A 53,539-nucleotide genomic window follows, 5' to 3' on the forward strand; every position below is an offset into this window, starting at 1 on the left:
GGTCAGGTCGGTCACGCCCGCCGCGATGGCGATGGCCGCGCTCAGGATCTGGATGGCGATGCCTTCAGACTCGGMCTCGCTCGTGGCCACCAGCGGCTTCAGCGCGGCAAAGGTCGGCTTGCTGGCTTCGGTGTAGAAATAGCTGAAGTTGGAATTGCTGGACACGCCTGCCGTGACGAGGTCGACCATCGCCGGCACCTGCGTGGCGGCGTCGTAGTCGGCCATCACGACGCCGGCATAAAAGGCGTGGATGTCGCCGGTGACGGCCACGACGTTCTTCACGCCCTTGCTCAGCAGTTGGCCCATCAGGTATTTGCGCTCGGCGTTGAAGCCGTCCCACTGGTCGGCATTCAGTACGAACTTGGCCTTGAAGGCTGCCGGCGCACTGGGGATCTTGTTGCCGTCCATGCCCATACGCAGCAGCGAAACCTCGTTGCCCCAGATCTTCCACAGCGCGGTGGACGCCGCCATCGTCTGCACCCACCACTGGCGCTGCGCGCCGCCCAGCATGCTGACGAGGGCCAGCGGGTCGGGCAGCGACGCGCCAGCGGCCAGCTTGGCGGCCTCGACGCCGGCGAGCGTCGCCTGCGGCACCATGTAGCGCGCGCCGATGCTGCCGACGGCCTGGCCGGTCAGCGGGCTGGGCGCGGCCTCGGGGATCAGGTGGTCGGCGCGGTACAGGCGCTGGTCGGTCATGATCAGGTGCATCAGCTTGCCGAACTTCAGGTCGCGGTAGATGCGGATGCCGGTGATGCCCTGGCCCGGGTCCAGCGTGAAGCTGATGTCGGCCGGCATGTTCTCGAACCAGGCTTGGTTGGCCGCGAGGCGGCGCGAGGTCTGGGCCGTGTTGTCGCCGACTTGCGTCGTCGCGTTGAACGTGCCGTTGTCGTAGGTCTCGCGGTCCTGCCAGCAGTCGTCGCTGAACTCGTGGTCATCCCAGACGGCCACGAAGGCGAAGCGCTCGTGCAGGTTCTGCAGGCGGCGGTCGGTGCGGTAGCGCTTGTAGAGGTAGCGGTAGTCGCCCAGCGTCGTCGCGTACTTGCCTCCGGTGGGCAGGGCTGTGCCGTTGGGCAGGGTCAGCGCGGCGTGCGCGCTCTCGACGCCACCGGCCTGGTAGTCGGCGCCGACGGCCTCGTAGATGTAGTCGCCCAGGTGGACGATGAAATCGATGTTTTCCGTGGCCAGCATGTCCATGCCGGCCCAGTGGTTCACGTTCCAGTCCTGGCAGGACACGAAGGCGAAGTTCAGCGCGCTGATATCGGTGTCAGCCGCGGGCGCCGTCTTGAAGCGGCCGATGCGCGACACGCTGCTGCCGGCAGTGAACTGGTAGTAGTAGACGGTGGCCGGCTGCAGGCCGCTGATGCGGTGGCGCAGCGTGTGGTCGTAGAACTCGTAGACCGGCACGTCGGCGGTAGCGTCGGCCGTGCCCGCCAGTGTCGAGGTCGTGCCGAGCAGGGCGGCATTGCCGGCGGCGCTGCTGATCTTCAGTGTCACGCTGTAGCTGCCGGCGCCAGTGGCGCTGGTCACGTCATCGGCCGTGCTCGGCACGACGCGGGCCCACAGCACGGCGCCGTCGGGCTTGGGGTCGCCCGAGGCCACCGATTGCGGGAACTTGAACGTGCCACTCGCGGCGGCCGTCGTCGGCAGCGGTGTGCTGCTGCCTGGGAAGGTGGCGGGCAAGGGCTCGATGGGCGCGCCCGCATCGCCACCGCCGCCGCAGCCGACGAGGCTGGACAGGGCTGTGGAGGCGGTGATCAGGGCGCCGGCTTGCGCGGCGCTGCGGCGGAGAAAACTGCGGCGATCCATGATGTGTCGCCTCCTCAGAACTTGTAGTTGAACTGGACACCGAAGATGGTGGCCTTGGAGGCGTAGTTGCCGCGTGCGGTCGAGTAGGCGCAGTTGCAGGGCTGCTCGCCGTCGCCGTCGTCGGTCGCGTTCATCGCCGCGTCCTTGAGCTTCACCTTGCCGAAGGAGAAATCGATGCTGGCGTTGTCCATCAGGGCAATGTTGGCGCCGAGGGCGAGCCAGGTGCGGTGGGCATCGGGCAGGGCCGGGCTGCGCGTCGCCGAGGGCACGGGCGACAGATCCTTGCTGTAGCCAGCCCGCAGCAGCAGCGCAGGCAGGGCCTGCCATTGGGCGCCGACCGAGACCTTGGTGCTGTCCTTCCAGTGCTCGGCGGTGGTGGAGTCGGCCGTGCTGTTCGCGAAATCGATGCGCAGCTGTTTCAGGCGGGAGTCGCGCGTGAAAGTGAAGTCGCCCATCACGGCGATGGTCGGCGTCAGCTGCTGGAAGCCGTGGAGGGACAGCGACTCGGGCGTGCGCACCGAGAGGCTGACGTCGGAGTCGTTGTGGTCCAGGGCCGAGACGCCGTTGTAGGGTTTGGCGGTGATGGCGGCCAGCACTTCGGCGGGCAGGTTGGTGGGCTGGGTCCAGTCGGCGCTGCCCTTGAGCTTGTGGCTGACGCTGCTGCGGTAGCTCAGGCCCATGCGCGTGCCGGCAGCGGGCTCCCACAGCAGGGCGAGGTTGAAGCCCAGGCCCCAGTCCTTGCCCTCGACGGCGATGGAGCCGTCATAGGCCGGGTTGCCGAAGACCGTGGCGGCCTGCTGCTGCAGTTGCAGCGCGAGGCCCGGCGCGCCAGCAGCGGCCGCTTGGTGGGCGGCGTTGAGCAGGCCGGCGGCGTAGACGGAGGCGTAGGGCACAGCGCGGCGCAGCTTGCCTTCCATGTACTGGATGTTCAGGCCGGCCGCGAGCGACAGCTCGGGCGAGGTCTTCCAGGCGACGTTGGGGTTGATCGAGATGGACTTCAGCTCGACCTTCTGCAGGTTGTAGCGGCCACCCCAGTCAGCTCGGTAGTCGAGCTTGGTGCCCCAGGGCACGAAGACGCCGAGGCCGTAGGCCAGCGTGTCGGAGGCCTTGTAGGCGGCATAGAGATGGGGCACGACCGCGGCCTTGGCAAAGCTCATCGTGTCGCCGACGGTGCCCGTCGAGCGCGGCGCCAGACCGGAGCCGGGCAGGGAGATATAGGAGCCCTGGTCGGTGAAGCGGGTCTTGGGGTCGACGTAGTCCACGACGCCGGACAAGTTCCAGCCCGTCAGGCGTGTGAGGCCGGCGGGGTTGGCGAACAGCGTGCTGGCGTCGGTGGCCTCAGCCGCGTTCGCGTTGGCGGTGCCTTCGGCGGCGGCGCTCTGGGTGCCGAAGCGGTAGCCGGCTGAATGGGCCGTCAGGGCCAGGGGCAGCAGGGCGATACCTGCCAGCAAGGGGCGCAGCGCGCGGGTTGGACGTGTAGTGCGTCGCATAGGGTTTGCCTCCGGTAATCGTACGTAACCGGCGCAGATTGTGCGCAGCCGCCGTGTCGCCATGAGGACAAACCGGTCGAGACAAACCCTGGACTTGAGAGGGCTCTCTAAATGTTGGCCGGGCGCCACCGCCCGGCCATTGCAGGGATGGACTTAGGGCAGGCGGACGAGCTTGGAACGGGCCCAGTCATCGGCGACGCGAGCGGGCGTCGAGTCGGCTGTCTGCACGCGCTGCAGCAGCTCTTCGACACGCTCGGCGATCTTGCTCACCTCGGCCATCACGGCCGTCTCTTCACCCTCACCGCGGTACTCGCGAGCCACGCTGATGATGCCGCCGGCATTCACCAGGTAATCGGGCAGGTAGCAGATGCCGTGGCGCTGCAGTGCGTCACCGTCATCGGGCGTGGCGAGCTGGTTGTTGGCCGCGCCGGCGATCAGCTTGGCACGCAGCGTCGGCACCGTCTTCTCGTTCAGGGAAGCGCCGAGCGCACAGGGCGCCAGCACGTCGACGTCGGCGGCCAGGATGTCCGCCACGCTGGCGGCGGTGGCGCCGAACTGCGCGACGGCGCGCTCGACCTTGGCGGCGTCCACGTCAGCCACGACCAGCTTGGCGCCAGCCTTGTGCAGGAACTCGGCCAGGTGCCAGCCGACAGCGCCCAGGCCCTGCAGCGCGACACGCACGCCTTCCAGCGACGAGCGACCCAGCACCAGGCGGGCGCCGGCCTGGATGGAGACGAACACGCCCCAGGCCGTCTTGGGGCTGGGGTCGCCACCGAAGGCGCCTTCGCGCGGGATGCCGCTGACAAAGGACGTTTGGGCTTGCATGCCGCGCATGTCGGCGGTGGTCGTGCCGACGTCCTCGGCGGTGATGTAGGCACCGGCCAGCGACTGCACGGCGCGGCCGAAGGCGGCGAACAGGGCAGGGCGGTCGAAGGCGCCCTCGGGCTTCAGGATGACGGCCTTGCCGCCGCCGAAAGGCAGGTCGGCCAGCGCGTTCTTCAGGCTCATGCCCTGGGACAGGCGCAGCGCGTCGTTCAGCGCGGCGGCTTCGGATTCGTAGTGCCACAGGCGGCAGCCCCCGAAGGCGGGCCCGCGGGCGGTGCTGTGCACGGCCAGGATGGCCTTGAGGCCGGTGGCCGGGTCGGTGGCGAGCAGCACGCGCTCGTGCGGGGACTGTTCGGGCAGGCCGAAGAGGGAGGTTGGGTTCATGACGCTCGGCGCTTTTGGCGCGGCAGTAGGTAGAAGAACGGCCACGCTTTTGGCGTGGCCGTTCGGGATTCTACGGACCCTGGAATCCGCCGCCTCTTAATGTGATGACGAGGGTGTCGCGCCAGCCGCGCTCGCCCGCCACAACGGGCTGGATGGGCGTGGTTTCGTGGATCACGCGGGCGTCGTCCAGCAGCAGCGTCGTCCAGGGCTGGGTCATCGTGAAGCGCTGGCCCGCCGGGCCGGCGGCGTCGAAGACGCGTGATTCGCCGCCCTTGACGCCTTGGCGGCCGACGAAGAGCACGGCGACAAGGTCCACACCGTCGCGGTGGGCGCCCTCGGGCGTCGGGCGGCCGATGCCATCGCTGGTGTCGATGCGGAAAGGGTGGGCCTCGATGAACCAGGCCTGCTCGCCCTTCAGTGCCGACGCCGTTTTCGCCAACCCCAGCAGCAGCGCCGTCCAGGCAGGTGAATTGACCATCTCCTGCGCCAGCGGTACGAACCAGCGCTGGATGCCGCCGTGCAGCGCGTTGTAGTCCAGCGGCTGCCAGTGGGCGCGGTGGGGCTGAAGAGTCAGCGTGTCGCCGTCGGCGACGAAGCAGCCGTGGCGTCGGAAGCGGTAGCGGCCGCCGTCGCGCAGGTAGCCATCGGGCGGCAGGTCGTCCCAGCAGGGCTTGAGGGTGTCGAGGTCGTCGGCAGAGGCGCCCAGCACGCCAAGCGAACTTGGCGCCAGCACGGCCTCGCCATCGCGCTTCAGCGCGTCGACCAGTTCAGCAGCGGGTGTCCACGGCGGCTCGAACATCTCAGTGCTTGTCCGCTTCGGACGTGAACGCGTCCGCGTAGAACTCTTCTGCCGGCAGGTTGCACTGCGCGACGAAGTCCCGCTGCGCCGACTCGACCACGATGGGCGCGCCGCAGGCGTAGACCTGATGGCCCGTCATGTCGGCCAAGTCTTCCATGACGGCGCGGTGGACGAACCCCGTGCGGCCTGTCCAGCCCTCGTCGGGCTCGGACAGTACCGGCACATAGGTCAGCTGCGGCCATTCCGAGGCGATCAGCGCCGCCCAGTCGTTCAGATACAGGTCGGCCTGCTTGCGCGCACCCCAGTACAGCACCATGGGCCGGCTCGACTCGATGTGGCGGGCCCGTTCGATGATGGCCTTGATGGGTGCAAAGCCGGTGCCGCTGGCCAGCAGCACGATGGGCTTGTCGCTGTCCTCGCGCAGGAAGAAGCTGCCGAATGGGCCTTCCATGCGCAGGATGTCCTTCTCCTTGAGCGCACCGAAGACGTGATCGGTGAACTTGCCGCCGGGCATGTGGCGGATGTGCAGCTCGATCTGCCCAGGCAGGCTGTGCGGCGCATTGGCCATCGAGTAGCTGCGGCGCGAGCCGTCACGCAGGATGAACTCGACGTACTGGCCGGCGCGGAACTGGAAGTTCTGGTTGGCCGCCAGCTGCATCGTCAGCACCGCCACGTCGGGCGCCGGGCGCAGTATGGCGGTGACGCGGCTGGGCAGCTTCAGCACCGGGAACTCGCCGGCGCCGGGCACCGTGCGGGCCTCGACGGTGCAGTCGGTCTGCGGCCGGGCGCAGCAGGTCAGCACATAACCGGCGGCCTCTTCCTCGGCGGTCAGCGCCTTGGGCTGGTGGTTGCCGTGGATGACGGCACCTTCAAGCAGCTTGCTCTTGCAGGAGCCGCAGGCGCCGTCCTTGCAGCCATAAGGCAGGCCTACGCCATTGCGGATGGCGGCGGCAAGCAGGGTGTCATCGCCCTCGGTCTGATAGACGCGGCCGGCGGGCTGGATGGTGATCTGATGGGACATGGCTTCCAAAAAGCAGCGGCCCCGCAGACATTTCCGGGGCCGTAGACTGCCCGCCATTTTGCCCGAGGCCGGTTTGACCCCACGACTCCTCATCATTGGCTGCGGTGACGTCGGCCTGCGCGTCCTGAAGCTGCTCGCGGGCCGCTGGCGGGTTCTTGCACTGACGTCCAGCGCAAGCCGTGCAGCGGAGCTCAGGGCCGCAGGAGCCGTCCCGCTGGTTGGCAATCTCGATGACGCGGCGACGCTGGCGCGCCTGGCTGGACTGGCCAATCTCGTGCTGCATCTCGCGCCACCGGCTCGCGACGGCGAGGCGGATCTGCGCACCCGCCATCTGCTCGCTGCCCTCGCGTGCAAGCCGCCCGCGGCGCTGGTTTACGCGAGCACGACCGGCGTCTATGGCGACTGCGGTGGCGCCTTCATCGACGAGACGCGGGCACTGAACCCGGCGACCGACCGTGCCCGCCGACGTGTCGATGCAGAGGCCCAGCTGCGCGCCTTTGGTCGCCGTCACGGCACGCGTGTCAGCCTGCTGCGCATTCCTGGCATCTATGCACGCGACCGCGAAGGGGGCCACCCCCGCGAGCGCCTGGCGCGGGGCACGCCGGTGTTGAGACGGGAGGAGGACGTCTACACCAACCACATCCATGCCGATGATCTGGCGCAGGCCTGCCTGCTGGCGCTGTTGCGCGGCCTGCCGCAGCGCGCCGTCAATGTCTGCGACGACAGCCAGCTGCTGATGGGCGACTACTTCGACCTGGCCGCCGACCTCGGTGGTCTGCCGCGGCCTGTGCGCATCACGCGCGCCGAAGCCGGCGAAYGGATGAGCGCCATGCAGCTGAGCTTCTGGAGCGAATCGCGCCGGTTGGGCAATGCGCGCCTCAAGCGCGAACTGCGACTCGCCTTGCGCTACCCGACCCCGAAAGAAGGCCTCTAGCCGCGCCGCCGCGGCGAGCGCCAGTGGCGGATCAACAGCCACGCGCCCAGCATGCCGCCCAGGTGGGCGAAGTGGGCAATGCCGCTGCTGCCGCTGAACCCCAGGATCAGTTCCAGGCCGCCGAAGATGGCGACGAAGTATTTCGCCTTCATCGGGATCGGCGGGATCAGCGGCACGATGATGCGGTTGGGGAACAGCATGCCAAAGGACAGCAGCAGGCCGAAGATCGCGCCGGAGGCCCCGACGGTGGGGGACTGGGCACCGATGACCCAGGTGAATATCAGTTGCACGATGGCGGCGCTCAGCGCGCTGGCCACCAGCATCTGCGTGTAGCGCCGCGCGCCCCAGACGCGCTCCAGCTCGCCGCCGAACATCCACAGGCCCAGCATGTTGAACAGCAGATGTTCGAAGCTGCCATGCAGGAAGGCATAGCTCAGCAGCTGCCAGGGCATGAAGAAGCCCGAGTTCAGCGGCCACAGCTGGAACCAATAGGCCAATCCCGGGAAGAGGTAGAAAAAGCAGAAGGCACCGACACAGGCCAGGATGAAGGCCTTGGTGACTGAAGGCAGTGGGGGCATGGATCGCGCGGCTTGCGCCCCGGGAGGGCGCCTGCACCGGGAGGGCCGGTGCTTGTCGTTTTGAGTATGCCAGCACAAGCCGGCTGCTGTTTCGCCTGGTGCCCGGGGCCGGACTCGAACCGGCACACCTTGCGGCGGGGGATTTTGAGTCCCCTGCGTCTACCGATTTCGCCACCCGGGCCCGTCGGAAACAGCATCGCGCTTGCTGCGCGAGGGGCGGATTATGCACTCGACAAGGCTCGGTTTTTGTCCCGCTGCCACAATCGCCGCCCATGAGCTACCCGACCCTCGAAGATGTCATCGGCGCCACGCCTCTCGTGCGCCTTCAGCGGCTGCTCGGCGACGATGCGCGCGGCAACGTGATCCTGGCCAAGCTGGAGGGCAACAACCCGGCCGGTTCCGTGAAGGACCGGCCCGCCATCAGCATGATCAAGCGCGCCGAGGAGCGCGGCGAGATCAAGCCGGGCGATACCCTGATCGAGGCGACTTCCGGCAACACCGGCATCGCGCTGGCCATGGCCGCGGCCATCCGCGGCTACCGCATGGTGCTGATCATGCCGGAGGACCTGTCCATCGAGCGCGCCCAGACGATGAAGGCCTTCGGCGCCGAGCTCATCCTGACGCCCAAGACCGGTGGCATGGAGTACGCCCGTGACCTGGCCGAGCAGATGGCCGGCGAAGGCAAGGGCCGCGTGCTGGACCAGTTCGCCAATGCCGACAACCCGCGCGCCCATTACGAGACCACCGGCCCCGAGCTGTGGAAGGACACCGGCGGGCGCATCACCCATTTCGTCAGCGCCATGGGCACGACGGGCACCATCACCGGCGTGTCGCGCTTTCTGAAGGAAAAGAACCCCGCCGTGCGCATCGTCGGCGCCCAGCCGGCCGAAGGGTCGCGCATCCCCGGCATCCGCAAGTGGCCCGAGGCCTATATGCCCAGGATCTATGACCCGAGCGGCGTGGACGAACTGGTGCTGGTCAGCCAGAGCRACGCCGAGGACATGGCGCGCCGCCTGGCCCGTGAGGAGGGCCTGTTCGCCGGCATTTCGTCCGCTGGCGCCTGCTGGGTGGCACTGCAGATCGCGCGCCGCGTCGAGAACGCGACCATCGCCTTCATCGTCTGCGACCGCGGCGACCGTTATCTGTCGACGGGCGTGTTTCCTGCATGACGGACTACAAGTTCTGTCCCGTCTGCGCGACGCAGCTGGGTTGGATCACGCAGGCCGAGGACGGTGGCGACAAGGAACGCCTGCGCTGCCCGGCCTGTGGCTTCACGCACTGGAACAACCCGACGCCGGTGCTGGCCGCCGTCATCGAATGCACGGACCGCGACGGCCAGGTGCTGCTCGCCCGCAACGCGGCCTGGCCGGGGCGCTTCTTCGGCCTGATCACGGGCTTCATGGAGTCTGGCGAGACGCCGGAGGAGGGCATCCGTCGCGAGATCGCCGAGGAGACCTCACTGGAGGTTGATTCCCTGCGCCTGCTGGGCGTCTGGGATTTCCAGCGCATGAACCAGATCATCATTGCCTACCATGCGGCGGCGCGCGGCGAGATCCGCTTGTCGCCTGAGTTGGCGGAGTACAAGCTGATTGCACCCGAGAACGTGCGCTGTTGGCCGCAGGGCACCGGCCAGGCGCTGGCGACCTGGCTGCGCAGCAAAGGCATCGAACCCCAATGGCTCGACCTGAAGCGAGAATGAGGCCATGGACGTCCAACGCGAGATCGACACGCGGGGCCTGAACTGCCCCTTGCCCATCCTGAAAGCCAAGAAGGCCTTGGCCGAAATGCTCAGCGGCGAGTTGCTGCGCGTCGTGGCGACCGACCCGGGTTCGATGCGCGACTTCCAGGCCTTTGCGCGCCAGACCGGCAACGAACTGGTGGAACAGAACTCGTCGGGCGACGAGTTCATCCACGTGCTGCGCAGGCGCTGAGCAGGCCCTGGTCAGTTAGGGGCAGAGCTACTCGCTGCGCTCGGGCGGTCTGTCCCGCAAAGCCAATCCTGAGTCAGTTGGGGACAGAGCTACTCGCTACGCTCGGGCGGTCTGTCCCGCAAAGCTTAGAGATTCAGGCCCTGCAGGAATTCCTTGAAGCCCGGGCCGAGCTGCGGGTGGGCCAGGGCCAGTTCCACATTGGCCTGCAGGAAACCTTCCTTGCTGCCGCAGTCATAGCGCTTGCCGTCATAGCGGTAGGCAAACACCTTCTCGCGACGCAGCAGGCCGGCAATGCCGTCGGTCAGCTGGATCTCGCCGCCCACGCCGCGTGGCTGGTTGGCAATCTCGTGGAAGACGCCCGGCGTCAGGATGTAGCGGCCGGCCACGCCCAGGCGTGAGGGTGCGTCTTCGGGCGCGGGCTTCTCGACGATGCGGTTCACGTCCATCAGGTGGTCATTGACCTGGGTGCCGGCGACGATGCCATAGCGGCGGGTGTGTTCGGGCGGCACTTCCTGCACGGCGAGGATGGAGGCGCGCCAGTCGGCGAACTGCTCGACCATCTGCTTGAGGATGGGGGTCTCGCCCACCATCAGGTCGTCGGCCAGCAGCACGGCGAAGGGCTCGTTGCCCACCAGGCGCTGACCGCACAGCACGGCGTGGCCGAGGCCGAGGGCCTGGGCCTGGCGCACATAGATGCACTCCATGTCGTCGGGCTTGACCGAGCGCACCACGTCCAGCAGGTCCTGCTTGCCGGAGTTTTCCAGCGCCACCTCGAGCTCGAAGGTCATGTCGAAGTGATCTTCGATGGGGCGCTTGTGGCGGCCCGTCACGAAGATCATCTCGCGCACGCCGGCGGCATAGGCCTCTTCCACCGCGTACTGGATCAGCGGCTTGTCGACAACCGGCAGCATCTCCTTGGGTTGGGCCTTGGTGGCCGGCAGGAAGCGGGTGCCGAGGCCGGCCACCGGGAAGATGGCCTTGGTGATSGGCGATTTGGACGAAGAAGCCATGGGCATACACTGGGTTGACAGGGTCGCAACGATTGTGTCACGGGGGTTGTGACGGTCTGACCCCTGAGTCGGGCACATACAAACAATGACAGTCCTGATCCTTGAACCGTTGGAAGCCGAGGTGGTGCAATGGCTGGCCGAGCGCCACGATGCCCGCTTTGCGCCTGAACTCGTGGGTGACCCGGAGGGCCTGGTAGAGGCACTGCAGAACTCCCGTGCCCTGGTGGCGCCCCCCGAAGTGCGCATCGATGCCGAACTGCTGCGCGGCGCGCCGGGACTGCGTGCGATCGGCCGTGCCAGCGGCGGCGCGGAGAACATCGACATCGAGGCCTGCCGCAAGGCGGGCGTGGAGGTCGTGCGCTCCCAGGCTTCCACGGCCAGCGCCGAGGCGGAATTCGCTGTCGGTGCCCTGCTCAGCTTGCTCAGGCGGGTGCCCATCGAGGGCAGCGACGGCCTCAAGGTGGGGCGGGAGCTGGGCTGTTCGACGATTGGCGTGCTGGGCCTGACACCGACGGCGCAGGTGTTGACCCAGCTGCTGCATGCCTTCGGTACACGGGTCATCGGCTATGACCCCGCCCTGCATCCGAGCGACGCGACCTGGGCACGCTGGGGCATCGATTCGGTTTCCTTGAGCGAACTCGTCGAGCACAGCGACGGCCTGGTGCTGCTGCTGCCTTATTTCCCGCGCTTTCGCGGCCTCCTCGGCGACCGTCAGCTGGAGAACGTGCGCGCAGGCCAGGTCCTGGTCGGCCTGAGCCAGTCCGGCGTCGTCGACGAGGCGGCCCTGGGCCGGGCTCTGCGCAACGGCAAGCTGCGAGCCGCGTGGTTCGACAGCCTGGAACCGGGTTGGCTGGAGGCAGGGCGGCCCTTGCACGGCATCGCCACGCTGCAGGTGACGCCGCGGCTGGCGGGCACGACGCGGGAGTCGCGCGTGCGCGCCGCCTGGGCGGTGGCGCGCGGCCTGGACGAACTGCTGGGTGCCCCAGCCAAGGGCAAGAAGAAGGCCACATCCAAGGTGGCCATCGACTATTACTGAGGCGGCAGGCGCTTGAGCTGTTCGTGCAGGCGCGCCACCGTCTCCTTGAAGCCCGCCACGCGGGCACGCTCCTGCTCGACGACGGCAGCCGGCGCGCGGGCGACGAAGCCCTCATTGCCCAGCTTGGCCTCGGCCTTGACGATTTCGCCTTCCAGACGCGTGACTTCCTTGGTCAAGCGGGCGCGCTCGGCGGCCACGTCGATCTCGACCTTCAGGGCCAGCTTCGCGGCGCCATGCAGCAGCACCGGTGACGTCGCGCTCTGCTTGGCGAACTCGGCCTCGTCGGCGATCAGTTCCACGGCCRCCAGCTTGGCCAGCACCTTCAGCACGGCCGCGGCCTCGCTGAGGAAGGACAAGTCACCACCCACCAGCAGCGGCACGCGGTCGCTGGGGCTGAGGTTCATCTCGCTGCGCAGGCTGCGGGTCGTGCCGACCACTTCCTTGAGCTGGGCCATCCAGGCGTCGGCGGCCGCGTCAATGCGCTCGGGCTGGGCGACAGGGTAGGGCGCCTGGCCGATGAAGTCGGTCGCCTTGCGGCCGGCGACAGGGGCGACGGTCTGCCACAGCTCCTCGGTGATGAAAGGCGCGACGGGGTGCAGCAGGCGCAGCGTCGTCTCCAGCACGCGGATCAGCGTGCGGCGGGTGGCGCGCTGCTGGGCCTCGTCACCCGTCTGGATCTGCACCTTGGCGATTTCCAGATACCAGTCGCAGTACTCGTCCCAGACGAAGCTGTAGACGGCGTTGGCGACGTTGTCGAGGCGGTACTCGGCAAAGCCCTGGGCCACGGCCGCTTCGACGCGCTGCAGTTCGCTCGTGATCCAGCGGTCGGCCTGGCTGAAGGTGTTGTAGCCGGGCGGGCAGGCGCCTTGGTCGTGCGCGAGGCCGCAGTCCTGGCCTTCGGTGTTCATCAGCACGAAGCGGGTTGCGTTCCAGAGCTTGTTGCAGAAGTTGCGATAGCCCTCGCAGCGCTTGGTGTCGAAGTTGATGTTGCGGCCCAGGCTGGCGTACGACGCCATCGTGAAGCGCAACGCATCGGCGCCGTACGCCGGCATGCCTTCGGGGAACTCCTTCTTCACGCGGGCTGCGACCTTGGGCGCCGTCTCGGGCTTGCGCAGGCCGGTGGTGGACTTCTGGATCAGCGTGTCGAGGTCGACACCCTGGATCAGGTCCACCGGGTCCAGCACATTGCCCTCGCTCTTGCTCATCTTCTGGCCCTGCGAGTCGCGCACCAGGCCGTGGATGTAGACGTCCTTGAAGGGCACCTGGCCGGTGAAGTGCGTCGTCATCATGATCATCCGGGCGACCCAGAAGAAGATGATGTCGTAGCCAGTCACGAGCACGGAGGAGGGCAGGAAGAGTTCCTGCTCCAGCGTCTTCTGCGGCCAGCCCAGCGTCGAGAAGGGCACCAGGGCCGACGAGTACCAGGTGTCGAGCACGTCGGGGTCGCGGGTCAGCTCGCCGAGGTAGCCGGCGGCCTTGGCGCGGGCCTGGGCCTCATCCTCGCTGCGCGCGACGAACAGCTCGCCGCCCGTGCCGTACCAGGCCGGGATCTGGTGGCCCCACCACAGCTGGCGSSWGATGCACCAGTCCTGCAGATTGCCCATCCAGTGGTTGTAGGTGTTGACCCACTGCTCGGGGTAGAACTTGACCGCGCCGGTCTCGACGGCGGCAATCGCCTTGTCGGCAATGCTCTTGCCGTCGGCGCTGGGCTTGGTGACGGCGACGAACCACTGGTCGGTCAGCATCGGCTCGATGACCTGGCCGGTGCGCTCGCAGCGCGGTACCTGCAGCTTGTGCTTCTTGACTTCGACGAGCAGGCCTTGCGCCTCCAGGTCGGCGACGACGCGCTTGCGGGCGACGAAGCGGTCCAGGCCGCGGTAGGTCTCGGGGGCGTTGTCGTTGATCCTGGCCTGCAGGTCCAACACCGCGATCATGGGCAGGTTGTGACGCTGGCCCACCGCGTAGTCGTTGGTGTCATGCGCCGGCGTGACCTTGACGACGCCGGTGCCGAACTCGCGGTCCACGTAGTCGTCGGCGATGACGGGGATCTCGCGGTCCGTCAGCGGCAGCTTGACCAGCTTGCCGATCAGCGCGGCGTAGCGCTCGTCCTCTGGGTGGACCATGACGGCCACGTCACCCAGCATGGTCTCCGGTCGCGTGGTGGCCACCACGACCGAGCCCGAACCGTCTGCCAGCGGATAGCGGATATGCCACAGCGAGCMGTCTTCCTCTTCGGAGTTCACCTCCAGATCAGACACGGCGGACTGCAGCACCGGGTCCCAGCTCACCAAGCGAGTGCCGCGGTAGATCAGGCCTTCCTCGTAAAGCCGCACGAAGGTCTCGACGACGACGGTCGAGAGCTTTTCATCCATCGTGAAGTACTCATGGCCCCAGCTGACCGAGTCGCCAAGCCGGCGCATCTGGCCGGTGATGGTGTCACCGGATTGCTGTTTCCATTCCCACACGCGGGCGACGAAATTCTTGCGACCGAGTTCCTTGCGGCTGGTGCCAGCGGCCTGCAGCTGCCGCTCGACGACGATCTGCGTCGCGATGCCGGCGTGGTCGGTGCCCGGCACCCACAGCGTGTTGTCGCCCTTCATGCGGTGGTAGCGCGTCAGCGAGTCCATCACCGTCTGGTTGAAGGCATGGCCCATGTGCAGCGTGCCCGTCACATTGGGCGGCGGCAGCTGGATGCTGAACGAGGGCTTGGCCGGGTCCAGCGTCGGCTCATACAGGCCGGCGGCTTCCCACTTGGGGCCCCAATGGGCTTCCAGGGCGGCGGGTTCGAAGGACTTGGCAAGTTCGGTCATCGCGGCGTCGCCCGCTGTGAAGCTGGGGCGAAAAGAGGGCTTTTCGGGGGTCTGCGATTGTAGGGGGCCGCACTCGCGCGGCCTCCGCGCCGATCAGCGCGTCTGCAGCTTCAACTGTGACAAGGGCGCACCGCCTCCCGGCCCCGGGCGAAACAAAACGATACCCGGCGATACCGCGTCGAGATGCTCTGGCGCGGGCTAACCGCAAACATGAGCGCCATCCCAACCACGGGCCTCGAGCGCCCCACGGAGCAGCACCATGAACTTTTTTCGTCGCTGGCACGCCCACCACGAGTTCCACCACCACTTTGGCCACGGCCATCACGGCCATCATTTCGGCCGCCATGCTGATGGCTTCGCCCACCTCCTTCTCAACCGAGTCGGCGCCAAGCTGGACCTGGACGCCGAGCAGCACCGCAAGCTCGGCGCCTGGCTTGAGCAGCTCCAGCACCAGCGCGACACGATGAGGGGCCTGGCCCGCGGCCCCGAGGTGGCGGGCCTGTTAGCCGGTGAGCAATTCGCCCGCGAGCCGGCGCAGCAACTGCTGGACGCCAAGCTGGATGCGCTGCGCGCCGCCGGCCCCGGCCTTGTCACGGCCTTTGCCGACTTCTTCGACTCGCTGGACACGGAGCAGCGTCAGGTGCTGCGCTTCATGATGCGGCGCTTCGGCCGGCATGAGCGGCGAGACGCGGCGTGATGGATGTCCACTGCGGCAAGCAGCCCCGCGGCCGCTTTGTGCCGCACATCGACCGCAACCGCTGCGAGGGCAAGGGCGAATGCGTCGCTGTCTGCCCCTTCAACGTGTTCACCTTGGGCAAGCTGGCACCCGAGCAGCGCCAGTCCCTGAGCCTGTTCGGCAAGCTCCGGGGCATGGCCCACGGCTGGGAGCAGGCCTTCACGCCCAATGCCGCCGCCTGCGAAGCCTGCGGCCATTGCGTCAGCACCTGTCCCGAGCGAGCCATCACCCTGGTGCGGGCCGAATAATCGCGACATGCACAGACTGCTGCTGATCGACGACGACGAGGCCCTGGCCGGGCCGCTGACGCAATACCTTGCCCGCTTCGACCTCCAGCTCGAGGCTGTCACGCGGCCCAGCATCGCGCTGACGCGGCTGGCGGCCGAGCGCTTCGACGCGTTGATCCTCGACGGCATGCTGCCCGAGATGGACGGCTTCGAGTTCTGCAAACAGCTGCGTGCCAGCAGCGAGGCCTGGCGCGACATGCCGGTGCTGATGCTGACCGCGCGCGGCGATCTGACCGACCGGGTCGTCGGGCTGGAGCTGGGCGCCGACGACTACCTGCCCAAGCCCTTCGAGCCCCGCGAACTGGCGGCACGGCTGCAGACCATCCTGCGCCGCACGCGCTTTGTATCGGCGGCTGCCCCGAGCGTGGTTCAGCCTTCCACCAAGCTGTGCTTCGAGGGCCTCGAGGTCGACACCACGCGCCGCGAGGTGCTGTGCGCGAGTGGCCTGGTCGAGCTGACCGGCACCGAATACGAGCTGCTCGTGATGCTGGCCCGCGAGCCGGGCAAGGTCTTCTCGCGCGACGACATCCTGAACCGGCTGCGTGGCCAGGAAGCCGAGCTGTTCACCCGGGCCGTCGACATCCTGGTGAGCCGCCTGCGCCGCAAGCTTGAGCCGCTGGTGGCCCTGAAGACCCTGCGCAACGCCGGCTATTGCTTCGCATTGCCAGGCAAACCATGAAACCCCACGCCTACGACCACCGCTGGCGCGAGCGCTGGGAACGCAAGCGGGCCAAGCGCGCCCGGCGCATGAACCGCGACTGGGAATACCGCTGGCGTGTGCGCCATCGTTGGCACCAGCGCTGGCATCACCAGCACAAGCGCTTCAAGCATTCGCTCGGTGCGCGGCTGATCGCCATCTTCATCCTGCTCGCCTGCATCAGCAGCACCATTCTGTGGATGTCGATGGGCAGCGCCTACGGCCTGCTTTGGGCCGTGCCGGCGCTATTCGTGGTTACGGGCCTGGCCTTCGGCATGATCCGCCACATGGTCTGGCCGTTGCATGCGCTGGCCATCGGCGCCGAGGCCTTCCGCCGCGGTGAGTTCTCGCACCGGGTGCCCGTGATCCACAGCGACGAGATCGGTGACCTGGCACTGCGTTTCAACCAGATGGCCGCCGACATCCAGGCCATGCTGGACGGCAAGCGCGCCTTGCTGCTGGCCATGAGCCACGAGCTGCGCAGCCCGCTGACGCGCGCGCGCCTGCACGCCGAGCTGGTGGGCGAGGGCGAATCGCGCGACGCGCTGCTGGGCGAGCTGGCGCAGATGCGCGATCTCATCACGGCCTTGCTGGAGAGCGAGCGGCTGGGCAGCGGGCACAGCGCGCTGCAACTGTCGGACTGTGATCTCGGCGCGCTGGCGCAGGAGCATGCCCAGCCCGGCGTGGAGTTGCATGTCGAGCCCGATCTGCCGCCGTTGAGGCTGGATCGCCTGCGTGTGCAGCTGTGCCTGCGCAATCTCGTCCAGAACGCGCTGCGCCACAACGATGTGACCCGTGGCGCCGTGCGGCTCAGCCTGGCTCGTGAAGGCGCGGGTGTGCGTCTGACCGTGCGTGACTTCGGCACCGGCGTGCCGCYGGAGTCGCTGCCCCAACTGGGCCAGCCGTTCTACCGGCCGGATGCGGCGCGCACGCGGCACGACGGCGGGGTTGGCCTGGGCCTGTGCCTGTGCCGGTTGGTGGCTGAAGCGCATGGCGGCCGGCTGGAGCTGCGCAATGCCGAGCCGGGGTTCGAGGCCTCGGTGCGCTTCAGCTAGGCACCCGGTCGAACCAGGGCTGGGTGGCTTCCAGTTCCGCGGCCAGTTGCAGCAGCAGCCCGTCTTCGCCCGGCGCTGCAACGAACTGCACGCCCAGCGGCAGGCCGTCGGCCGTCCAGTGCAGCGGCAGTGAGATCGCCGGCGTGCCCGTCAGGTTGGCGAGCTGGGTGAAGGGGACATGGCGCAGGCTGTCGGTGGCCATCTGCTGCACGACGCCATCGAGCAGGCCGGCGTGCTTGAGCAGGCCCAGCAGCCCCGAGGCGCGCAGCGCGCCCAGCACGGCAATCTGCAGCGGCGGCGGGTCGCCGGTGCCATGCAGCACCGGTGGCGAGGCCAGCGTCGGCGTCAGGTAGAGGTCGTAGCGCGCGTGCAGGGCGGCCAAGCTGCGGGCGTAGTCGTTCCAGCGCAGCAGCTCCAGCGTCAGCCGTTCGGCGCTGGTGGCGCGGCCGAGCGTGGCGATGAGACGGGTCAACGGCTCAAAGTCGGCTTCGCGGCCACCCAGGGCGACCGCGCGGCTCAGCGTGGCCGGCACCTGACCGAAGTAGATATGCAGGAAGCTGTTGGCCAGCGTGCGGCCATCGATGTCGGGGCGGGCCGGCTCGACGACATGGCCGAGGCCTTTCAGTAGCGACACGCTTCGCTCCACGGCGAGCCGGGCCTCGTCGTGCACCGGCTCGCCAATCGGCGAATCGGCGCACCAGGCGATGCGCAGCCGGCGCAGCGGTGAGCGCAGCTGATGGACAAAGGGCGTGGCCGGCGCGGGCAGGGCGACAGCGTCGCCGGGCTCCGGGCCGCTGAGGATGTCCAGCGCCAGGGCGGTGTCGCGTACGCTGCGCGAGATGACGCCTTCGCTGCAGGCGCCGAACCAGACTTCGCCAGCGCCCGGGCCGACTGAAACTCGTCCTCGCGAAGGTTTCAAACCCACCAGCCCGCAACAGGCTGCCGGGATGCGGATGGAGCCTCCACCGTCGTTGCCCGCTGCCATTGGCACGACACCCGCTGCCACCGCCGCCGCCGACCCGCCGCTGCTGCCGCCAGGCGTGCGGCGCACGTCCCAGGGGTTGCTGCTGCGGCCGAAGGCGAGCGGGTCGGTGACGCCCTTGAGGCCCAGCTCCGGCGCATTGGTCTTGCCGAAGATGACGAGGCCGGCGTCGAGCAAGCGCCGCACGACATGCGCGTGCTCGCGCGGCGGCGGCAGTGCGGCCAGCGCCCGGCTGCCCCAACTGGTCGGCACGCCGGCGTAGTCCTCGGCCACATCCTTGATGAGGCAGGGCACACCGGCCAGTGGGCCGGTGCCGACGCCACGCGCCAACTGAGTTCTGGCCTCGGCCTCCATCAGCCGGCAGACAGGGTTGAGCCGGGGTTGGACTTCGGCCAGCCTTGCGAGCGCCAGGTCGAGCAGGCTTTCTGCGCTGACCCGACCAGCCGCCACCTCAGAGGCCAGCGAGGTTGCGTCGTGGCGGCGGTAGCTTGCAAAGTCCATGGCGCTCACATGAACAAGTGCTCGCCGGCGTTTTGGCTGCGCCGGAATGCGGACCTCACGCTGCGCGCGAGGTGCTCCCCCGCGTTCCGCAGGTGATCACATGAACAAATGTTCGCCCGCATTCTCTCCGCCAAGAATGACGTAATTCACCTTGCGCAGGTCCGACAACTGCGTGCCGCCCGCATAGGAGATCGAGCTCTGCAGGTCTTCCTGCATCTCGCGCAGCGTGTCGGCGAACTTGCCCTTGACCGGCTCCAGGATGCGCTTGCCCTCGACGTGGCGGTACTCGCCCTTGTTGAAGTCGCTCGCCGAGCCGTAGTACTCCTTGTAGAGCTTGCCGTCGACCTCGACGGTCGTGCCTGGCGACTCTTCATGGCCGGCGAACAGCGAGCCGATCATGACCATGCTGGCGCCGAAGCGCACGCTCTTGGCGATGTCGCCATGGTGGCGGATGCCGCCGTCGGCCACGATGGGCTTGGTGGCTACGCGCGAGCACCATTTCAGCGCCGACAACTGCCAGCCGCCGGTGCCAAAACCCGTCTTCAGCCGCGTGATGCAGACCTTGCCCGGGCCGACRCCGACCTTGGTCGCGTCGGCACCCCAGTTCTCCAGGTCGATGACGCCTTCGGGCGTGCCAACATTGCCGGCGATGACGAAGGTCTCGGGCAGCTTTTGCTTGATGTGGCCGATCATGCGCTGCACGCTCTCGGCATGGCCGTGGGCGATGTCGATGGTCAGGTAGTCGGCGCCCACGCCCTCGGCCGCGAGCTTGTCGACCAGCTCGAAGTCGGCCGGCTTCACGCCGACGCTCAGCGACACCAGCAGGCCCTTGTCCCGCATGTCCTTGGCATAGGCCAGGCTGTCGAGGTCGAAGCGGTGCATCACGTAGAAGTAGCCCTCGCGAGCCAGCAACTCGGTGATGGGCTCGTCCACCACGGTCTTCATGTTGGCCGGCACGACCGGCAGCTTGAAGCGGTGCGGGCCGAACTGCACCGAGGTGTCGCAGTCCGAGCGGCTTTCAACGCGGCAGCGGCGCGGCAGCAGCAGGATGTTGTCGTAGTCGAAGATTTCCATGATTCAAGTTCACAGTTGCGGCGCGCGTTTGGCAGTGCGCGACCTGGGCTGCGAGCGCTTGACTTGGCTCTGCCGGCTTTGCTGCCCGCTTTTGCAGCGGGCAAAAAAAACCGGACGCCAAAATTTGGGCCCGGTGATTGATTCTACGCGGGCCTGGTTGGTATTGAAGCGAGGCCGTAGTGCACGGGCATCGCGCAGGCCAAAGCGGCCTTGATCATGGCGTCGGCGCCGGCCGAATCACCGCCGATGCGCAGCAGCAGGTCACATCGCTCCAGCAGGGCCTGGGCGTTGGGGTGGAAGTAGCGGTCCCAGACCGCATCGCCGCGCCGGCCGCCAGCGGCCGCGATGAGCGGCAGGGCGACCCACTCGCCGAGCACCGGCACGTGGCCCAGGGCTGCGACTTGCAGGGCGGCATCCTGCATGGCCTGCACGTTGGCGGCGATCGCGTCCTCCCGGTCGCCCGTGCCGCTTCGATACGGCCCGGCGATGAAGACCAGCAATGGGCCCTTGCGGGGCGGCGGCCCGAAGACATGGCGCTCGGCCCAGCGCAGCAGCATGATCGTTTTCGCATCGACGATCTCGCCGGCCTCGACCTGGCGCATGGCCGCGTCGAAGTCCAGCTCGAAGCGCGCGATGTCCTCGCCCTCCTCAACGAGGCCGCCACCCGCGCCAACCAAGTCGCCATCCTCGTACTCGGCCGCAAAGAAATGCAGCTTCTCGGTCACCGAGCCGGGGCTCATATAGGCCTCGAACAGCGGCTGCACCTCGCGCAGCTTCACGCCGGCTTCCTGCTCGGCCTCGGCGCGGATGCAGCTGAGCGGATCGGCCTCGTCCAGCAGCCCGGCCACGGCTTCGACCATCAACTGCTGCCAGCCATTGACGAACGCCGGGTAGCGGAACTGCCGTGTCAGCAGCACACGGCGGCGCGTGCGCTGGTAGAGCAGGATGGTGGCGCCATTGCCGCGGTCATAGGTCTCGCGGTCCTGGATCTGCCACTGGCCGTCGCTGCGCAGGAAGTCGAAGCGGGTCGTTTTCAGCGTGTACCAGTTGTTGGACAACAGCCTCTCCTGCTGGACGCGCACGCGTTCGGACAGGGGCAGGTCGGCAATGCGCGAATCGGTCTGGGTTTGCATGTTATTTCCTGAATTTAAAACAAATCATGCAAAATAACGCAAAACMATGCAATCCCACAGATGCTGACCGAACAACGCCACTTGGCCATCCTGGAAGAACTTCATTCCACGGGCCGCGTGCTGGCCCGCGAACTGGCCGAGCGCCTGCAGGTGTCGGAGGACACCATCCGGCGCGACCTGCGCGAGCTGTCCACGCGGGGCGCGCTGCAGCGTGTGCATGGCGGCGCGCTGCCGGTGTCACCGGCCCTGGCCAACCTGGCGCGACGCAGCGCCATTGCCGTCGACGAGAAGCAGGCGCTGGGCCGCCATGCGGCCTCGCTCATCGCCGACGGCCAGCTCGTCTTCGTCGATGGCGGCACGAGCACGCTGGCCATGGTGCAGCAACTGCCGGCCAAGCTGCGGGCGACGGTGGCCACGCACAGCCCCGTCATCGCCACGGCGTTGATCGAGCATCCCAGCGTCGAGGTGCTGATGCTCGGCGGGCGCCTGTTCAAGCATTCCGGCGTGGCCGTCGGCGCGGGTGTAGCACAGGCCATCCAGGCGTTGCGGGCGGACTGCTATTTCCTCGGCGTAACCGGTGTGGAGGCCGGCTTCGGCCTGTCCACCGGCGACGCCGAGGAGGCCCAGGTCAAGGCGCTGCTGATGGCGAGCGCTGCGGAAACGGTGCTGATGGCCAGCAGCGACAAGCTCGGCAAGGTCTCGCCCTACCGCATCGCGCCGCTGTCGGCCTTGTCCACGCTGATCGTCACGCCTCAGGCCGGGCCGGCCGCGCTGCAGGCTCTGCGCCTGCCGGGCCTGGAGATCCTGGTCAGTGGTGGTTGAAGATCTTGCGGTGGATGCGCCTTGTCGTCTGCCAGACGGCCAGCAGCACGAAGGGAATGGCCGCCCCCGCCGCCAGCTCGGGCTGTACTGGCAGCCAGCCCTCGGCCTTCAGCGCCTTGAAGAAGTACAGCAGCAGGCTGACGACGTAATAGGTAATGGCCGCGAGCGACAGCCCCTCGACGGTGGCCTGCATGCGCAGCTGCGTGCGCTGGCCTTCGCCGAGCTGGGCCAGCAGCTGCTGGTTCTGCGCCTCGGTGGCGATGTCGACCCGCGTGCGCAGCAGGGCGCTGGCACGTGAAATGCGTTGTGACAGGCCGGCCAGCCGCTGCGCCGTCGCATTGACCGTCGCGATGGCCGGTGAGAGCCGGCGCTGCATGAACTCGCCCAGCGACTGCCTGCCGGCCACCTTGCCCTCGTGCAACTCRGCCAGACGCTGCTCGACGATGGCCTGGTAGGCCTGGGTGGCGGCAAAACGGTACTGGTGCGAGGCGGTGGCGTGCTCGATGCGCGCGGCCGTCGAGATCAGGTCGTCCAGCAGTTCGGCCTCCGACGCGCCGCGCTTCTCCAGCCGCGCGGTGATGCTGGCCAGCGTGGCCTCCACCTCGGCCAGCGTCGAGCCGAGCGACTTGGCGGCGGGCAGGCCGCGCAGGGCCATCAGGCGGTAGGTCTCCAGCTCCAACAGGCGCTGGCAGATGCGGCCGGCGCGGGTCTCGGGCGTGCCGGGCTCAGCCAGCACGACGATGTGCTCGAAGCCGGTCGCGCGCAGGCAGAAGTCGGTGACAACCAGGGAATGGCCGCCGCCCATCGTCGACGCGACCGTTGCATGCGCGCCGAACCAGGCCTGGGCCTCGGTCAAGGCGCTGGGCGCGAAAGTCAGCTGCCGCTCGATCATGACGAGCTTGATGGCCGCAAAGGTGCGCCCCGGGATGCGCCCCAGCCAATCCGGTGCGACGCGCAGCGCCAGCGCATCCAGCGTCTGCGCGCTGGCCTCGGCGTCGGCGGGCAGGGGCTGCACGACCGAGTAGCGCGTGAACTCGGCATGGCGCTCCCACTTCAGCGAGAACTCGCCGCAGCGCAGGCGCAGAAAGTTTGCGTTCAGCGCCTCCTCGGCCAGTTCGTGCTGGCCGGGCAGCTGGCGCAGGTGGGCATGCTCCTGCGCCCGGCTGATGCCGTCGTTGAGCACGGCGATGTGGACGATGACGGCCGGCAGGCGGATGCGCGCCGGCGGCCGGGCATGCACCTCGTTGTGCAGGGCCAGGCGCAGGGCGTCGTCGGGAGGGAGCAGGCTGTCTTCGTGCATGTTTTGTCCAGGGCCCCAGGCTAGTGCCTAGAGAAGGCAGCAAACCGGATCGATAAGATTTCAGCCTTCGTACATCAGCAGCGGCGGCTTCCGTCTTCAATATGCAAGCTTCATTCCCGGCCGTGGTCATCAGCGGCACCGGCCTGTACCGCCCGCCCCATGTCATCACCAATGCCGAGCTGGTCGAGGCCTTCAACGCCTACGCCGACCTGCAGAACGCCGAGCACGCGACGGCGATCGCCGCTGGCGAGCGCTCCGCCTTGACACACTCCAGCGTCGAATTCATCGAGAAAGCCTCGGGCATCAAGCAGCGCTACGTCGTCGACAAGGCCGGCGTGCTGGACCCGACCCGCATGTACCCGCGTTTCACGCCGCGCGGCGACAACGAGATCTCGCTGATGGCCGAGATCGCCGCCGATGCTGCCCGCAAGGCGCTTGAGCAGGCCGGCAAGACCGGCGCGGATGTCGACGCCGTGCTCTGCTCCAGTGCCAATATGCAACGCGCCTACCCGGCCATGGCGGTAGAGATCCAGCAGGCGCTGGGCGCCGGCGGCTACGGCTTCGACATGAACGTGGCCTGCTCCTCGGCCACCTTCGCGCTGGAACAGGCCTTCAACGCGGTGCGTTCGGGCGCCAGCAAATGTGTGCTGGTCGTGAACCCCGAGATCACCTCGGCCCACCTGGAATGGCGCGACCGAGACTGCCACTTCATCTTCGGCGACGTCTGCACGGCCCTCATCGTCGAGCGCGCGGAAGACGCCACCGGCGCCGACCAGTGGGAAATCCTCGGCACGCAGCTCGCCACACAGTTCAGCAGCAATATCCGCAACAACTTCGGCTTCATGAACCGCGCCGAGGACCGCGACCCGAGCGACCGCGACCTGACCTTCTATCAGGAAGGCCGAAAGGTGTTCAAGGAAGTCGTGCCCATGGCCGCGGCCCATATCGAGGCCCACCTGGGCAAGCTGGGCCTGGAGCCAACGCAGATGCGCCGCTACTGGCTGCACCAGGCCAACCAGGGCATGAACCAGCTCGTCATCAAGAAGCTGGTGGGTGCGGATGCCGGCAGCGAGATCGCGCCGCTGATCCTGGACGAATACGCCAACACCGCATCGGCCGGCTCCATCATTGCCTTCCACCATCACCGGGGTGACCTGAAGGCTGGCGACGCCGGCGTCATCTGCTCCTTCGGCGCGGGCTATTCCATCGGCAGCGTGGTCGTCAAGAAGCGCTAAAACCGCAGCGAGAGGCCGATCGTCCACGCCCAGTCGGGCGTGTTGTGGTTCAGGCCGCGGAAGACGGCCGTGTCGAGCTGAGCGTCGCTTGTGAGCTGCCAGGCCAGCCCCGTGCCGGCCGTGACGGCATTGCCGCCATTGCGGGCCGACGCGATCTGCTGGCCGGCGATCTCGGCAAAGCCGTGCAGCTTCTCGCCCAGCGGGATGCCCAGGCTCGCCGACAGCAGGGCACCCGTGTAGCGCTGGTCGTTGTCGTTGCGATCGATGAAGACGCCAGCCATCGTGCCGAGCGAGTAGCCGGCCGGCAGCTCCCACTGGGCCAGAAAGTTCAGGCCGGGCCGCAAGCCATGGCCTTTGAACGGCCCGCTGCCTGTCGGTGTCTGCACTTCGAACAGCCAGCCCAGGCCAGGCTTGGCCTCATCGCCGTCCTGCATCTGCCATTTGAAGCCGACTGCCAGATCTCCTCGGCCGCTGGCGCTCGGGTTGCGCTGGCGCAGCGCGCCGTCGGTCTCCAGCCGCAACTCCAGGTCGTGGCTGACACCCAGGCGCAGCAGCGTCGGCGTCGAGCGCAGCCGTGTCGCGGCGTCGCGCTGCCAGGCGCCGCTGGTCTCGACCTGCAAGCGGCCTGCGGCCATCACATCGGGGCCGTTGGTGAAGTCGGGCCGGTCGGGGGAGATCGCGTCGTCGGCGTGTGCCGCGGCGCAAACGGCCAGGAGCAGCAGGGCAAGTCTCATGCGAGCCACTCTATCGGCTGAGCTATCGTGGCGGCCATGTCTTCCCTTTCATTTTTCTGGCACGACTACGAGACCTTCGGCCGCGTGCCACGCCGGGACCGCCCGGCCCAGTTCGCCGGCCTGCGCACCGATGCCGAGCTCAACGAGATCGGCGAGCCGCTGATGCTGTATTGCCAGCCGGCGCCTGACTATCTGCCCGACCCCGAGTCCTGTCTGCTGACCGGCATCCTGCCGCAGCACTGCCTGCAGCAGGGTGTGCCCGAGCATGAGTTCGCCGCCGCCATCGAGACGGTGCTGGCCACGCCCAACACCATTGGCGTGGGCTACAACAGCATCCGCTTCGATGACGAGGTGACGCGTCATCTGTTCTGGCGCAACCTTATCGACCCCTATGGCCGCGAATGGCAGAACGGCTGCGGCCGCTGGGACCTGCTGGACGTGGTGCGCTGTGCCTATGCGCTCCGGCCCGAAGGCTTCGAGTGGCCCAAGCACGAGGATGGCCGCCCCAGCTTCAAGCTCGAGCACCTGACCATCGCCAACGGCGTCGCGCACGAGGCGGCGCATGATGCACTGTCCGACGTGCGCGCCACCGTGGCGTTGGCGCGCAAGCTGCGCCAGGCCCAGCCCAAGCTATGGGACTTCTGCGTCAAGTTGCGCAGCAAGCAGGCGGTGTGGGACGAGATCGGCATCGGCAAGCCCTTCCTGCACATCTCCGGCATGTACGGCCCCGAGCGCGGCTGCATCGCCGTGGTCTGGCCGCTGGCGCCGCACCCGACCAACAAGAACGAGCTGATCGTCTGGGACTGCTCGGTGGACCCGGGCGAGCTGCTGACGCTGAACGCCGAAGCCATCCGCGCGCGCATGTTCATCAAGCAGGAGCTGCTGCCCGAGGGCGTCACGCGGCTGCCCATCAAGACCATCCACGTCAACAAAAGCCCCATCGTCATCAGCAACCTGAAGACGCTCAGCCCGGCGATGGCCGAGCGCTGGAACCACGACGTCGAGGTTCAGCTCGCCAGCGCCCGGTTGCTGGCCGAGAAGGGCCGGCTGCTGGACGGCCTGTGGGCCGACGTCTTCCAGCGTGAGCCCTTCGCGCCGGCCGATGTGGACGAAGACCTCTACGGCGGCTTCATCGGCAACGAGGACCGCCGGGCGTTGAACAAGGTGCGCACGATGGCGCCCGCGCAGCTCGCCGAGCGCGCGGCGCAAGGCAAGCTGGCCTTCCAGGACGGGCGGCTGGATGAGCTTGTCTTCCGCTGGCGTGCGCGCAATTTCCCGTCCAGCCTGTCGGCAGAAGAGGCGGAGCGCTGGCAGGGCCACCTGGCTGCGCGGCTGCATGAGGGCGAAGGCGGCGCGCAGACGCTGGCGGCCTTCATGGAGCGTATCGATGTTCTCGGTGAAACAGCCGACGAGCGAGGTGAGCAGATCCTGTCGGCCTTGTACGACTACGCGGAGCAGATCGCCCCCTGAGGCGGCGTCTCCTCAGTCTTGTTGAAGCGGTGAGGGCCGCCTCGGAGGCACCATGCGTGGACTTCCCGTGAGGAGAGTTCCCCATGACGGTTGCATCCACTTCCGAGCAGCAGACGGCCACGGCCGCATCCATCTCGGACGCCAGCCAGGGCCGCCCGCCGATGGACAAGATCGTCGTGGCCATCCACGGCATTGGCAGCCAGCTGCGCAGCGACACGATACGGTCGGTGGCGCGGCGCTTCGGCGACAGGGCTTCGCCGCCACTGCCGGTCATGCCGCTGGGCTACTTCAACCTCGGCTCGGCGGCTGCGGTTCGCATCAGCCGCCTGGACGCCAAGCCTGCAGACGCCCTGTCGCGCATCGGCTTCGCCGAGATCTACTGGGCCGACATTCCGGGGCAGGTCGTCAAGGCCAATGACACGCTGGAGGAGACCAAGGCCTGGGGACACACGGTGGTCAGCCGCGCCGAGTCGCAGTACCGCAGGGAGGTGCCCAACGGCAATCTGAAGGCCGAGGACTTCCAGCTCGGTACCGGCATCGTCGACGAAATCGTCGAGACCGTGGGCGTGCTGGAGAGCCTGCTGGCCGTGCTCGCCCGCATGGGCATCTTCAAGTTCGAGCTGGCGCCGCTGCTGCGCGACTACGTCGGCGATGTCCAGCTCGTCACCGACTTTCCCTACTACCGCGACAAGATCCTGCACCGCTTCCACAGCGCGCTCGCGCAGGTGGTGGCGACATTCCAGGAGGCCTGCCCGGGGGGCCATCCGGAGATCTACATCGTGGCGCACAGCGAGGGCACGGTCATCAGCTTCCTCGGCCTGCTCGAAGCGCTGTCGGGCCGCCCCATCGTCGACCCGGACAACCGATCCAGTGCGCCGGTTGACGACGGCTGGATCCGTTATGTGCGCGGCTATATGACGATAGGCTCGCCGATCGACAAGCACATCGTGCTGTGGCCGGCGCTCTGGCAGGGCCTCAAGCTGAAATCCAGCTGCTCCGGCCAGCAGGTGCTCTTTGGCGACAGCGAGGCGCCGCGGCTGACGCTGGCGCAGCAGATCAAGTGGCGCAACTACTACGACTTCGGGGACCCCATCGGGTTCAAGCTCGATTCCGCCATGGGCTTCCTGAAGGACAGCGGCTGCGAGGCCTTCGAGTTCGGCAGCAAGCATGACCATGGCTTCAGCCGCTACTGGTTGCCCGGCAAGGCGCACAACGACTACTGGAACGACTCCGAGGTGTTCGGCCATTTCATCGACGACGTGGTGCTGCCGGACCCGACAGTCCAGCCGAAAGTCCCGGCCAGCAACGGGCTCGTCGACCGGGTGAGCCTGGCCATCCCCTATGTGGCGAGCCTGCTCTTGCACGTGGCCGCGGTCTTCCTGCTCTACAAGGGCGTGACGCCGACGGGTGCGACCTTCGATCGGCTGCCGCTGCAGATCCTGTTGATGAGCGGCCTGATGATGGGCATCACCGCCGCCGCCCGGCTGCCGCGGCTGGTGCATACCGGTGGCCTGCGCTGGCATCTCGCGGCCACGCTCGTCTTCCTGATTGGCGCCTGGCCGTTTTACCTGTGGCTGCCGGACGGGCCGGCTGACTTCCTCGGCAGTCCGTTCACGAGCAGCGCCGCCCCCGCCCACGTGGCGGAACTCGTTGGCCGGCTCGCTCCGATCGCCGCTGCCGCGCTGATTGCCCTCAGCGGCTGGTTGCTGCCGCGCAAGCCCAACTGGGGGCGACGCTGCCTGGTCGGCGTCGGCGCCCTCGTCATCGCCTTCATCGTGCTGTCGCGGCTGCTGGGCGCCGACGGCCCGACGGCGTCACCGCCCCCCGCCGCCTGGCCCGTCCTGCTCGCCGGCGCGGCCTTCCTCTATCTGTGGTGGCTGGCCATCCTGATCTTCGACCTCAGCTTCATCTGGCATCGCTACATCCGCCGCTCGGTGGCGGTCGACACCATGCGGCAGTGGAAGCGCGGCCACGACGCGCGGCCAAATGCGCAGATGGGCCTGGGCGCGCCGGCCGCGCCCACTTCGCCGGCAGCCACGCCGCCGGCCAAGACGGCCGGCTAGTTGCGCTTCAGATACTTGTCGCGCAGCGCCGTCTGCCGGTCGCTGAGCTCCACCTCGCGGCCCTGGATGAACACCCGCTCGATGCGCGTGCTGGGCTCGAGGGGGTCACCATCGGCCACGAAGAGGTTGGCCAGCTTGCCGACCTCGATGGAGCCCAGCTTGTCGGCGATGCCGAGGATCTGCGCCGGGTAGAGCGTGACGGCTTTCAGGGCTTCGTCGTCGCTGAGCCCGAAGGCGCGGGCATGCGCGGCCTCGAAGGGCAGGTTGCGGGCATTCGTCGAGTCGCGGCCGCCGTCGGCGATGCAGTAGCGCACGCCGGCCGCGGCGAGCTGGGCGGGCAGGGCGAAAAGGGCATCCGGCGGGTCGTCGCGGCGCATCGGCAGGCGCAGCAGGCCGTCGATGATGACGGGTACTTGGCGTTCGCGCAGCGTGTCGGCCAGGCGCCAGGCATCGGCGCCGCCGCTGATGATGAGCTTGAGGCCATGGCGGGCCGCGAAGTCCAGCGCAAAGCGAATCTGCGCAAGGTCATCGGCATGCATGACGACGGGCCGGGCCGGCGCCGCACCGGCTGTAGCGGGCAGCACGGGGCGCATCGCTTCCCAGCGCGTGTCGATGGGCGTGCTCGGGTCGGCAGCGCGCGCCAGCGCATAGGCCCGGGCCGATTCGAAGGCGTCGTCGAGCAGCTTGAGCCTGGCCTCGGTCGAGCGGCGCATCTCGGCCAGGCGGGCTTCGGGCTGGTTGGGGAAGAGGGCGCTGTTCAGGCGCAGCCGCGGCACGGCGATGTGCAGGCCGACCTCGGGCAGCAGGGCCATGTCCTGCCAGTTCCAGCCCTCCAGCTGCAGCAGCGCCGACGTACCGGCGATGAGGCCGGTGCGGCCGGCCTCGGGCACGGACAGCGCGGCCAGCACGCCGCCGCCGCGCGTGATGGGCAGCAGCTCGCTGTCGGCATTGWAGGCGACCAGGGCGCGGGCATTCGGGTTCAGCGGCCCGGTCTCGACGCTGTCCATCGAGGCGTTGACCGAGCGGATCTCCGCCAGGCCCAGGCTGGTGTTGGCCGCCACCATGCCGGGGTAGAGATGCCGGCCGCCCAGATCGACGGTCTTGGCGCCAGCGGGCGCGGCCAGCTCGGTGCCACCGATCGCGCGGATCTTGCCGGCCTCGATGAGCAGGCTGCCGTTGGCGATGACCGGGCCGCTGACCGGGTGGATGACGGCATTGCGCAGCAGCAGCGGTTCGCGCTGTGGCGGGGGTGGCGTGTTGGGCGTGGCTTGGGCGGTGAAGGCGGCAGCCAGCAGGGCCGTGATGAGTGCGAGCTTCATGTCAGTACGCGTCCACGGTGCATTCATGCCAGGCGTCACCGCCGAAATAGCTTTGGCGATCACGGTTGGCCTCATGCAGCCAGCGTTGCAATTCGAGCTGGTCCAGCGCTGCGGCCAGCGGTGTGGCCGGCCGCCCCTCGGGCGGCGCGGCGGCTTTGGCGCGCTCGGGTATCGCTAGCGCCACGAGGCGGGCGCGCTCGGCGCTATCACGCTCGCGCAGCTGCGTGTCCTCGCCGCGGTCGAAGTAGCGCCGCCCGTCGATCCAGGTCTGCTCGGCGCGTGCCGCGCTCGACAGCGGGCTTGCGCTCCAGATGACGAAGTCGGCGTCCTTGCCCACTTCCAGCGAGCCGACGCGCCTGTCGATGCGCAACTGCTTGGCCGAGTTGATGGTCACGAACTTCAGCGCCTCGGCCTCGCTCATCCCCCAGGCCTTGCCGCCATAGCGCAGCGCCTTGGCCGCCTCGGTGTTGAGGCGGCGCGCCAGCTCGTCGCTGTCGGAGTTGAAGCTGGTCAGCACACCCGCCTTCTGCGTCATCGCGCCGCTGTAGGGAATGGCGTCCTGCACCTCGACCTTGTAGCCCCACCAGTCCGAGAAGCCGGAGGCGCCGGCGCCCAGCGCCGCGATCTCGGGCGCGACCTTGTAGGCCTCCAGCACATGCTGGAAGGTGGCGACCTCCAGGCCGAAGTCCTTGGCCAGGGCCACGAACATCAGGATCTCGTCGGCGCGGTAGCTGTGGATGTGGATGACGCGCTTGCGTTCCAGCAACTCGACCAGCGTGTCCATCTGCAGGTCGCGGCGCGTGTTCGGGTCGGCCTTGCGCCGCTCGCGGTAGGCCTGCGCAGCCAGGAAGGCGTCGCGCATGACCTGCTCGACACCCATGCGCGTCGTCGGATAGCGCGGGTCGCCGTCGTTGGGGGGAAAGTTGGCGCGCTTGACGTTCTCGCCGAGCGCGAACTTGATGCCGGGGCGTGCGCCTTCGAACTTCAGGCCTTCCGCATCCAGCCCCCAGCGCAGCTTGATGACCTGATTCTGGCCGCCGATGGCATTGGCCGAGCCGTGCAGCAAGTTGGCGCTGGTCACGCCGCCGGCAAGCTGACGGTAGAGGCTGATGTCGGTGGCGTCGACCACATCGCCAACGCGCACCTCAGCCGTCACCGAATGCGCGAACTCGTTGGTGCCGCGGTTGATGGCGGTGTGCGAGTGGGCATCGATGAGGCCGGGCGTCAGGTGCTTGCCTGCAGCGTCGATGACGACGGCGCCAGCAGGCGCTGCCAGACCCTTGCCGATGGCAGCGATGCGGCCGTCGCGCGCCAGCAGATCGGTGGCTTCGAGATTGCCGGCAGCGGCACTGGTCCAGACCGTCGCGTTGCGCACCAGCACGACGGCCGGGCGCTCGGGTGGCGCCGTGCGGCCGAAGACGCCCGCCGGGAACGTGGCAGGCGACAGGGGCGGTGGGGCGACAACCTGGGCCACAGGCGGCTGGTAGGGCACGATGCGCGTGGCCGTCCAGGGCTGGCTGCGGCCATCGGCCAGCGTCATCGCGCCGGCCATTGACGGGCCACGGCCCTCCAGGCGCAGGCTTTCCTTCGCGCCGACCTCGCAGGGCCAGCGCAACAGCAGTTCGCGGCCGCGTTGCTGCAGCTCGCAGGTCTTGCCATCGACCTGCAGCGTGGGTTTGGCCCGCGTGCCGGCGATCTGCCAGGTTTGCTCGGCTCCACCAGCGGCCTTCACCGTCCAGCGGCCGCGTGCATCGAAGCGCTCCCAGGCTTCGGTCGGCAGCGGCTGGCCGTCGACGAAGGCGATCTCGACCTCGGCCTGCTCGTTGATGAAAAGATCACCGCTGGCGACGATGACGTGGGCCAGCTGGCCCGGTGCTAGGCGCCCCAGCCGCGGTTGGCTCAGCAGCTTGGCCGGCGTGGTCGTCAGTGCTGCCAGGGCGGCTTCGGGCGTGAGACCGTGCTGCACGGCCTGGCGCAGCCGTGGCCAGAATTCCTTCCTGACGTCCTTCAGCCCTTGCGTCGAGATCGCGAACTCGACGCCCGCCGCCTGCAGGGCGGCAGCGTTGCCGGGCGCACGCTCCCAGTGCTGCAACTGGTGCAGGGGCACGTCCAGCGCGCTCTCGGGCTGCTCGACTTCGGGTGCCGCGGGAAAGGCCAGCGGCAGCAAGAGGGGCAGGCCCAGGGCCTTGAGCTGGGCCGCCTTGCGGTATTCATGGCCGGTGCCTTGGGCGATCAGCTTGAGCCCGAACTCGTCGCGCAGCCTGGCGACGCGCAGCAGGTCTTCTTCGTCCAGCACCTCATGGACGATGGGCTGCTTGCCGCTCAGGGCCGGGGCGAGGGCGCCGAGGCTGGCGTTGAATTCGCGCCGCTCGCCGGCGGGCGCCGGCCCGGCAGCCCAGCGGGCGTTCAGCAGCGTCTGGCGTTCCAGCGCGATGCTGCCCATCAGCGAGGTCGGGTAGCTCAAGTTGCCCGGGCGGGCGCCGCTCTCGAAGTCGAAGGTTGTGTACTCATGGGCCAGGTGCTGGGCCACCTCGGCCGCCAGCACGAGGCTGCGTGCATCCGTGCCGTCGCGCAGGCTGATCAGCGCGCTCTGGCCGCGGAAGACGGCGCCCACGGGCGGCAGGGACAGGGCCGTCGTGAAGCCCTGTTCGCGCGCAGCTCGCACGTCCTCGGGCTTGATCTCCAGCGCCGTGGCCTGGTGGAATTCGCTGCGCACCCAGCGCTGGCCGGGTGTCAGCCCCTTGGCCTTGGACGTCTCCATGCGACTCTGGCCGACGCTGCTGGCAGCGTCGATGAAGCCGGCATAGACGGTGCGGCCCTGCAGCGCCCAGACCCGGGCGCCTGCCGGCGGCTTCACGTTGGCACCAACGGCGACGATGACGGCGTCCTTCATGACCAGGGTGCCGTTCTCGACGATCTGGCCCGGCGCCAGCACCAGCCGCGCGCCCGTCAAGGCGTGCCAGCGTGGCGTTGCATCGCGCAGACCCTGAGGGATTTCACTGGGCTGCTGGGCCTGGGTCAGGCCGGTCAGCAGGGCGAGCAGGGAGACCGGAAGCAAGCGCATCGTCTCGTCTTGTGATGGCGCCGTGGTACGGCAAGGACGCGGACTCTAACGCCGTGATCTGCGTCATGGCCGAAAGCCTTCAGTCCTGCGATAGTCGGGCCTAGAAGATCGACTCGGAGACCCCCATGAGCAGCGCTACTTCCGGCACGCCCGCTTCCGCCGAGGACCCCATCGCCGCCCGCCTGCGAGCCTTGCTGGTACGCGCGCCAACGGCCGTCGCCTTCGTTTCCGGCCAGCGCTTCGAAGTCGTCAGCGAGGAGTTCAACCACCTGTTCGGTTTCAACGACGACGGTGAACTGGCCGGACAGCCTACGCGCCTCGTCCACACCACCGACATGGCCCACACAGCGCTGCAGGAACGCGCCGCCGCCGCCTTCGCCGCGGGTCGACCGCTGGACGAGGAGATCGAATACGTCAAGCGCGACGGTCACCGGTTCTGGGGCCGGCTGCAGGCCACGCCGGTGCACTGGGAAGCGCCCGCTGGCGAGTCGCTGTGGATCGTCGAAGACGTCAGCGCCGCCCGCGCGCTGCGCCTGCAGCCCACCTGGACGGCCAAGCACGACGCCGTCACCGAGCTGGCCAACCGTCGCGAGTTCGAGCGCCGCCTGGGCGAGCATGTGGGCAGCCGGCGCAACGAGCCGGTGTCGGTGCTGTGGGTTGACGTGGACCGTTTCGGCGAGGTCATCAAGGACATGGGCGCCGAGGTGGGTGACCATTTCCTCTACGGCCTGGGGCAGATGCTGATCAGCAAGGTGCGGGCTTCCGACCTGGTCGCGCGCCTGGAAGAAGATCATTTCGCCATCCTGCTGCCCGACTGCGACCAGCATTACGCCCAGATCATCGCGGAGAAGGTGCGCTCGTCCATCGCCAGCTACCGCCTGCGCTGGGGCCTGCACCGCACCCGCGTGAAGGCGTCGCTGGGCGTTGTGCAGATCCAGCCGACGCTGGTAACGGTGGATGCCGTGCTCGGCGGTGCGGCGCTGGCCTGCACGGAGGCCAAGGCAGCCGGGGGCGACAGCGTGCGGGTCTTCGTTTCCACCGGCGGCTACGAGGAACTGGCGGGCTGACCCCTAGCCCCTCGTCCAAGGAGTACCTTGGCCGGTCCCCCAAGGGGACGACGATGCTTGCGGCATCGAGCCGCAAGCACATCGCCCAAGCGGGCCGGCTCGGGAGCGGCCCAGCGCTCGGCCCGGAACAACCGCACGTTTGACGCCTGGGCGAACCCCGGAAATGCGGGGTTTTTCGCCAAATGTTCTAAAGTTCACTTCAGCGCGGTCGATGTAGCGGCCAGCGCGCCTGAGAACTGAATCCCGATGAACGTCCCCTTGTCCACCGCCATGTCCGGCATCTCGTCAGCGAACGAGCGGCTGCGCGCGTCGGCGGCGAACATTGCCAACCTGGCGAGCAGCAACCAGGCTCGCCCCAGCGTCGAGCCGACCAATGTTGACAAGGTGCCCGAGCGCGAGATCAACCCGGCCAACGAGATCGTCGAACAGCAGTCCGCGGCCTACTCTTTCGTCGCCAACCTGAAGGTGCTGCAGACGCAGATCAACACCACCGGCGCGCTGTTGGACATCAAGGCCTGAGCGGCCTTCTTCCTGCGACAGAAGCGGCCTCGGGCCGCTTTTTCTTTGGCCGGCCGGCTTTTTCACCCCGTTTACCGAGCGGCTCCGTACAAGCAAAGGTCCCATCCCTGCGAAGGATCCGCCATGAGTTCCCTGCTTCCGCTGCGCCGCCGCACCGCCTTGCTCCAGTTAGCCGCTTTGACGGGCTTGGCCGGGCTGCACGCCAGTTGTGCCGCCGTCGTGTCGCCGCCCCTGCTCGACATGCAGCTGATCGACCGCGACAGCGGCGCCTCGCTGGCCCAGTACGCCAGCCGTGGTCGCCGCTTCAGCCCGGGCACGCCCGGCTCGCGCTACGCCATCCGGCTCAGCAACCGCAGCGCCGAGCGGGTGCTGGTGGTGCTGTCGGTGGATGGCGTCAACGCCATCACCGGCGACACCGCGGGCTTCAACCAGTCGGGCTATGTACTGAGCCCGGGCGAGAGCTATGACATCACGGGCTGGCGCAAGAGTGATGAGCGCATCGCGGCCTTCGAGTTCACCTCGCTGGGCGATTCCTATGCGGCGCGCACCGGGCGGCCTGCCGACGTCGGCGTGATTGGCGCGGCGGTATTCCGCGAGGTCTACGTGCCGCCGCCGGTCTACGACGCGCCGCTCGTGTCGCCTGCTGCGCCAGTGGCGCCCAGCCCATTGAGCCGGCTCAACAGTGGGGCAGCGGACGCTGCAGTCCAGGCAGCTCCAGCGCGCGAAAGCGCGGGGCGGGCTGAGGCGGAGCGCTCGGTGCGGGCCAAGCTGGGCACGGGGCATGGTGCGTCGGAGTGGTCGCCCATTGCGCACACCGGCTTCCAGCGGCGCACATCACAGCCCGAGCAGTTGCTGGAGATCCACTACGACAGCCAGGCCAATCTGATGGCGGCGGGCATCATGCCCCGACCCATGGCGCAGTTGCCGCGGTCCTTCCCCAACAGCAGCGGCGGCTATGTGCCCGATCCGCCGCCGCGCTGGTGAGGCCTCGCCCGATGCCGCAAACCCACCTCTGGCCGGCGTAGCATCCGCGCCGCATGCCTGCGAGTGAACCCGCTGATGAAGAGCTCATCGCCAGCTATCTGCGCGGCGACATGGGGGCGTTCGACCGGCTCTACCGCCGCCATGACCGCAAGACCTTTGCCTTCGTTCGCCAGATGCTGCACCCCACGGATCGCGCCACGGTGGAGGACCTGCACCAGGAAGGCTGGCTGGCCGTTGCAGCCAAGGCCGCCAGCTTCGCGCCCGCAAAAGCCAGGTTCTCGACCTGGCTCTACACCGTGCTGCGCAACCGCGTGCTGGACCATGTTCGGGCGCGTCCGCCGCAGGGAGACGAGGCCGACCCGGATCAACTGGCCTCGGCCGCCGCCGGGCCGGAGCAGCTGCTGGTGTCCAAGCGCCTGGTCGAGGCCGTTGAAGGCGCCTTGCTGCGCCTGTCCGTCGAGCAGCGGGAGGCATTCTTGCTCTTCACCGTGGTCGAGCTCAGCCTCGCCGAGATTGCCGACGTGACCCAGGCCCATCCCGAAACCGCCAAGACCCGGCTGCGCTATGCGCGCGAGGCGCTGCGGCATCGTTTGAGCGAGTGGCGCGATGGCTGAGTTCGACCCCATTCCACCGAACGACGCGGCCGAGGCTGCGTATGCCCAAGCCTTGCTGGGTGACGACGCGGGCCGCGAGCAGCGCCGCGCGCGACTGATGGCGGCACTACCTCGACCCGAAGCGCCTGCTGCCGTGCCCGTCGCCGAGAACGCCTTGGCCTGGCGCTGGCAACCCTATGCGCTGGGCCTGCTCATGATGGGGCTGCTGGTGGCGGCAGCACTGGTCTTGAAAGGACGAAACACCGAGCCGCGACCGGAAGCCGATCCGCGGCTGGCCGCGGCCGCGCCCGCATCGACGGCGGCCGTGGTGGTGGCCCAAGCCAGCCCGGCCGTCGAGCCCCAGCCCGCGCCTGTCGCTGAAGCGCCCCGCACAATGGCCAAGGCCAGCCTTGCCAAGCCGCGTGCCGAACGGTCTGCTCCTGCCATGATGGCGGATGCGACGCCGCCGCGGTTGCAAAGGCAGGCGGAGGTGAGTGCGGGCACGGCCAAACCGGAGCCACCTGTGATGCAGTCGCCACCGGCCGAGCCGGTGATGGCTGCCGCGCCACCACCCGCTGCACCGGCGGTAGCTGCCGCGCCGTTGCCGCCCCGAGCTGTGGCCGATGCGTCCAGCCAGGCCGAGATGCTGGCGCGGTCGGAAGCAGTTTCAAGCGGGGTCGCGGCCAGGTTTCGAGCGGCGCCGCAGATGGCCCAAAGCCTGGCCGCCTCCGACGTCGCCGAATCGGCGAAAGCCACCATGCCGGCCAATGCCTTCCTGTTGGCGGCTGCCGATCACGCTGACCTGGCGACGGCACGCTCGGCGCTGAAGGCCGGCGCTTCGGTCCACCTGCGTGACAACCAGGGCCGCACGGTCCTCATGCTGGCCGCGCGCACCGGGTCGCGTGAGATGGTGAACCTGTTGCTCGCTGCCGGCGCCCGCAAGGCAGACCGCGATCCCCAAGGCTGGACGGCCGCAGACCATGCCGACGCTCAAGGGCATGGCGATCTGATGCACGTCCTGCGCTAGGTGCCCCACAGGGCGCAAAAAAGCCCGCCGGGCTTGCGCGCGGCGGGCTGGCTTTGAAGCCTTCAGGCTCAGGCCGCCACGGCCTTGGCCGTGTCCGCGTACTCCTCGATCTGGTCGAAGTTCAGGTACTTGTAGATCGAGGCGCCGTCCTTGTTCACGACGCCCATCGCCTCGTGGTACTCCTGCACCGAGGGGATGTGGCCCAGCTTCGAGGCAATCGCCGCCAGCTCGGCCGATGCCAGGAACACGTTGGTGTTCTTGCCCAGGCGATTCGGGAAGTTGCGGGTGGAGGTGGATACGACGGTCGCGCCTTCGCGCACCTGGGCCTGGTTGCCCATGCACAGGCTGCAGCCCGGCATTTCGGTACGCGCACCGGCCGTTCCGAAGGCGGCGTAGTGGCCTTCCTTGATCAGCTCGCTCTGGTCCATCTTGGTGGGCGGAGCGACCCACAGCTTGACCGGGATGTCGCGCTGGCCGCCCAGCAGCTTGGCCGCGGCGCGGAAGTGRCCGATGTTGGTCATGCACGAGCCGATGAAGGCCTCGTCGATCTTGGTGCCGGCGACTTCGGACAGGAACTTGGCGTCGTCCGGGTCGTTGGGGCAGCAGAGGATGGGCTCCTTGATGTCGGCCAGGTCGATCTCGATGACGTGGGCGTATTCGGCGTCCTTGTCGGCTTCCAGCAGTTCCGGATTGGCCAGCCAGGCCTCGACCTTCTCGATGCGGCGCTGCAGCGTCTTCGCGTCGGCATAGCCGTCGGCGATCATGTTCTTCATCAGCACGACGTTGCTGGTGAGGTATTCCTTGATCGGCGCCGGGTTCAGCTTGATCGTGCAGCCGGCGGCCGAGCGCTCGGCGGAGGCGTCGCTCAACTCGAAGGCTTGCTCGACCTTCAGGTCAGGCAGGCCTTCGATCTCGAGGATGCGGCCCGAGAAGGCGTTTTTCTTGCCGGCCTTGGCAACCGTCAGCAGGCCGGCCTTGATGCCGTACAGCGGGATGGCATGCACGAGGTCGCGCAGCGTCACGCCGGGCTGCATCTCGCCCTTGAAGCGCACCAGCACGGACTCGGGCATGTCCAGCGGCATCACACCGGTGGCGGCGCCGAAAGCCACGAGGCCGGAGCCGGCGGGGAAGGAGATGCCGATCGGGAAACGGGTGTGCGAGTCACCACCGGTGCCGACCGTGTCGGGCAGCAGCAGGCGGTTCAGCCAGCTGTGGATGACGCCGTCACCCGGGCGCAGCGACACGCCGCCACGGTTGCTCATGAAGGCGGGCAGCTCGCGGTGGGTCTTGACGTCCACCGGCTTSGGATAGGCGGCSGTRTGGCAGAACGACTGCATSACCAGGTCGGCCGAGAAGCCCAGGCAGGCCAGGTCCTTCAGCTCGTCRCGGGTCATCGGGCCGGTGGTGTCCTGCGAGCCGACCGTCGTCATCTTGGGTTCGCAGTAGGTGCCGGGGCGAACGCCCTGGCCCTCGGGCAGGCCCACGGCGCGGCCKACCATCTTCTGCGCCAGCGWGAAGCCGGCCTTGGTCGCCACGGGCGGCGAGGGCAGGCGGAACAGCGTGGACGCGGGCAGGCCCAGGAACTCGCGCGCCTTGGCGGTCAGCGAGCGGCCGATGATGAGGTTGATGCGGCCGCCAGCGCGCACTTCGTCGAACAGCACGTCGCTCTTGAGCTTGAACTCGACCAGGGTCTCGCCGTTCTTCACCAGCTTGCCGTCGTAGGGCAGCACGTCGATGACGTCGCCCATCTCGAGCTTGGACACGTCCACTTCGATGGGCAACGAGCCGGAGTCTTCCTGCGTGTTGAAGAAGATCGGCGCGATCTTGCCGCCCAGCGTGACGCCGCCGAAGCGCTTGTTCGGCACGAAGGGGATGTCCTGGCCCGTGGCCCAGATGACGCTGTTGGTGGCGGACTTGCGCGAGGAGCCGGTGCCGACGACGTCGCCCACGTAGGCGACCAAGTTGCCCTTCTTCTTCAGGTCCTCGATGAACTGCATCGGGCCGCGCTTGCCGTCTTCCTCGGGCTTGAAGGCCGCACCGCCAGCAGAACCAAAGTCCCCACGGGTGTTCTTCAGCATCGCCAGGTAGTGCAGCGGGATGTCGGGGCGGCTCCAGGCATCGGGCGCCGGCGACAGGTCGTCGGTGTTGGTCTCGCCGGGCACCTTGAAGACGGTGACGGTGATCTTCTTCTCGACCTCGGGGCGGCTGGTGAACCACTCGGCATCGGCCCAGCTCTTCATCACCTCCTGCGCCTTGGCATTGCCGGCCTTGGCCTTGGTGGCCACGTCGTTGAAGAAGTCGAACATCAGCAGGGTCTTCTTCAGGCCTTCAGCGGCCACACCGGCGACTTCGGCGTCGTCCAGCAGCTCGATCAGCGGATGCACGTTGTAGCCGCCCACCATGGTGCCGAGCAGCTCGGTCGCCTTGGCCTTGGAGATCAGGCCGACCTTGATGTCGCCGTGCGCGACGGCGGCCAGGAAGCTGGCCTTGACCTTGGCCGCATCGTCCACGCCCGGAGGCACGCGGTGGGTCAGCAGATCCAGCAGGAAGGCGTCTTCACCGGCGGGCGGAGCCTTGATCAGCTCGATCAGCTCGGCGACCTGCTTGGCATCCAGGGCGAGGGGCGGGATGCCGAGGGCGGCACGTTCGGCGGCGTGTTGGCGGTAGGCGGACAGCATGGGGGAACTCCTGGCGGAACGGGGATGGAAAAGGAATCAGGCGGCTCCAGGCACGATGACCTTGAGACCCTTGAAGTAGTCGCGGAAGAAACCTTGATCGCGGCTGATCAGCGCCTGGCATTGCAGCAGGGCGTGGGCGCCGATCAGGAAGTCGGGAACGGTGCGCGGACCGGCGGGTGCCTGGCCGGAGGCCTTGCGGCGCTCCTTGTAGCGGCGCTGCATTTCGCCGGCACGAACGGCCGCGCGGGATTCGATGGGAGAGTAGACGATGCCGACGCCTTCCAGCGCATCCAGCAGCTCGGCGCCAAAGCCGAGGCCGGAGACGACTTCGCTGAGCACGACGTCGCAGGCGACGACCGGCCCGCGCGCCAGCGCCTGGCGAAGACAGTCTTCAGCGGATTCGGCGCCCACGTCACCGCCCAGCAGGTCGATGAGAACGGAGGAATCGATGGCGATCACGGCTCGACCGGGTCGCCGGGGGCGCGGCCACGCAGCTCGCGCATGACGTCGTCGGTGGTGACGCCTTCAGGCAGTTTGAAGCGCCCGCGCAGCTTGGCCAGCGCGTCGTCGACGTTCTTGCGCAGGATGATGCGCCCGCCATCAAGCTCGAMCTTGAGCGTCGTGCCCTTGGTCAGACCGAGGGCATCTCGGACGGCTTTGGGCAGGGTGATCTGCCCGCGTTCGGCAACGGTGGCTTCCATGGCGCCTCCAGCGGCTGAGCGCCGCGGAGGCGGTGGCTCAGGTATGCATCGAAAAGTATGTATTCATTCTACATACCCAAGCCACGGGTTTCAACAGCAATGACTCACTTGGCCTTGGCTGGCTTGGCCGGTTTCGCAGCCACCGGGGGCGCTGCGGGTGTTTCGGCCGCCGTGGGCGTGATGCCCAGGCCGCTGCGTGCTGCCTCGGCGGCTTCGGCCTCGGGGTCGTTGATCTTGGCAGCCTTGGCGGCTTCGATCAGCTTGATCTGCTCGGGGTGGACGCAGTCGTCGATGAGGCGCTGGCCGATCTTGGTGTCCAGCAGCATGGACTTGTTGGCGATCTGGATCATCAGCGTGCGGCCGGTCACGTCTTCCAGGCGCAGGGCGCCGGTTGACGACAGCACGGGCTTCATCGTGAAGACCTGCTTCTTCCAGGCCACGTTGATGTAGCCGGCCACCTTGGGATGCTTCTCGATCTGCACGGTCTCCTTGAACTCGCAGGCGTAGTCGCCCAGGTAGGCGCGCTCCGCAGCGGCAAGCTGGGCCTCATCGGCATCGACCAGCACAGGCTCGGGCGGCGGCGGCGGTGCCTTCTTGGCGGGCGCGGGCTTGGCCGCGGCCTTGGTTTTTGCGACGGGCTTGGCCGGAGCGGTCTGGGCCAGGGCGGGCAAGGCGGCGCAGAGGATCAGGGCGGCGGCACTGGCACGGAGCGAAGTCATCGGCATCTGGAATCGGGGTGGGAAAGGAGGGTGGAAAAAGCTGGCGAATCATGGCTGCAATGCGGCCGCGCAGCGGTGAAAAGATGTAGGCATTGTCCGCGTGACGGACTGCACGCCGGTTCGTGCCTCACTCGGCGATTACCCCGATGGCTACGGGGAAAAACGCCGATCGCGCTGCGTCGGGCAAGGCGCGCCCGGTGCGCTCGGCGCGCTCCAGCACAGTCCAGAAGTAGCGGTAGCTGGCGCGGTCGTGCAGGCGGTCGTGGAAAGAGATGGGAGCCCATTGCGCGGCTCGTGCGGCAAGCAGCAGCTCGGCCGCTTCGGCCACTTCGTCGGCGGCCGGCGCGAACGCCTCGACGATGGGACGGATCTGGTCGGGATGGATGCTCCACATGCGCGTGTAGCCGAACTCGCGCGCGGCGCGCCGCGCGGCCGCCGCGAGCCGTTCGGCATCGCGGAACTCGGTGACCACGCAGTGCGAAGGCGTCTTGCCAAAGGCATGGGCCGCGGCGGCAATCTCGAGCTTGGCGCGCACGACCAGCGGATGCTCGAACTGGCCGGGCAGCTCCATCGCCGTCTTGGGGATGGCGCCGCCATGGGCCGAGACAAAGTCCATCAGCCCGAAGGACAGCGACTCGATGCGCGGATGGGCGGCGATGCGAAAGACCTCGCCCAACGCGCCGTGCGTTTCGATCAGCACCTGCAGCGGTAGCCTGGGTTGGGCGTGGCGCTCGCAGGCGGCATCGATGGCGGCCACAGCGCGCTCGACGTCCTCGGCGCTCTCTGGTTTGGGGATCATCAGATAGGCCAGCCTGTCGCCGGCCTTGGCGATCAAGGTGTCGACGTCGGCTTCGAAGGCGGCGTGGCAGAAAGGGTGCACGCGGGCGCCGACGCGGCCGAAGCGGTTGGCCGAGCTCGTTGCCAGTTCGGCGATCAGCAGCGCATGCTCGGCCTCGCCGCCGACCGGGGCGCCGTCCTCGGCGTCCAGCGTGATGTCGAAGACGGGGCCGAGTTCGGCCTGCAGGGCCAGGCTCTTGCGCATGCGGGCCTCGACGCCGCAGTAGTGGTCGACGACCGGCAGCGCGGGCCGAACGGCTTCGTGGCCGAACAGGGCCTGGCGGGGGTGCAGGAGTGCGCTCATCGCGCCACTGTACCCAGGCCGGCGGCGGCGCCAGATGTGACGCCGGTCGCGAAATCGCGACGTTTGCGGGAACAAGAGGGTGCTTACGCACTGTCATATCTGACCCAGGCGTGACAGCATCTGCGCACAACGATCTCCGGAGACAAAGCCATGCTCAAGCTCGAGTCGCTCAGAGTTTCCCGCCGCTTGGCCCTGCAGACCTTCGGCGCTGTTCTTGGCGTGCTGCTGGTTGCGGCCATCCTGCTGTTCTCGGAGCGGGAATTGATCCTGAACGAGCGCCAGCAGGCGGTGCGCCAGGCGGTCGAGGCGGCGCATGGCGTCGTCTCGCATTTCCACGCCCAGGTTGCGACAGGCAAGCTGTCCGACGAGGACGCCAAGAAGTCGGCCCTCGCCGCCCTGCGGGGACTGCGCTACAGCGGCAACGAGTACTTCTGGGTCAACGACATGAGCCCGATCATGGTCATGCATCCCATGAAGCCGGAGCTGGAGGGCAAGACGCTGAACAACAGCAAGGACCCGACCGGCAAGCCGCTCTTCGTCGCGATGGTCGACATCGTCAAGGCCAGCGGCGCAGGCTTCCTGCCCTATATGTGGCCCAAGCCGGGCAGCGAGCAGCCCGTGCCCAAGGTGTCCTACGTCAAGGGCTTCACGCCCTGGAGCTGGATCATCGGCTCGGGCGTCTATGTGGACACGGTCGACGCGGCCATCTGGCAGCGCGTTTGGAAGGTGGGCCTGGGGGTGGGGGTGCTGGCCGGCGTGCTGCTGGTGCTGGGCCTGGCCATCACGCGCAGCATCACGCGCCAGTTGGGTGGCGAGCCCGCGCGCGTCAATGAGATCACGCGTCAACTGGCCGAAGGCGACCTCAGCGTTGACATCGACCTGCAGGGCAGCAGCCATGAGAGCGTCATGCAGGGCGTGAAAGCCATGCGCGACAGCATGGCCAGCATCGTGCAGCAGGTGCGTGACGGCTCGGAGTCGGTGGCCAATGCGAGCTCGGAGATCGCCTCTGGCAACCAGGACCTGAGCGCCCGCACCGAGAGCCAGGCCAGCGCGCTGCAGCAGACGGCGGCCTCCATGGACGAACTCGGCGCCACCGTGCGCAACAACGTCGACAACGCCCAGCAGGCCAACCAGCTGGCGCAGAACGCTTCGCACGTCGCTGCGGAAGGCGGCCAGGTCGTCAAGCAGGTCGTCGACACGATGAAGGGCATCAACGACAGCTCGCGCCGCATAGGCGACATCATCTCCGTCATCGACGGCATCGCCTTCCAGACCAACATCCTGGCGCTGAACGCCGCCGTGGAAGCGGCACGCGCCGGCGAGCAGGGCCGCGGCTTCGCAGTCGTCGCTGGCGAGGTGCGGCTGCTGGCCGGCCGCAGCGCGGAAGCCGCCCGGGAGATCAAGACGCTGATCTCGCAGAGCCTGGAGCGCGTCGACCGCGGCAACACGCTGGTCGATCAGGCGGGCGCGACGATGGACAGGGTGGTCAGCAGCATCCAGCGCGTGACCGACATCATGGGTGAGATCAGCTCGTCCAGTGCCGAGCAGAGTTCGGGCGTGAGCCAGGTTGGCGCGGCCGTCACGCAGATGGACCAGGCCACGCAGCAGAACGCCGCGATGGTGGAGCAAATGGCCGCCGCGGCCGACGGCCTCAAGGTGCAGGCCCAGCAGCTGGTGGAGACGGTGTCGACCTTCCGGCTGCCGGCCACGCGCTGACGCCGTGGTGGGCGTGGCCCAGTTTCGGTTCAGAGCCAAACCCAGGCCGAGGTGCCACCCACCAGGCAGATCGCCACACTCGCGATGGCCATCTCCCGGCGCACCGTGCCGCGCGCGACAAGCAGCACCATCGCGATCTTCACCACCGTGTTGGCAAGCAGGGCCGCCAGCAGCGCCCACGCGGTCCCGGCCGTCGTCAGCGAGCCGTCCTTCTGGCCGCTGAGCGAAAGCACGATCGCGTCAACGTCTGCCGCGCCAGCGAGCGCCGAGATCGCAAGCAGGCCGCCGCTCGGGAATTGCTGCTGGGCCAGCTTCGTCACGACGAGGACGACGGCGAACAGGATGCCGAACCGGATCGCCGCGCCCAGGCTGAATGGGTTCTTCAGAGGTGTGGCTGCCTGGGCGGGGCTGGTTGCGGCGACCGCTCCGGCGAGATAGTGCCGCAATGCCAGCGCGCCAGTGGCCAGGGACATGGCCAACAGCGGGGGCCACAAGGCGCCCAGCAGCTGCCGATTGAGGATGGCGATGATCGTCGTCACGCGCAGGAACATGACGAACCAGGCACACAGGATGCCGGCGGCCGCCGCGCTGGCGTTGGCGGAGCTTTCGGCCTTCCGGCTGTCACGTGCGAAATTCAGCGTGGTGGCCGTCGAAGAGACCAGGCCTCCGGCAAGGCCGGTGATGGCAGCGCCTCGCGCCGGCCCCAGCCAGCGCATGCCGATGTAGCCGGCCAGGGAGAGTGCGGAGATCAGCACCACCAGCAGCCACAGCTGGTAGGGGTTCAGTGCGTGCCAGGGGTCCACCGTCTCATTCGGCACGAGGGGCAGCACGATGACCGACGCAATCAGCAGCTTGATGCCTGCAAGGATGTCATCGAGGCCGACCCGCTCCACCAGGGCGTGCAGGGGCTGCTTGAAGGCGAGGACTGCCGACAACGCCACGGCCAGGGCCACGGCCAGCGCCTGATTGCCGGTCGCCGCCATGCCGCCCAGAAGCACGACGAGCAAGGCGGCGATCTCGCTGGTCATGCTGGGAGGTGCATCCTTGCCATCCCGGCGCCACAGCGCGTGGCTGGCAATTGCCATTGCGCTCGCGCACACGAGCACTGCCACGAAGAGCCACTGAAGCTGCAACTGCTGCCCGAGCCAGGCCGACGCCGCGCCGGACAAGGCCAGCAGGGCATGGGTGCGAATGCCGCCGATCGTGTGGGAAGGCGCGGCCGGCCGCTTCTTCTCCCGTTCGATGCCGACCAGGATGCCGATGAGGAGGGCGACGAAGAAGCGGCTGGCGAGATCAGGCGTCATGCCCGCTGCCTTTGGCGCCGCCCGGCCGGCCTCGCGAGGCTGAATTCATTGGCATGCGTGTCCCTCGATTGGCGGCTGCCTCGCAGCCCTGACGACGAGTCAATCTATGCGGCCAGTGCAGCGCCGGCGTTGATCCCAGTCAATCCGCAACGTGCGGCGATCGATGCAGCGGCCAGGTCGGGGCTTCAGTCGTCCGGCTTGATCCAGCGCAATCCATTTGCCGGTGGGCTGCCTAGCATGGCCCTTCGCCGACCAAGGATTGCCCAAGATGGAAACTCAGACTCAAGCGCACCTGCCCATGCTGCGCCAACTGCTGCTGTACCGCCAGACCGAGCTGCGAGCCGAGGTTCATGCGGCGCAGCTGGCACGTCAAGCGGTGCAGACGCAGTCCCAGGAGGTGCGGGATCTCAAGGACGACGCTGAACTCATGCAGCGCCAGCAGACCGAGGACTTCCAGGCCGCCCGGGACTTGCGGGAGCTGCAGGACGTTGACGACGCGCTGGGTCGGCTGGCCGCGGGAGGCTATGGCGACTGCGCCAACTGTGGCGAGGCTATTCCCGTGGCGCGCCTCACGGCCCTGCCGTCCGTGCGGCTGTGCGCAGGCTGCCAGGCGGTCCGGGAGCATCTGTCATGAATGCGAACGGCGTGGGGCGGTACCGTCTGGCCCTCGCGTCACTCGCCGCGGCCGCACTGGCCGCCGGTTGCGCCGTAGAGGTGCAAAACGCCAAACCCGCCCGGGAGCTGGCGCGCCGCGCCTTGCCGGAAGGCGAGGTCTATATCGGCTGGCGGGTGTTCCAGCAGAAGTGCGCGACCTGCCACGGCCCAACGGCGACCGGTACGGCGGCCGGCCCCGACCTGCTGCCCAGACTCCGCGAGATGGGCTCGCACCAGTTTGTGAGCCTGGTGCTCAGGCGCTACGACTGGATCCTCGCGGCGGCGGAGTCCGACCCGCAGGGTGCCTCGCAGAGCGCCCTGGTTGAAAAGGTTCTGCAGGGCCGGGAAGCGGCGCTGGTGATGCCTGCCTGGCAGGGCGACCCCACCGTGACGGCCCACATCATCGACCTCTACGCCTATCTGTCGGCCCGGGCCGACGGTGTGCASGGCGCGGGCCGCCCTTCGCGGCCGCGGGCGCCCGACTGAGGGGCCGCTTTCAGGTCCTTCGCGGCAGGGGAATGCCATGCTTCAAGAAAATGTCGCTCTGATGACGGGCTGCACCTCGGGGATCGGTCTTCCAGCCTTCGATGGTGGCCGCCTTGCACGCTGAGAGCGAGGCGCCGACCGGCGCAGGCATCCCCGCGTCACCGCCACAGGCAACCCAGTCCACGCCCACGCTGCCTCGAGGACTGAGCGACGCGCAGGCCCGCCAGCGCTTGTCGCTCCATGGCCCCAACGAGGTGGGCGACACGCAAAAGCGGGGCCTGGCACGCACGCTTCGCGGTGTGTTCAGCGAGCCCATGTTCCTGCTGCTGCTGGCTGCTGCGGCCATCTACCTGCTGCTGGGTGATCTGGGCGAGGGCCTGCTCCTGGCTTTCTTCGCTGTTGTCACGGTGGGCCTCGTCGTCATGCAGGAGCGGCGCAGCGAGCATGCGCTGGCTGCCTTGCGCACGCTGTCTGCACCGCAGGTGCGCGTCGTGCGTGACGGGCGCATGGCACGCATCCCGGCGCGTGAGCTGGTGCCTGGCGACATCTTCCTGGTCGGGGAGGGCGAGCGGGTCGCGGCCGACGGTATCGTTCGCGAGGCGGTCGGGCTGCAGGTCGACGAGTCGCTGCTGACCGGGGAATCGGTGCCGGTGGACAAACGGGTGTGGCAGGTGCAAGACGGCCTGGCCATGGCGTCGCCCGAGCGCAATGCCAGTGCTTTCGTGTACGCGAGCACCCTGGCCATCACGGGCCACGCCGTCATCGAGTCGGTGGCCACCGGCGCAGGCACGCAGGTCGGTCGCATCGGCGCATCGCTGGCCGCCATTGAAACGGCACCAACGCCCCTGGAGCAGCATCTGCGCCGACTGGTGCGTGTCTTTGGCCTGGCTGCCGCCGCCATTTGCGCAGTGATCGTGGTGGTTTACGGCCTGGTGCACGGCGACTGGATGCAGGGGCTGCTGTCGGCCGTCGCCATCGGCATGGCGATGCTGCCCGAAGAGTTCCCGATGGCGCTCGCCGTCTTCCTTTCGCTGGGCGCCTGGCGGCTGGCTCGCATCAAGGTGCTGGCGCGTCGTCCCGCGGTCATCGAGGCGCTGGGTGCAGCCACGGTGTTGTGCGTGGACAAGACAGGGACCCTTACCGAAAACAGGATGCAGCTGTCCCGCCTGGTGACCGACGAGATGGAGGTCGGGATCGAGGCTGGCAAGGACCTGCCCGAGGCGGCGCATCGGCTGCTCGAGTTCGGCATGCTGGCTTCGCGGCGTGATGGCAGCGACCCGATGGACCGTGCGCTGTTCGCGCGAGGCGATGCCTTGCTGGCAGGCACTGCACACCTGCACCCCGACTGGACGTTGACGCGCGAGTTTCCGCTCAGCCCCGAATTGCTGGCGATGTCGCATGAATGGACGGACGCAGCCGGCCGGCTTCGCGTCGCCGCCAAGGGTGCGCCGGAAGCGGTGTTCGATCTGTGCCACCTCGACCCGCAACGCAGTGCCGATCTCTTGGCCCGTGTGAAGCGCCTGGCCGCACAGGGACTTCGCGTGCTGGCCGTGGCCGAGGCGTGCCCGCCGCGTGGTGAAACGGTGGCGCATCAGCATGACCACGACTTCACGTTGCTGGGCCTGGCGGCCTTCGAGGATCCGCTGCGCGACAGCGTGCCGGATGCGGTCGCGCAGGCGCGGGAAGCCGGCATCGCGGTGGTGATGGTCACCGGCGATCATGCGGCCACGGCACTGGCCATTGCCGAGCAGGCCGGCCTCGACGTGCGTGGGGGCGTCCTGACCGGGGCCGACATCGCCGGTTTCGGAGAGGCCGAGCTCGCCGAGGCCGTGCGGCATGTGCGCGTCTTCGCCCGCGTGATGCCGGAGCACAAGCTCAGGCTGGTGCTGGCGCTGCGGCGCAACGGCGAGACCGTGGCCATGACGGGCGACGGCGTCAATGACGCACCGGCGCTGAAGGCGGCTCACGTCGGTATCGCGATGGGGATACGTGGGACGGACGTCGCGCGCGAGGCCGCCGGCCTGGTGCTGCTGGACGAAGATTTCGGACGCATCGTCGGCGGTGTTCGCATGGGCCGGCGCATCTTCGACAACCTCCGCAAGGTCATGACCTACATCACCGCCATCCATGTCCCGGTGGCCGGACTGGCGCTGCTGCCCCTGCTGCTCGGGCTGCCGCCGCTGATGCTGCCGGTCCATGTGGTGCTGACCGAGATGGTGATCGATCCGGTGTGCTCGCTGGCCTTCGAAGGTGCCGCCGAAGCGCCGGGGCTGATGCGGCGGCCGCCGCGGCGCACAGACGACGGCATCGTGGGTTGGTCGATGTTGTGGCAGGGCTTGGCGCAGGGAAGCTGCCTGCTCGCGGCGACCCTTGGCGTTTACATGCTGGCGTTGCAGGCCGGGCGTGACACCGACGTGGCCCGCACGCTGGCGGTGGTCGGCCTGACGTTCGGAAACCTGATGCTGGTGGCGGCCAACATGGCAATCGGCAACGGGCTTCGCGCCTTGTCCGGTCGCAGCGCCCGGGCCTTCTGGGCAGTCGCCGCCGTGGCGGCGTCGGCGCTTGCGACCGCCGTGCTGGTGCCAGGCCCGAGGCGCCTGCTGCATTTTGGCGTTCCGGCGCCCGGGGACCTCTTGCTGGCCTGGGTGACGGTGGCGCTGGCAGTGGGTGCCGGGATCACATGGAGCGGATGGCTGCGCAGCGCCTCGGCGTCAAGGCGGCCAAGCTGAAGCCGGCGGCAGTTGGCATCGGGCGCCCCTGGGCCTGCGAAAGGCGGCTCAATCGGCGCTCGCGCCAATCTGGCGCATCCGCTTGAGCCACTTCGCCACGCCGGCTTCGCCCAGGGACTCGACCCCGCCCACCAGCGTTTCGTGAACCGGAGCGAAGCCGACGAAGCCCAGAATGTTGCGTTCCAGTGATTTCAGGCTGTGGGCACGGAAATACCAGCGGTAGACGAGTGCGGGCATGCCCATGGTCACGACCACCCTCGCGGAACGGCCCTTGAGCAGCTTGCCGCCGGCCGCCCCATCGCCCGCCTTGCCCAGCGCAAAGCCGGGGCGCGCCACCTGTTCGAGAAAGGCCTTCAGCAAAGCCGGCATGTCGCCCAGCCACAGCGGGAAGAACAGCACCACGTGGCTGGCCCAACGGATGTGCTCCTGTGCGGGCAGCAGCGAAGCGGGCAGGGCGCCGTGGTCCCATTCGTCTTTGCTGCGAAGCAGCGGGAAATCCAGCGTCGCCACGTCCATGAGGCGCACGTCATGGCCCGCTGACCGCGCGCCCTCGGCATAGGCATCCGCCAGCGCGTGGCAGAGGTGGCCTCGGGTGGCGTCAGGGTGCCCGAGGATGAGGAGAACGCGTCGCGCATGGGTATTCATGACCCAAGGCTAGCGAGGTGGAGCCTGCGCCGCGTTGCGCGGGATCAATAGGCTCAGCTTCCAGGGCGTCACCGACTGAAGAACGGAAGCCCGACCCGGCGGCAGCGAGAAACCCCTGCTTTCATTGACCGGGGTCAACCACGCCACCGTMGCCGTCGAGAAACATCTGGCGCACGCAACGGCGCCACGGCGTCAATGGAGAAACAGCATGGGAATCAAGAGCATCCTCGTTCACCTCGACAGTGGAGTGAACGTCCAGGGCCGCGTGGACGCTGCCGCGGCGCTGGCCCTGCGGTACGAGGCTCATCTCATCGGCCTTGCGCCGGCCGGGTGGTACGCCCTGCCGCCCGAAGGCGCCGGAGGCGGGGGGCTTGCCGCCTAGCAGCAGGCGGCGATGAATGAACTGCGCAGCCGGGCACTCGACTGCGCGCGCCTCTTCCAGGAACGGGTCTCGCTCCTGGGTGTGACCTCCTATGAAGGCCGCGTCGAGATGGGCTATGCAGGTGAAGTGATGACGCTTGCAGCGCGCTACTGCGACCTGGCCGTGGTCTCCCAGCTGAATCCCGACGACGCGTGCAACGGCCAGTCGGCGCAGATGGCGCAGGAAATGCTGCTGCGCTCGGGCCGGCCGCTGCTGGTGCTGCCGTTCGCGGGCGAGTGCGAGGTGCCGGCCGCGTCACGGGTGCTGGTCGGGTGGGACGGCAGCCGCGAAGCCGCACGGGCCATGCGTGATGCGCTTCCTCTGCTGAGGCAGGCGGCGAGTGTCGAGGTGGCCGTGTTCGAGACGCCTGAAGACGTGGGGCGCAATCACGGCCAGATGCCGGGCGCCGACATCGGGCTCTGGCTTGCGCGTCATGGGCTGAAGGTGAAGGTCAGCTATGTGCCCATCAAGGTGGCGGCGGGCGAAGCGCTGTTGTCGCACGCGGCGGACATGGGCGCCCAGCTGATCGTCGCCGGTGGCTACGGCCATTCGCGCCTGCGCGAGGCTGTGCTCGGCGGCGTGACGCGCACGTTGATGGCCAGTTCGCCCGTGCCGGTGCTGCTTTCGCACTGAGCATTCTGGGCGGCATTGCGGCCGCTCCTTGCTGCTGTCAGGCCGTGACCGGCAGTAGGACGCCGGCGGCACCTTCGCTGACTAGCGAACCAGCAGCACGGGCGCCTTGGTATGGGCCAGCAGGCGCGCGGACACCGAGCCCAGCACGGCACCGGCGAAAGCCCCGTGACCATGCGAGCCCATGACCAGCAGGTCCGGAGCCTCTTCATTGACGATCTCGGCCAATACCTCGGCGGGATGGCCGACCGCGTGGTGCTCACGCAGGCTCCAGCCCTGCATGGCAGCGAACTCGCGCACCGGCTTGAGCACCTTCTCGCCTTCGTCGGCGTAGTACGCCTGCAAGGTGCCGTGCGGCAGGAAGCGGGCCGCATGCGGCGGCACCTGGGCCGTCACATTCAGGGCGACGAATTCGTGGTGTTTGCCCACGAGTTCGTCGTGGGCGGCGAGGTAGCTGAGCATTCGCTTGGTGTACGCGCTGCCGTCGACTGCAAGAACGATCTTCATGGCGGCTCCTGGGTGAATCCGGGGCAGGGCAGATCCTGCGCGCCCGGGCCGGGGGCCGACTTGCGCTTTGTCAATCGATCCGGCTGACCCGGCCGCGCTTTTTGGGCAGCGCGGGGCTGTCGCAGCGAGCGAAAGCAAAAAAAAGACACCCTCGCAAGGGTGTCTCGCAGCTGGCTGACGGGCGAGCCCGCCGTCGATGCCGCCTCAGAGCAGGTGCTTGACGCCGTCCTGCTCGTCCGTCAGTTCCTTCAGCGTCTTGTTGATGCACTCCTGCGAGAACTCGTCGATGCTGATGCCCTCCACGATCTTGTACTCGCCGCCTTCGCAGGTGACGGGGTAGCCGAACATGACTTCCTTGGGGATGCCGTATTCGCCGCCCGAGGGGATGCCCATCGTCACCCACTTGCCGTTGGTGCCCAGCGCCCAGTCGCGCATGTGGTCGATGGCGGCATTGGCGGCCGAAGCGGCCGACGACAGGCCGCGAGCGGCAATGATGGCCGCGCCGCGCTTGCCGACGGTCGGCAGGAAGGTGTTGCGGTTCCAGTCTTCGTCGTTGATCAGCGCCTTGACCGACTGGCCGTCGATGGTGGCGTTGCGGTAGTCGGCGTACATCGTGGGCGAGTGGTTGCCCCAGACGGCCAGCTTCTCGATCGAGCCGACCGGCTTGCCGGTCTTGGAGGCGATTTGCGAGGCAGCGCGGTTGTGGTCCAGGCGCAGCATGGCGGTGAAGTTCTTGGCCGGCAGGTCCGGGGCCGACTTCATGGCGATGTAGGCATTGGTGTTGGCGGGGTTGCCGACCACCAGCACGCGCACGTTGCGCGAGGCGACGGCGTTCAGGGCCTTGCCCTGCACCGTGAAGATCTGGGCGTTCGCGGCCAGCAGGTCGGCGCGTTCCATGCCGGGGCCGCGCGGGCGGGCGCCGACGAGCAGGGCGTAGTCGGTGTCCTTGAAGGCGGTCATCGGGTCGCTGTGGGCCTCGATGCCGGCCAGCAGCGGGAAGGCGCAGTCTTCGAGTTCCATGATCACGCCCTTCAGCGCGTTCTGAGCCTTCTCGTCGGGAATCTCCAGCAGCTGCAGGATGACSGGCTGGTCCTTGCCSAGCATTTCGCCGGAGGCGATGCGGAACAGCAGGGCGTAGCCRATCTGGCCRGCKGCGCCGGTSACGGCGACGCGAACGGGTTTCTTGCTCATGGAGATCTCCGGGGACAGTTGATGAAGCTGGTGTCTAGGCGGCGCCGCGCGCATCGCCTGAAGGCGGGGAAGTGTACGGGCATACCCTGTGCTGCAATGCGCGCATGCCCCCAATGAAGCCAAGGCCGCCCGCCCCCCTGTACGAGCAAATCCGCCAACTGATCGTTGCGGCGCTGGCAGCGGGCGAGTGGCGGCCGGGCGACGCTCTGCCCAGCGAGGCCGCGCTGGCCGAGCGCTTCCATGCCAGTTCGGGCACCGTCAGAAAGGCGATGGACGAACTGGCAGCGGCCCATGTCGTCGAGCGCCGCCAGGGCGCCGGCACCTTTGTGTCGACGCATACCGCGCCGCGCGACGCCTACCGCTTCCTGCGCCTGGTGGCCGACGATGGCACCACCGGCCTCACGCGCGAGCTGCTGCATTGCCGGCGGGCGCGGGCGACAGCCGAGACGGCGCGGGCCCTGCATCTGCGCACGTCCGAGCCCGTCCTCGAGGTCAGGCGGCTGCTGTTGCGGCGCGGCCGCGCTGTCGTGCTCGACGACCTCTGGCTGCCGGAACGGCACTTCCGCGGGCTCAGCAGCGAAGTCATCAACGCCTACCCCGGCACGTTGTACGCGCTGTTCGAGGAGCGCTTCCAGGTGCACATGGTGCGCGCCGAGGAGAAGCTGCGTGCAGTGGCGGCCACCGCCGAGGCCGCCGAACTGCTGGGTGTTGCCGACGGCGCACCCCTGCTC

The 53,539-nt window shown here is 68.2% G+C and carries 48 protein-coding genes, 1 tRNA gene and 1 pseudogene; 25 read left to right on the forward strand and 25 right to left on the reverse strand.

All coding sequences use genetic code 11. The features are described 5' to 3' along the window. The 5 genes from ACXJKJ_RS21605 to ACXJKJ_RS21625 form a co-directional block, all read right to left on the reverse strand. Window positions 1-1,806, reverse strand: a 1,806-nt coding sequence (locus tag ACXJKJ_RS21605; protein ID WP_457392288.1) for an alkaline phosphatase D family protein, incomplete at its 3' end; no start/stop codon positions are given. Between the two features lie 14 nt (window positions 1,807-1,820). Further along, window positions 1,821-3,296 carry an OmpP1/FadL family transporter gene (locus ACXJKJ_RS21610; protein ID WP_457392291.1) on the reverse strand — a complete coding sequence of 492 codons (1,476 nt, stop codon included), beginning with the start codon at window positions 3,294-3,296 and terminating at the stop codon, window positions 1,821-1,823. Between the two features lie 153 nt (window positions 3,297-3,449). Next, window positions 3,450-4,505 (reverse strand): Leu/Phe/Val dehydrogenase, encoded by a 1,056-nt coding sequence (locus ACXJKJ_RS21615; RefSeq protein WP_056196274.1) that lies wholly within the window; start codon window positions 4,503-4,505, stop codon window positions 3,450-3,452. A gap of 70 nt (window positions 4,506-4,575) precedes the next feature. After that, complete coding sequence (locus tag ACXJKJ_RS21620) at window positions 4,576-5,304, reverse strand: 2OG-Fe dioxygenase family protein (RefSeq protein ID WP_457392294.1); 729 nt, start codon at window positions 5,302-5,304, stop codon at window positions 4,576-4,578. Between the two features lies 1 nt (window position 5,305). Further along, complete coding sequence (locus ACXJKJ_RS21625; protein WP_457392297.1) at window positions 5,306-6,325, reverse strand: CDP-6-deoxy-delta-3,4-glucoseen reductase; 1,020 nt, start codon at window positions 6,323-6,325, stop codon at window positions 5,306-5,308. Here ACXJKJ_RS21625 and ACXJKJ_RS21630 point away from each other — a divergent pair. Then, window positions 6,324-7,259, forward strand: a complete 936-nt coding sequence (locus ACXJKJ_RS21630; RefSeq protein WP_457392300.1) for an NAD-dependent epimerase/dehydratase family protein — start codon at window positions 6,324-6,326, stop codon at window positions 7,257-7,259. The two genes, ACXJKJ_RS21625 and ACXJKJ_RS21630, sit on opposite strands and share 2 nt — an antisense overlap. Here ACXJKJ_RS21630 and ACXJKJ_RS21635 read toward each other — a convergent pair. Together ACXJKJ_RS21635 and ACXJKJ_RS21640 are read right to left on the reverse strand one after the other, a co-directional pair. Continuing rightward, entirely contained in the window at window positions 7,256-7,837 is a 582-nt protein-coding gene (locus tag ACXJKJ_RS21635) for a rhomboid family intramembrane serine protease (RefSeq protein WP_457355146.1), read from the reverse strand. The genes ACXJKJ_RS21630 and ACXJKJ_RS21635 overlap by 4 nt on opposite strands. Before the next feature lie 96 nt (window positions 7,838-7,933). After that, window positions 7,934-8,018 (reverse strand) — tRNA-Leu (locus ACXJKJ_RS21640). Window positions 8,019-8,109: 91 nt separating this feature from the next. Here ACXJKJ_RS21640 and cysM point away from each other — a divergent pair. The 3 genes from cysM to ACXJKJ_RS21655 are packed head-to-tail and all read left to right on the forward strand — an operon-like array spanning window position 8,110 to window position 9,768. After that, window positions 8,110-9,006 carry a cysteine synthase CysM gene (cysM, locus tag ACXJKJ_RS21645; protein ID WP_457392303.1) on the forward strand — a complete coding sequence of 299 codons (897 nt, stop codon included), beginning with the start codon at window positions 8,110-8,112 and terminating at the stop codon, window positions 9,004-9,006. After that, window positions 9,003-9,536: an NUDIX domain-containing protein gene (locus ACXJKJ_RS21650; protein WP_457355144.1), complete on the forward strand. Its 534-nt coding sequence runs from the start codon at window positions 9,003-9,005 to the stop codon at window positions 9,534-9,536. The genes cysM and ACXJKJ_RS21650 overlap by 4 nt, the downstream gene beginning before the upstream one ends. A gap of 4 nt (window positions 9,537-9,540) precedes the next feature. Then, window positions 9,541-9,768: a sulfurtransferase TusA family protein gene (locus ACXJKJ_RS21655; RefSeq protein ID WP_056196293.1), complete on the forward strand. Its 228-nt coding sequence runs from the start codon at window positions 9,541-9,543 to the stop codon at window positions 9,766-9,768. A gap of 125 nt (window positions 9,769-9,893) precedes the next feature. On the opposite strand, the gene galU is transcribed toward ACXJKJ_RS21655, so the two are convergent. Further along, a complete protein-coding gene (galU, locus tag ACXJKJ_RS21660) occupies window positions 9,894-10,778 on the reverse strand; it encodes a UTP--glucose-1-phosphate uridylyltransferase GalU (RefSeq protein WP_457392305.1) in 885 nt (294 codons plus the stop codon). 85 nt (window positions 10,779-10,863) lie between these two features. Between galU and ACXJKJ_RS21665 the strand changes: the two genes are divergently transcribed. Continuing rightward, a complete protein-coding gene (locus ACXJKJ_RS21665) occupies window positions 10,864-11,814 on the forward strand; it encodes an NAD(P)-dependent oxidoreductase (RefSeq protein ID WP_082532597.1) in 951 nt (316 codons plus the stop codon). On the opposite strand, the gene ACXJKJ_RS21670 is transcribed toward ACXJKJ_RS21665, so the two are convergent. Next, window positions 11,808-14,624, reverse strand: coding sequence for a valine--tRNA ligase (locus ACXJKJ_RS21670; RefSeq protein ID WP_457392308.1), 2,817 nt, complete (start codon window positions 14,622-14,624; stop codon window positions 11,808-11,810). The two genes, ACXJKJ_RS21665 and ACXJKJ_RS21670, sit on opposite strands and share 7 nt — an antisense overlap. Window positions 14,625-14,883: 259 nt before the next feature. Here ACXJKJ_RS21670 and ACXJKJ_RS21675 point away from each other — a divergent pair, with 259 nt between their 5' ends. Genes ACXJKJ_RS21675 through ACXJKJ_RS21690 form a run of 4 tightly spaced genes read left to right on the forward strand, consistent with a single transcriptional unit; the run spans window position 14,884 to window position 17,399 of the window. Then, a complete protein-coding gene (locus tag ACXJKJ_RS21675) occupies window positions 14,884-15,321 on the forward strand; it encodes a hypothetical protein (RefSeq protein WP_457355138.1) in 438 nt (145 codons plus the stop codon). Beyond that, window positions 15,321-15,608 (forward strand): 4Fe-4S binding protein, encoded by a 288-nt coding sequence (locus tag ACXJKJ_RS21680; RefSeq protein ID WP_056196309.1) that lies wholly within the window; start codon window positions 15,321-15,323, stop codon window positions 15,606-15,608. The genes ACXJKJ_RS21675 and ACXJKJ_RS21680 overlap by 1 nt, the downstream gene beginning before the upstream one ends. A 7-nt stretch (window positions 15,609-15,615) precedes the next feature. Continuing rightward, window positions 15,616-16,326 carry a response regulator transcription factor gene (locus ACXJKJ_RS21685; protein ID WP_457392310.1) on the forward strand — a complete coding sequence of 237 codons (711 nt, stop codon included), beginning with the start codon at window positions 15,616-15,618 and terminating at the stop codon, window positions 16,324-16,326. Beyond that, on the forward strand, window positions 16,323-17,399 hold the full coding sequence (locus tag ACXJKJ_RS21690; RefSeq protein WP_457392313.1) for a HAMP domain-containing sensor histidine kinase: 1,077 nt from the start codon (window positions 16,323-16,325) through the stop codon (window positions 17,397-17,399). The genes ACXJKJ_RS21685 and ACXJKJ_RS21690 overlap by 4 nt, the downstream gene beginning before the upstream one ends. On the opposite strand, the gene ACXJKJ_RS21695 is transcribed toward ACXJKJ_RS21690, so the two are convergent. The 3 genes and pseudogenes from ACXJKJ_RS21695 to ACXJKJ_RS21705 form a co-directional block, all read right to left on the reverse strand. Beyond that, window positions 17,392-18,882, reverse strand: coding sequence for an amidase (locus ACXJKJ_RS21695; protein ID WP_457392315.1), 1,491 nt, complete (start codon window positions 18,880-18,882; stop codon window positions 17,392-17,394). The two genes, ACXJKJ_RS21690 and ACXJKJ_RS21695, sit on opposite strands and share 8 nt — an antisense overlap. 96 nt (window positions 18,883-18,978) lie before the next feature. Then, a complete protein-coding gene (locus ACXJKJ_RS21700) occupies window positions 18,979-19,956 on the reverse strand; it encodes a GMP reductase (RefSeq protein ID WP_056196320.1) in 978 nt (325 codons plus the stop codon). A 530-nt stretch (window positions 19,957-20,486) separates the two neighbouring features. Further along, window positions 20,487-21,089: pseudogene (locus tag ACXJKJ_RS21705) on the reverse strand (NUDIX domain-containing protein); the annotation flags it as partial. A 60-nt stretch (window positions 21,090-21,149) separates the two neighbouring features. On the opposite strand from ACXJKJ_RS21705, the gene ACXJKJ_RS21710 reads away from it, so the two are divergent. Then, on the forward strand, window positions 21,150-21,911 hold the full coding sequence (locus ACXJKJ_RS21710; protein WP_457392318.1) for a DeoR/GlpR family DNA-binding transcription regulator: 762 nt from the start codon (window positions 21,150-21,152) through the stop codon (window positions 21,909-21,911). Here ACXJKJ_RS21710 and ACXJKJ_RS21715 read toward each other — a convergent pair. After that, window positions 21,898-23,211, reverse strand: coding sequence for a DUF3422 family protein (locus ACXJKJ_RS21715; protein WP_056196325.1), 1,314 nt, complete (start codon window positions 23,209-23,211; stop codon window positions 21,898-21,900). The two genes, ACXJKJ_RS21710 and ACXJKJ_RS21715, sit on opposite strands and share 14 nt — an antisense overlap. Window positions 23,212-23,312: 101 nt before the next feature. On the opposite strand from ACXJKJ_RS21715, the gene ACXJKJ_RS21720 reads away from it, so the two are divergent. Beyond that, window positions 23,313-24,446, forward strand: a complete 1,134-nt coding sequence (locus ACXJKJ_RS21720) for a beta-ketoacyl-ACP synthase III (protein ID WP_457392320.1) — start codon at window positions 23,313-23,315, stop codon at window positions 24,444-24,446. On the opposite strand, the gene ACXJKJ_RS21725 is transcribed toward ACXJKJ_RS21720, so the two are convergent. Further along, window positions 24,443-25,180, reverse strand: coding sequence for a transporter (locus tag ACXJKJ_RS21725; protein WP_457392322.1), 738 nt, complete (start codon window positions 25,178-25,180; stop codon window positions 24,443-24,445). The two genes, ACXJKJ_RS21720 and ACXJKJ_RS21725, sit on opposite strands and share 4 nt — an antisense overlap. A gap of 36 nt (window positions 25,181-25,216) precedes the next feature. Here ACXJKJ_RS21725 and sbcB point away from each other — a divergent pair, with 36 nt between their 5' ends. Together sbcB and ACXJKJ_RS21735 are read left to right on the forward strand one after the other, a co-directional pair. Then, window positions 25,217-26,650 (forward strand): exodeoxyribonuclease I, encoded by a 1,434-nt coding sequence (gene sbcB / locus ACXJKJ_RS21730; protein WP_056196333.1) that lies wholly within the window; start codon window positions 25,217-25,219, stop codon window positions 26,648-26,650. 83 nt (window positions 26,651-26,733) lie between these two features. Then, a complete protein-coding gene (locus ACXJKJ_RS21735) occupies window positions 26,734-28,713 on the forward strand; it encodes an MFS transporter (protein ID WP_457323234.1) in 1,980 nt (659 codons plus the stop codon). On the opposite strand, the gene ACXJKJ_RS21740 is transcribed toward ACXJKJ_RS21735, so the two are convergent. Together ACXJKJ_RS21740 and ACXJKJ_RS21745 are read right to left on the reverse strand one after the other, a co-directional pair. Continuing rightward, a complete protein-coding gene (locus ACXJKJ_RS21740; RefSeq protein ID WP_457392324.1) occupies window positions 28,710-30,032 on the reverse strand; it encodes an amidohydrolase family protein in 1,323 nt (440 codons plus the stop codon). The two genes, ACXJKJ_RS21735 and ACXJKJ_RS21740, sit on opposite strands and share 4 nt — an antisense overlap. Window position 30,033: 1 nt before the next feature. Further along, window positions 30,034-33,096: an amidohydrolase family protein gene (locus ACXJKJ_RS21745; protein WP_457392327.1), complete on the reverse strand. Its 3,063-nt coding sequence runs from the start codon at window positions 33,094-33,096 to the stop codon at window positions 30,034-30,036. A gap of 125 nt (window positions 33,097-33,221) precedes the next feature. Here ACXJKJ_RS21745 and ACXJKJ_RS21750 point away from each other — a divergent pair, with 125 nt between their 5' ends. From ACXJKJ_RS21750 to ACXJKJ_RS21770, 5 genes are all read left to right on the forward strand, one after another. Further along, window positions 33,222-34,163: a GGDEF domain-containing protein gene (locus tag ACXJKJ_RS21750; protein WP_457323237.1), complete on the forward strand. Its 942-nt coding sequence runs from the start codon at window positions 33,222-33,224 to the stop codon at window positions 34,161-34,163. A gap of 246 nt (window positions 34,164-34,409) precedes the next feature. Beyond that, window positions 34,410-34,682, forward strand: a complete 273-nt coding sequence (locus tag ACXJKJ_RS21755; RefSeq protein WP_157281445.1) for a flagellar hook protein FlgE — start codon at window positions 34,410-34,412, stop codon at window positions 34,680-34,682. Between the two features lie 123 nt (window positions 34,683-34,805). Continuing rightward, a complete protein-coding gene (locus tag ACXJKJ_RS21760) occupies window positions 34,806-35,666 on the forward strand; it encodes a hypothetical protein (protein ID WP_457392330.1) in 861 nt (286 codons plus the stop codon). Window positions 35,667-35,719: 53 nt separating this feature from the next. Continuing rightward, window positions 35,720-36,280, forward strand: a complete 561-nt coding sequence (locus ACXJKJ_RS21765) for a sigma-70 family RNA polymerase sigma factor (RefSeq protein ID WP_056196348.1) — start codon at window positions 35,720-35,722, stop codon at window positions 36,278-36,280. Then, on the forward strand, window positions 36,273-37,286 hold the full coding sequence (locus ACXJKJ_RS21770) for an ankyrin repeat domain-containing protein (protein WP_457392332.1): 1,014 nt from the start codon (window positions 36,273-36,275) through the stop codon (window positions 37,284-37,286). The genes ACXJKJ_RS21765 and ACXJKJ_RS21770 overlap by 8 nt, the downstream gene beginning before the upstream one ends. A gap of 68 nt (window positions 37,287-37,354) precedes the next feature. Here ACXJKJ_RS21770 and ACXJKJ_RS21775 read toward each other — a convergent pair whose 3' ends face one another. From ACXJKJ_RS21775 to ACXJKJ_RS21795, 5 genes are all read right to left on the reverse strand, one after another. Next, on the reverse strand, window positions 37,355-39,964 hold the full coding sequence (locus ACXJKJ_RS21775) for a bifunctional aconitate hydratase 2/2-methylisocitrate dehydratase (protein WP_457392335.1): 2,610 nt from the start codon (window positions 39,962-39,964) through the stop codon (window positions 37,355-37,357). A 36-nt stretch (window positions 39,965-40,000) separates the two neighbouring features. Continuing rightward, window positions 40,001-40,423, reverse strand: a complete 423-nt coding sequence (locus ACXJKJ_RS21780; RefSeq protein WP_457325515.1) for a type II toxin-antitoxin system VapC family toxin — start codon at window positions 40,421-40,423, stop codon at window positions 40,001-40,003. Beyond that, window positions 40,420-40,665 (reverse strand): AbrB/MazE/SpoVT family DNA-binding domain-containing protein, encoded by a 246-nt coding sequence (locus ACXJKJ_RS21785; protein WP_457392337.1) that lies wholly within the window; start codon window positions 40,663-40,665, stop codon window positions 40,420-40,422. The genes ACXJKJ_RS21780 and ACXJKJ_RS21785 overlap by 4 nt, the downstream gene beginning before the upstream one ends. Window positions 40,666-40,769: 104 nt before the next feature. Further along, window positions 40,770-41,384, reverse strand: a complete 615-nt coding sequence (locus ACXJKJ_RS21790; protein ID WP_157281448.1) for a hypothetical protein — start codon at window positions 41,382-41,384, stop codon at window positions 40,770-40,772. Between the two features lie 127 nt (window positions 41,385-41,511). Then, complete coding sequence (locus ACXJKJ_RS21795; RefSeq protein WP_457392340.1) at window positions 41,512-42,525, reverse strand: HpcH/HpaI aldolase/citrate lyase family protein; 1,014 nt, start codon at window positions 42,523-42,525, stop codon at window positions 41,512-41,514. Between the two features lie 150 nt (window positions 42,526-42,675). On the opposite strand from ACXJKJ_RS21795, the gene ACXJKJ_RS21800 reads away from it, so the two are divergent. Beyond that, window positions 42,676-44,241, forward strand: a complete 1,566-nt coding sequence (locus ACXJKJ_RS21800) for a methyl-accepting chemotaxis protein (protein WP_056196367.1) — start codon at window positions 42,676-42,678, stop codon at window positions 44,239-44,241. 29 nt (window positions 44,242-44,270) lie between these two features. On the opposite strand, the gene ACXJKJ_RS21805 is transcribed toward ACXJKJ_RS21800, so the two are convergent. Further along, entirely contained in the window at window positions 44,271-45,545 is a 1,275-nt protein-coding gene (locus ACXJKJ_RS21805; RefSeq protein ID WP_457392342.1) for an MgtC/SapB family protein, read from the reverse strand. Between the two features lie 268 nt (window positions 45,546-45,813). Here ACXJKJ_RS21805 and ACXJKJ_RS21810 point away from each other — a divergent pair, with 268 nt between their 5' ends. From ACXJKJ_RS21810 to ACXJKJ_RS21820, 3 genes are all read left to right on the forward strand, one after another. Continuing rightward, entirely contained in the window at window positions 45,814-46,179 is a 366-nt protein-coding gene (locus ACXJKJ_RS21810; RefSeq protein ID WP_457324724.1) for a TraR/DksA family transcriptional regulator, read from the forward strand. Continuing rightward, window positions 46,176-46,685, forward strand: a complete 510-nt coding sequence (locus ACXJKJ_RS21815; RefSeq protein ID WP_457392344.1) for a c-type cytochrome — start codon at window positions 46,176-46,178, stop codon at window positions 46,683-46,685. Before ACXJKJ_RS21810 ends, ACXJKJ_RS21815 begins: the two co-directional genes overlap by 4 nt. A 101-nt stretch (window positions 46,686-46,786) precedes the next feature. Beyond that, window positions 46,787-49,414: a cation-translocating P-type ATPase gene (locus ACXJKJ_RS21820; RefSeq protein ID WP_457392346.1), complete on the forward strand. Its 2,628-nt coding sequence runs from the start codon at window positions 46,787-46,789 to the stop codon at window positions 49,412-49,414. A gap of 48 nt (window positions 49,415-49,462) precedes the next feature. On the opposite strand, the gene ACXJKJ_RS21825 is transcribed toward ACXJKJ_RS21820, so the two are convergent. Beyond that, on the reverse strand, window positions 49,463-50,059 hold the full coding sequence (locus ACXJKJ_RS21825) for an NAD(P)H-dependent oxidoreductase (protein ID WP_056196377.1): 597 nt from the start codon (window positions 50,057-50,059) through the stop codon (window positions 49,463-49,465). Window positions 50,060-50,267: 208 nt separating this feature from the next. Here ACXJKJ_RS21825 and ACXJKJ_RS21830 point away from each other — a divergent pair, with 208 nt between their 5' ends. Both ACXJKJ_RS21830 and ACXJKJ_RS21835 read left to right on the forward strand, forming a co-directional pair. Beyond that, window positions 50,268-50,441, forward strand: coding sequence for a hypothetical protein (locus ACXJKJ_RS21830; RefSeq protein ID WP_457392349.1), 174 nt, complete (start codon window positions 50,268-50,270; stop codon window positions 50,439-50,441). 12 nt (window positions 50,442-50,453) lie between these two features. Next, a complete protein-coding gene (locus ACXJKJ_RS21835) occupies window positions 50,454-51,113 on the forward strand; it encodes a universal stress protein (protein ID WP_457392351.1) in 660 nt (219 codons plus the stop codon). A gap of 81 nt (window positions 51,114-51,194) precedes the next feature. Here ACXJKJ_RS21835 and ACXJKJ_RS21840 read toward each other — a convergent pair whose 3' ends face one another. Continuing rightward, window positions 51,195-51,617 carry a universal stress protein gene (locus tag ACXJKJ_RS21840; protein ID WP_457392353.1) on the reverse strand — a complete coding sequence of 141 codons (423 nt, stop codon included), beginning with the start codon at window positions 51,615-51,617 and terminating at the stop codon, window positions 51,195-51,197. 204 nt (window positions 51,618-51,821) lie between these two features. Next, on the reverse strand, window positions 51,822-52,808 hold the full coding sequence (locus tag ACXJKJ_RS21845; protein ID WP_457392355.1) for a malate dehydrogenase: 987 nt from the start codon (window positions 52,806-52,808) through the stop codon (window positions 51,822-51,824). A 113-nt stretch (window positions 52,809-52,921) separates the two neighbouring features. On the opposite strand from ACXJKJ_RS21845, the gene ACXJKJ_RS21850 reads away from it, so the two are divergent. Further along, window positions 52,922-53,539, forward strand: a 618-nt coding sequence (locus tag ACXJKJ_RS21850) for a GntR family transcriptional regulator (protein ID WP_457392358.1), incomplete at its 3' end; no start/stop codon positions are given.

This window comes from Roseateles sp. P5_E1 (assembly GCF_054049335.1).

Coding starts and splice junctions, on each gene's coding strand:
- ACXJKJ_RS21610 (WP_457392291.1), bottom strand. CDS start 3,296: ATGCGACGCACTACACGTCCAACCCGCGCGCTGCGCCCCTTGCTGGCA.
- ACXJKJ_RS21615 (WP_056196274.1), bottom strand. CDS start 4,505: ATGAACCCAACCTCCCTCTTCGGCCTGCCCGAACAGTCCCCGCACGAG.
- ACXJKJ_RS21620 (WP_457392294.1), bottom strand. CDS start 5,304: ATGTTCGAGCCGCCGTGGACACCCGCTGCTGAACTGGTCGACGCGCTG.
- ACXJKJ_RS21625 (WP_457392297.1), bottom strand. CDS start 6,325: ATGTCCCATCAGATCACCATCCAGCCCGCCGGCCGCGTCTATCAGACC.
- ACXJKJ_RS21635 (WP_457355146.1), bottom strand. CDS start 7,837: ATGCCCCCACTGCCTTCAGTCACCAAGGCCTTCATCCTGGCCTGTGTC.
- ACXJKJ_RS21650 (WP_457355144.1), top strand. CDS start 9,003: ATGACGGACTACAAGTTCTGTCCCGTCTGCGCGACGCAGCTGGGTTGG.
- ACXJKJ_RS21655 (WP_056196293.1), top strand. CDS start 9,541: ATGGACGTCCAACGCGAGATCGACACGCGGGGCCTGAACTGCCCCTTG.
- ACXJKJ_RS21665 (WP_082532597.1), top strand. CDS start 10,864: ATGACAGTCCTGATCCTTGAACCGTTGGAAGCCGAGGTGGTGCAATGG.
- ACXJKJ_RS21675 (WP_457355138.1), top strand. CDS start 14,884: ATGAACTTTTTTCGTCGCTGGCACGCCCACCACGAGTTCCACCACCAC.
- ACXJKJ_RS21680 (WP_056196309.1), top strand. CDS start 15,321: ATGGATGTCCACTGCGGCAAGCAGCCCCGCGGCCGCTTTGTGCCGCAC.
- ACXJKJ_RS21685 (WP_457392310.1), top strand. CDS start 15,616: ATGCACAGACTGCTGCTGATCGACGACGACGAGGCCCTGGCCGGGCCG.
- ACXJKJ_RS21695 (WP_457392315.1), bottom strand. CDS start 18,882: ATGGACTTTGCAAGCTACCGCCGCCACGACGCAACCTCGCTGGCCTCT.
- ACXJKJ_RS21710 (WP_457392318.1), top strand. CDS start 21,150: ATGCTGACCGAACAACGCCACTTGGCCATCCTGGAAGAACTTCATTCC.
- ACXJKJ_RS21720 (WP_457392320.1), top strand. CDS start 23,313: ATGCAAGCTTCATTCCCGGCCGTGGTCATCAGCGGCACCGGCCTGTAC.
- ACXJKJ_RS21725 (WP_457392322.1), bottom strand. CDS start 25,180: ATGAGACTTGCCCTGCTGCTCCTGGCCGTTTGCGCCGCGGCACACGCC.
- sbcB (WP_056196333.1), top strand. CDS start 25,217: ATGTCTTCCCTTTCATTTTTCTGGCACGACTACGAGACCTTCGGCCGC.
- ACXJKJ_RS21735 (WP_457323234.1), top strand. CDS start 26,734: ATGACGGTTGCATCCACTTCCGAGCAGCAGACGGCCACGGCCGCATCC.
- ACXJKJ_RS21745 (WP_457392327.1), bottom strand. CDS start 33,096: ATGCGCTTGCTTCCGGTCTCCCTGCTCGCCCTGCTGACCGGCCTGACC.
- ACXJKJ_RS21750 (WP_457323237.1), top strand. CDS start 33,222: ATGAGCAGCGCTACTTCCGGCACGCCCGCTTCCGCCGAGGACCCCATC.
- ACXJKJ_RS21755 (WP_157281445.1), top strand. CDS start 34,410: ATGAACGTCCCCTTGTCCACCGCCATGTCCGGCATCTCGTCAGCGAAC.
- ACXJKJ_RS21760 (WP_457392330.1), top strand. CDS start 34,806: ATGAGTTCCCTGCTTCCGCTGCGCCGCCGCACCGCCTTGCTCCAGTTA.
- ACXJKJ_RS21765 (WP_056196348.1), top strand. CDS start 35,720: ATGCCTGCGAGTGAACCCGCTGATGAAGAGCTCATCGCCAGCTATCTG.
- ACXJKJ_RS21770 (WP_457392332.1), top strand. CDS start 36,273: ATGGCTGAGTTCGACCCCATTCCACCGAACGACGCGGCCGAGGCTGCG.
- ACXJKJ_RS21790 (WP_157281448.1), bottom strand. CDS start 41,384: ATGACTTCGCTCCGTGCCAGTGCCGCCGCCCTGATCCTCTGCGCCGCC.
- ACXJKJ_RS21795 (WP_457392340.1), bottom strand. CDS start 42,525: ATGAGCGCACTCCTGCACCCCCGCCAGGCCCTGTTCGGCCACGAAGCC.
- ACXJKJ_RS21800 (WP_056196367.1), top strand. CDS start 42,676: ATGCTCAAGCTCGAGTCGCTCAGAGTTTCCCGCCGCTTGGCCCTGCAG.
- ACXJKJ_RS21805 (WP_457392342.1), bottom strand. CDS start 45,545: ATGACGCCTGATCTCGCCAGCCGCTTCTTCGTCGCCCTCCTCATCGGC.
- ACXJKJ_RS21810 (WP_457324724.1), top strand. CDS start 45,814: ATGGAAACTCAGACTCAAGCGCACCTGCCCATGCTGCGCCAACTGCTG.
- ACXJKJ_RS21820 (WP_457392346.1), top strand. CDS start 46,787: ATGGTGGCCGCCTTGCACGCTGAGAGCGAGGCGCCGACCGGCGCAGGC.
- ACXJKJ_RS21825 (WP_056196377.1), bottom strand. CDS start 50,059: ATGAATACCCATGCGCGACGCGTTCTCCTCATCCTCGGGCACCCTGAC.
- ACXJKJ_RS21830 (WP_457392349.1), top strand. CDS start 50,268: ATGGGAATCAAGAGCATCCTCGTTCACCTCGACAGTGGAGTGAACGTC.
- ACXJKJ_RS21835 (WP_457392351.1), top strand. CDS start 50,454: ATGAATGAACTGCGCAGCCGGGCACTCGACTGCGCGCGCCTCTTCCAG.
- ACXJKJ_RS21840 (WP_457392353.1), bottom strand. CDS start 51,617: ATGAAGATCGTTCTTGCAGTCGACGGCAGCGCGTACACCAAGCGAATG.